Source organism: Variovorax ginsengisoli (genome assembly GCF_030811835.1).
GTDB lineage: Bacteria > Pseudomonadota > Gammaproteobacteria > Burkholderiales > Burkholderiaceae_C > Variovorax > Variovorax ginsengisoli_C.
This window is the reverse complement of record NZ_JAUSRO010000011.1, coordinates 165,143-218,857: the sequence shown is the minus strand read 5'-3', so window position 1 is coordinate 218,857 and position 53,715 is coordinate 165,143. Positions and strand designations below refer to the sequence as shown.

Annotated in this window: 57 protein-coding genes (1 of these 57 running past the window's edge); 38 read left to right on the top strand and 19 right to left on the bottom strand. The window is 66.9% G+C overall.

Translation table 11 applies throughout. The annotated features are described in order from the left end of the window. The 13 genes from J2W36_RS18025 to J2W36_RS17965 all read left to right on the top strand — a co-directional run. The coding region (locus J2W36_RS18025; protein WP_503169905.1) for an EF-Tu C-terminal domain-related protein at positions 1–97 on the top strand (97 nt) is incomplete at its 5' end. A gap of 25 nt (positions 98–122) precedes the next feature. Continuing rightward, on the top strand, positions 123–437 hold the full coding sequence (gene rpsJ / locus J2W36_RS18020; RefSeq protein WP_028250951.1) for a 30S ribosomal protein S10: 315 nt from the start codon (positions 123–125) through the stop codon (positions 435–437). A gap of 241 nt (positions 438–678) precedes the next feature. Continuing rightward, positions 679–1,359 carry a 50S ribosomal protein L3 gene (gene rplC, locus J2W36_RS18015; protein ID WP_307691136.1) on the top strand — a complete coding sequence of 227 codons (681 nt, stop codon included), beginning with the start codon at positions 679–681 and terminating at the stop codon, positions 1,357–1,359. Then, on the top strand, positions 1,359–1,979 hold the full coding sequence (gene rplD, locus J2W36_RS18010) for a 50S ribosomal protein L4 (RefSeq protein ID WP_307691115.1): 621 nt from the start codon (positions 1,359–1,361) through the stop codon (positions 1,977–1,979). Before rplC ends, rplD begins: the two co-directional genes overlap by 1 nt. 5 nt (positions 1,980–1,984) lie before the next feature. Next, the gene (gene rplW, locus J2W36_RS18005) at positions 1,985–2,311 is read left to right on the top strand and encodes a 50S ribosomal protein L23 (RefSeq protein WP_307691135.1); all 327 of its coding nucleotides are present in this window, start codon (positions 1,985–1,987) and stop codon (positions 2,309–2,311) included. A 2-nt stretch (positions 2,312–2,313) separates the two neighbouring features. Beyond that, entirely contained in the window at positions 2,314–3,138 is an 825-nt protein-coding gene (gene rplB, locus J2W36_RS18000) for a 50S ribosomal protein L2 (protein WP_213958425.1), read from the top strand. A gap of 11 nt (positions 3,139–3,149) precedes the next feature. Then, positions 3,150–3,428: a 30S ribosomal protein S19 gene (rpsS, locus tag J2W36_RS17995; RefSeq protein ID WP_007838132.1), complete on the top strand. Its 279-nt coding sequence runs from the start codon at positions 3,150–3,152 to the stop codon at positions 3,426–3,428. Between the two features lie 9 nt (positions 3,429–3,437). Next, positions 3,438–3,770 carry a 50S ribosomal protein L22 gene (rplV, locus tag J2W36_RS17990; RefSeq protein ID WP_007838134.1) on the top strand — a complete coding sequence of 111 codons (333 nt, stop codon included), beginning with the start codon at positions 3,438–3,440 and terminating at the stop codon, positions 3,768–3,770. Between the two features lie 14 nt (positions 3,771–3,784). After that, positions 3,785–4,702 carry a 30S ribosomal protein S3 gene (rpsC, locus tag J2W36_RS17985; RefSeq protein ID WP_307691114.1) on the top strand — a complete coding sequence of 306 codons (918 nt, stop codon included), beginning with the start codon at positions 3,785–3,787 and terminating at the stop codon, positions 4,700–4,702. 55 nt (positions 4,703–4,757) lie between these two features. Beyond that, on the top strand, positions 4,758–5,174 hold the full coding sequence (rplP, locus tag J2W36_RS17980) for a 50S ribosomal protein L16 (protein ID WP_307691113.1): 417 nt from the start codon (positions 4,758–4,760) through the stop codon (positions 5,172–5,174). Between the two features lie 59 nt (positions 5,175–5,233). Then, entirely contained in the window at positions 5,234–5,449 is a 216-nt protein-coding gene (gene rpmC / locus J2W36_RS17975) for a 50S ribosomal protein L29 (protein WP_307691134.1), read from the top strand. A 2-nt stretch (positions 5,450–5,451) separates the two neighbouring features. Then, the gene (gene rpsQ, locus J2W36_RS17970; RefSeq protein ID WP_140844734.1) at positions 5,452–5,721 is read left to right on the top strand and encodes a 30S ribosomal protein S17; all 270 of its coding nucleotides are present in this window, start codon (positions 5,452–5,454) and stop codon (positions 5,719–5,721) included. A 76-nt stretch (positions 5,722–5,797) separates the two neighbouring features. After that, the gene (locus J2W36_RS17965; RefSeq protein WP_307691112.1) at positions 5,798–6,304 is read left to right on the top strand and encodes a peroxiredoxin; all 507 of its coding nucleotides are present in this window, start codon (positions 5,798–5,800) and stop codon (positions 6,302–6,304) included. A 43-nt stretch (positions 6,305–6,347) separates the two neighbouring features. Here J2W36_RS17965 and J2W36_RS17960 read toward each other — a convergent pair whose 3' ends face one another. After that, complete coding sequence (locus J2W36_RS17960) at positions 6,348–6,893, bottom strand: GNAT family N-acetyltransferase (protein ID WP_442478269.1); 546 nt, start codon at positions 6,891–6,893, stop codon at positions 6,348–6,350. Positions 6,894–6,996: 103 nt separating this feature from the next. Continuing rightward, the gene (locus J2W36_RS17955) at positions 6,997–7,494 is read right to left on the bottom strand and encodes a TlpA disulfide reductase family protein (protein ID WP_307691111.1); all 498 of its coding nucleotides are present in this window, start codon (positions 7,492–7,494) and stop codon (positions 6,997–6,999) included. A gap of 14 nt (positions 7,495–7,508) precedes the next feature. On the opposite strand from J2W36_RS17955, the gene J2W36_RS17950 reads away from it, so the two are divergent. From J2W36_RS17950 to ptsP, 5 genes are all read left to right on the top strand, one after another. Next, positions 7,509–8,213: a DUF4197 domain-containing protein gene (locus J2W36_RS17950; RefSeq protein WP_307691110.1), complete on the top strand. Its 705-nt coding sequence runs from the start codon at positions 7,509–7,511 to the stop codon at positions 8,211–8,213. Positions 8,214–8,235: 22 nt separating this feature from the next. Beyond that, positions 8,236–8,835, top strand: a complete 600-nt coding sequence (locus J2W36_RS17945; RefSeq protein WP_307691109.1) for a hypothetical protein — start codon at positions 8,236–8,238, stop codon at positions 8,833–8,835. Positions 8,836–8,902: 67 nt separating this feature from the next. After that, positions 8,903–9,358 (top strand): PTS sugar transporter subunit IIA, encoded by a 456-nt coding sequence (locus J2W36_RS17940; protein WP_307691108.1) that lies wholly within the window; start codon positions 8,903–8,905, stop codon positions 9,356–9,358. Further along, positions 9,327–9,596, top strand: a complete 270-nt coding sequence (locus J2W36_RS17935; RefSeq protein ID WP_307691107.1) for an HPr family phosphocarrier protein — start codon at positions 9,327–9,329, stop codon at positions 9,594–9,596. Before J2W36_RS17940 ends, J2W36_RS17935 begins: the two co-directional genes overlap by 32 nt. A gap of 120 nt (positions 9,597–9,716) precedes the next feature. Beyond that, positions 9,717–11,525, top strand: a complete 1,809-nt coding sequence (gene ptsP, locus J2W36_RS17930) for a phosphoenolpyruvate--protein phosphotransferase (RefSeq protein WP_307691106.1) — start codon at positions 9,717–9,719, stop codon at positions 11,523–11,525. Here the strand turns inward: ptsP and J2W36_RS17925 are convergent. Both J2W36_RS17925 and J2W36_RS17920 read right to left on the bottom strand, forming a co-directional pair. Next, on the bottom strand, positions 11,509–13,140 hold the full coding sequence (locus J2W36_RS17925) for a SulP family inorganic anion transporter (protein ID WP_307691105.1): 1,632 nt from the start codon (positions 13,138–13,140) through the stop codon (positions 11,509–11,511). The genes ptsP and J2W36_RS17925 overlap by 17 nt on opposite strands. Then, positions 13,137–13,820, bottom strand: coding sequence for a ParB-like protein (locus J2W36_RS17920; RefSeq protein WP_307691104.1), 684 nt, complete (start codon positions 13,818–13,820; stop codon positions 13,137–13,139). The genes J2W36_RS17925 and J2W36_RS17920 overlap by 4 nt, the downstream gene beginning before the upstream one ends. Positions 13,821–13,987: 167 nt before the next feature. On the opposite strand from J2W36_RS17920, the gene J2W36_RS17915 reads away from it, so the two are divergent. Continuing rightward, a complete protein-coding gene (locus tag J2W36_RS17915; RefSeq protein ID WP_307691103.1) occupies positions 13,988–15,031 on the top strand; it encodes an NADP-dependent oxidoreductase in 1,044 nt (347 codons plus the stop codon). A gap of 54 nt (positions 15,032–15,085) precedes the next feature. Continuing rightward, positions 15,086–15,391 carry an NIPSNAP family protein gene (locus tag J2W36_RS17910; protein ID WP_307691102.1) on the top strand — a complete coding sequence of 102 codons (306 nt, stop codon included), beginning with the start codon at positions 15,086–15,088 and terminating at the stop codon, positions 15,389–15,391. Positions 15,392–15,415: 24 nt separating this feature from the next. Here J2W36_RS17910 and zwf read toward each other — a convergent pair whose 3' ends face one another. From zwf to J2W36_RS17850, 12 genes are all read right to left on the bottom strand, one after another. Then, positions 15,416–16,879 (bottom strand): glucose-6-phosphate dehydrogenase, encoded by a 1,464-nt coding sequence (gene zwf / locus J2W36_RS17905; RefSeq protein ID WP_307691101.1) that lies wholly within the window; start codon positions 16,877–16,879, stop codon positions 15,416–15,418. Between the two features lie 100 nt (positions 16,880–16,979). Beyond that, complete coding sequence (locus J2W36_RS17900) at positions 16,980–17,531, bottom strand: hypothetical protein (RefSeq protein WP_307691100.1); 552 nt, start codon at positions 17,529–17,531, stop codon at positions 16,980–16,982. Positions 17,532–17,543: 12 nt separating this feature from the next. Continuing rightward, positions 17,544–18,806, bottom strand: a complete 1,263-nt coding sequence (locus J2W36_RS17895; RefSeq protein WP_307691099.1) for an MFS transporter — start codon at positions 18,804–18,806, stop codon at positions 17,544–17,546. Between the two features lie 13 nt (positions 18,807–18,819). Further along, on the bottom strand, positions 18,820–19,674 hold the full coding sequence (locus J2W36_RS17890) for a hypothetical protein (protein WP_307691098.1): 855 nt from the start codon (positions 19,672–19,674) through the stop codon (positions 18,820–18,822). Between the two features lie 176 nt (positions 19,675–19,850). Beyond that, positions 19,851–21,209: a sigma-54-dependent transcriptional regulator gene (locus tag J2W36_RS17885; RefSeq protein WP_307691097.1), complete on the bottom strand. Its 1,359-nt coding sequence runs from the start codon at positions 21,207–21,209 to the stop codon at positions 19,851–19,853. After that, entirely contained in the window at positions 21,194–22,654 is a 1,461-nt protein-coding gene (locus J2W36_RS17880; protein WP_307691096.1) for a sensor histidine kinase, read from the bottom strand. Before J2W36_RS17880 ends, J2W36_RS17885 begins: the two co-directional genes overlap by 16 nt. A 22-nt stretch (positions 22,655–22,676) precedes the next feature. After that, entirely contained in the window at positions 22,677–24,221 is a 1,545-nt protein-coding gene (locus J2W36_RS17875; RefSeq protein ID WP_307691095.1) for a class I adenylate-forming enzyme family protein, read from the bottom strand. 276 nt (positions 24,222–24,497) lie between these two features. Further along, positions 24,498–25,832 carry a zinc-binding metallopeptidase family protein gene (locus J2W36_RS17870; protein ID WP_307691094.1) on the bottom strand — a complete coding sequence of 445 codons (1,335 nt, stop codon included), beginning with the start codon at positions 25,830–25,832 and terminating at the stop codon, positions 24,498–24,500. A gap of 147 nt (positions 25,833–25,979) precedes the next feature. Then, a complete protein-coding gene (locus tag J2W36_RS17865; RefSeq protein WP_307691093.1) occupies positions 25,980–28,406 on the bottom strand; it encodes an AI-2E family transporter in 2,427 nt (808 codons plus the stop codon). Positions 28,407–28,539: 133 nt separating this feature from the next. Beyond that, positions 28,540–29,538: a lipoyl synthase gene (lipA, locus tag J2W36_RS17860; RefSeq protein ID WP_307691092.1), complete on the bottom strand. Its 999-nt coding sequence runs from the start codon at positions 29,536–29,538 to the stop codon at positions 28,540–28,542. A gap of 7 nt (positions 29,539–29,545) precedes the next feature. After that, positions 29,546–30,211, bottom strand: a complete 666-nt coding sequence (gene lipB, locus J2W36_RS17855; protein WP_307691091.1) for a lipoyl(octanoyl) transferase LipB — start codon at positions 30,209–30,211, stop codon at positions 29,546–29,548. A 38-nt stretch (positions 30,212–30,249) separates the two neighbouring features. After that, a complete protein-coding gene (locus tag J2W36_RS17850) occupies positions 30,250–30,552 on the bottom strand; it encodes a YbeD family protein (RefSeq protein ID WP_307691090.1) in 303 nt (100 codons plus the stop codon). 127 nt (positions 30,553–30,679) lie between these two features. Here J2W36_RS17850 and J2W36_RS17845 point away from each other — a divergent pair, with 127 nt between their 5' ends. From J2W36_RS17845 to J2W36_RS17780, 14 genes are all read left to right on the top strand, one after another. Next, on the top strand, positions 30,680–31,153 hold the full coding sequence (locus J2W36_RS17845) for an ATP synthase subunit I (RefSeq protein ID WP_307691089.1): 474 nt from the start codon (positions 30,680–30,682) through the stop codon (positions 31,151–31,153). 21 nt (positions 31,154–31,174) lie between these two features. Beyond that, on the top strand, positions 31,175–32,053 hold the full coding sequence (gene atpB / locus J2W36_RS17840; protein ID WP_307691088.1) for a F0F1 ATP synthase subunit A: 879 nt from the start codon (positions 31,175–31,177) through the stop codon (positions 32,051–32,053). Positions 32,054–32,128: 75 nt separating this feature from the next. Further along, positions 32,129–32,398, top strand: a complete 270-nt coding sequence (atpE, locus tag J2W36_RS17835) for a F0F1 ATP synthase subunit C (RefSeq protein ID WP_013543869.1) — start codon at positions 32,129–32,131, stop codon at positions 32,396–32,398. Between the two features lie 33 nt (positions 32,399–32,431). Then, positions 32,432–32,902: a F0F1 ATP synthase subunit B gene (locus J2W36_RS17830; protein ID WP_307691087.1), complete on the top strand. Its 471-nt coding sequence runs from the start codon at positions 32,432–32,434 to the stop codon at positions 32,900–32,902. 7 nt (positions 32,903–32,909) lie between these two features. Continuing rightward, positions 32,910–33,440, top strand: coding sequence for a F0F1 ATP synthase subunit delta (locus tag J2W36_RS17825; RefSeq protein ID WP_307691086.1), 531 nt, complete (start codon positions 32,910–32,912; stop codon positions 33,438–33,440). 47 nt (positions 33,441–33,487) lie between these two features. After that, positions 33,488–35,041, top strand: a complete 1,554-nt coding sequence (gene atpA, locus J2W36_RS17820) for a F0F1 ATP synthase subunit alpha (protein ID WP_307691085.1) — start codon at positions 33,488–33,490, stop codon at positions 35,039–35,041. Between the two features lie 21 nt (positions 35,042–35,062). After that, a complete protein-coding gene (gene atpG / locus J2W36_RS17815) occupies positions 35,063–35,938 on the top strand; it encodes a F0F1 ATP synthase subunit gamma (RefSeq protein WP_307691084.1) in 876 nt (291 codons plus the stop codon). A gap of 45 nt (positions 35,939–35,983) precedes the next feature. Then, entirely contained in the window at positions 35,984–37,399 is a 1,416-nt protein-coding gene (atpD, locus tag J2W36_RS17810) for a F0F1 ATP synthase subunit beta (protein WP_307691083.1), read from the top strand. 18 nt (positions 37,400–37,417) lie between these two features. Then, positions 37,418–37,837: a F0F1 ATP synthase subunit epsilon gene (locus J2W36_RS17805; protein ID WP_307691082.1), complete on the top strand. Its 420-nt coding sequence runs from the start codon at positions 37,418–37,420 to the stop codon at positions 37,835–37,837. 257 nt (positions 37,838–38,094) lie between these two features. Then, positions 38,095–39,264: an ROK family protein gene (locus J2W36_RS17800; protein WP_307691132.1), complete on the top strand. Its 1,170-nt coding sequence runs from the start codon at positions 38,095–38,097 to the stop codon at positions 39,262–39,264. A gap of 41 nt (positions 39,265–39,305) precedes the next feature. Beyond that, positions 39,306–40,868 carry a sugar ABC transporter ATP-binding protein gene (locus J2W36_RS17795; protein ID WP_307691081.1) on the top strand — a complete coding sequence of 521 codons (1,563 nt, stop codon included), beginning with the start codon at positions 39,306–39,308 and terminating at the stop codon, positions 40,866–40,868. Further along, positions 40,855–41,853 carry an ABC transporter permease gene (locus J2W36_RS17790; RefSeq protein WP_307691080.1) on the top strand — a complete coding sequence of 333 codons (999 nt, stop codon included), beginning with the start codon at positions 40,855–40,857 and terminating at the stop codon, positions 41,851–41,853. Before J2W36_RS17795 ends, J2W36_RS17790 begins: the two co-directional genes overlap by 14 nt. Positions 41,854–42,008: 155 nt before the next feature. After that, entirely contained in the window at positions 42,009–42,971 is a 963-nt protein-coding gene (locus J2W36_RS17785) for a substrate-binding domain-containing protein (protein WP_307691079.1), read from the top strand. Between the two features lie 109 nt (positions 42,972–43,080). Further along, positions 43,081–44,244, top strand: a complete 1,164-nt coding sequence (locus tag J2W36_RS17780; protein ID WP_307691078.1) for a Gfo/Idh/MocA family protein — start codon at positions 43,081–43,083, stop codon at positions 44,242–44,244. Positions 44,245–44,272: 28 nt separating this feature from the next. Here J2W36_RS17780 and J2W36_RS17775 read toward each other — a convergent pair whose 3' ends face one another. Further along, the gene (locus tag J2W36_RS17775; protein WP_307691077.1) at positions 44,273–46,270 is read right to left on the bottom strand and encodes a sensor domain-containing diguanylate cyclase; all 1,998 of its coding nucleotides are present in this window, start codon (positions 46,268–46,270) and stop codon (positions 44,273–44,275) included. A 182-nt stretch (positions 46,271–46,452) separates the two neighbouring features. Here J2W36_RS17775 and J2W36_RS17770 point away from each other — a divergent pair, with 182 nt between their 5' ends. Genes J2W36_RS17770 through J2W36_RS17755 form a run of 4 tightly spaced genes read left to right on the top strand, consistent with a single transcriptional unit; the run spans position 46,453 to position 52,814 of the window. Next, complete coding sequence (locus J2W36_RS17770; RefSeq protein WP_307691076.1) at positions 46,453–47,565, top strand: ligase-associated DNA damage response exonuclease; 1,113 nt, start codon at positions 46,453–46,455, stop codon at positions 47,563–47,565. Next, positions 47,562–49,238 carry an ATP-dependent DNA ligase gene (locus J2W36_RS17765; protein ID WP_307691075.1) on the top strand — a complete coding sequence of 559 codons (1,677 nt, stop codon included), beginning with the start codon at positions 47,562–47,564 and terminating at the stop codon, positions 49,236–49,238. Before J2W36_RS17770 ends, J2W36_RS17765 begins: the two co-directional genes overlap by 4 nt. Further along, the gene (locus J2W36_RS17760; RefSeq protein WP_307691074.1) at positions 49,235–51,874 is read left to right on the top strand and encodes a ligase-associated DNA damage response DEXH box helicase; all 2,640 of its coding nucleotides are present in this window, start codon (positions 49,235–49,237) and stop codon (positions 51,872–51,874) included. Before J2W36_RS17765 ends, J2W36_RS17760 begins: the two co-directional genes overlap by 4 nt. A gap of 37 nt (positions 51,875–51,911) precedes the next feature. Beyond that, positions 51,912–52,814 (top strand): NAD(P)-dependent oxidoreductase, encoded by a 903-nt coding sequence (locus J2W36_RS17755; RefSeq protein WP_307691073.1) that lies wholly within the window; start codon positions 51,912–51,914, stop codon positions 52,812–52,814. A gap of 120 nt (positions 52,815–52,934) precedes the next feature. Here J2W36_RS17755 and J2W36_RS17750 read toward each other — a convergent pair whose 3' ends face one another. Both J2W36_RS17750 and J2W36_RS17745 read right to left on the bottom strand, forming a co-directional pair. Next, the gene (locus tag J2W36_RS17750; protein ID WP_307691131.1) at positions 52,935–53,684 is read right to left on the bottom strand and encodes a BON domain-containing protein; all 750 of its coding nucleotides are present in this window, start codon (positions 53,682–53,684) and stop codon (positions 52,935–52,937) included. Positions 53,685–53,689: 5 nt separating this feature from the next. Further along, positions 53,690–53,715, bottom strand: partial view of an SIS domain-containing protein gene (locus J2W36_RS17745; RefSeq protein ID WP_307691072.1) — the final stretch only. It continues 574 nt past the right edge of the window; the window shows 26 of its 600 coding nt (coding positions 575–600); the start codon falls outside the window, past its right edge; its stop codon occupies positions 53,690–53,692.

Genomic DNA, 53,715 nt, shown 5'->3' with positions numbered 1-53,715 from the left:
GATCAACCCGATCGCCATGGAAGAAGGCCTGCGCTTCGCCATCCGCGAAGGTGGCCGTACCGTGGGCTCGGGCGTGGTCGCCAAGGTTCTCGCCTGATTCGCGCGCACAAAGGAATCACGTCATGGCAACCAAGCAAAAGATCCGTATCCGCCTGAAGGCGTTCGACTACAAGCTGATCGACCAGTCGGCCGCTGAAATCGTGGACACCGCCAAGCGCACCGGCGCGATCGTCAAGGGCCCCGTGCCCCTGCCGACCCGCATGAAGCGTTTCGACATCCTGCGTTCGCCGCACGTCAACAAGACGTCGCGCGACCAGTTCGAAATCCGGACGCATCAGCGCCTGATGGACATCGTCGACCCGACCGACAAGACCGTGGACGCGCTGATGAAGCTCGACCTGCCGGCTGGCGTCGACGTCGAGATCAAGCTGCAGTAATCGCACTGCGCTTTGCCTCTTGAAGCCCGTCTGCTACGCAGGCGGGCTTTTCTTTCGGCGACGCGGCTTGCACCCTTTGCTGGATGCGGGCTATAATTGCCGGCTCTGCCCGTCTTGCACAACCGTGCCGGATGGGTTGGGTTTTATCAACCTTCTTTCGTGAGCCGGGCTGACTGGCTCAACACTGTCGCCAATTGAAGTGGCAGTGGCGAAAGAGGACTTCCATTTTTGGAGAAAACAAATGAGTCTGAGCAACTCCCTCGGGTTGCTGGGCCGCAAGGTGGGGATGATGCGTCTCTTCACCGATGACGGGGACGCAGTTCCTGTCACGGTGGTGGATGTGTCCAACAACCGCGTGACCCAGATCAAGTCGGAAGAAACCGACGGCTACGTTGCCCTTCAGGTGACGTTTGGCTCGCGTAAAGCATCGCGCGTGACCAAGCCTGAAGCCGGCCACCTTGCCAAGGCAGGTGTCCAAGCAGGTGAAATCATCCAGGAATTCCGCGTGACCGCCGAAACGGCTGGTCAGCACAAGGCAGGTGGCGTGATTGCTGCGGCCAGCGTGTTCGCGGTCGGCCAGAAGGTGGACGTGCAGGGCACTTCCATCGGTAAGGGCTTCGCTGGCACCATCAAGCGCCACAACATGCGCTCGCAGCGCGCGTCGCACGGTAACAGCCGTTCGCACAACGTGCCGGGCTCCATCGGTATGGCGCAGGATCCGGGCCGTGTGTTCCCGGGCAAGCGGATGACGGGCCACCTCGGCGACGTCACCGTGACCACGCAGAACCTCGACGTCTTCCGCATCGACGAAGCACGTCAACTGCTGTTGATCAAGGGCGCGATTCCGGGTTCGAAGGGTGGCTTCGTCACCGTGCGTCCCGCCATCAAGGCCAAGCCGCAAGCGGCTGAAGGAGCGAAGTAATGGAACTCGAACTCCTGAACGAACAAGGCCAGGCTGCGTCGAAATTCGACGTGCCGGAAACCGTGTTCGGCCGTGACTACAACGAAGACCTGGTCCACCAGATCGTTGTTGCATTCCAGGCCAACGCCCGCCAAGGCACGCGCGCCCAGAAGGACCGCGAACAGGTCCATCACTCGACCAAGAAGCCTTTCAAGCAAAAGGGAACGGGCCGTGCCCGCGCCGGTATGACGTCTTCGCCCCTGTGGCGTGGCGGCGGCCGCATTTTCCCGAACATGCCCGACGAAAACTTCACGCAGAAGATCAACAAGAAGATGTACCGCGCCGGTATGGCCGCCATCCTCTCGCAACTCGCTCGTGAAGGCCGTCTGGCCGTGGTCGATTCGATCAAGGTCGACTCGCCCAAGACCAAGCCGCTGGCTGACAAGTTCAAGGCGATGAACCTCGCGTCGGTCCTCGTGATCGCCGAAGAAGTCGACGAAAACCTGTACCTCGCCTCGCGCAACCTGGTGAACGTGCTCGTCGTCGAGCCGCGTTACGCCGATCCGGTGTCGCTGGTGCATTACAAGAAGGTGATCGTCACCAAGGGCGCCGTCGACAAGCTCAAGGAGATGTTCGCATGAGCCGCATGAATCCTACGCCTGCCGAACGCGAGTTCGAAGAAGGCCGTCTGATGGCCGTGCTGGTCGCACCGATCGTGTCCGAAAAGGCCACGATGGTCGGCGAGAAGTCGAATGCCGTCACTTTCAAGGTGCTGCAGGACGCCACCAAGCCCGAGATCAAGGCCGCTGTTGAACTGATGTTCAAGGTCGAAGTCCAGGGCGTGTCGGTTCTGAACACCAAGGGCAAGACCAAGCGTTTTGGCAAGTCCATCGGTCGCCGCGACAACGTTCGCAAGGCCTATGTCACGCTGAAGCCGGGTCAAGAGCTCAACCTCGTCGGGGAAGGTGCTTAATCATGGCCGTCATTAAGATGAAGCCGACTTCGCCGGGCCAACGTGGCGCGGTGAAGATCTCGCGGGACCACCTGTTCAAGGGTGCTCCTCACGCTGCGCTGCTGGAGCCTCAGTTCCAGAAGGCCGGCCGTAACAACAACGGTCACATCACGACCCGTCACAAGGGTGGCGGCCACAAGCACCACTACCGTGTGGTGGACTTCGTGCGCAACAAGGACGGCATTCCGGCCAAGGTCGAACGCATCGAGTACGACCCGAACCGCACCGCCCACATCGCTCTGGTGTGCTACGCCGACGGCGAGCGCCGCTACATCATCGCCCCGCGCGGTCTGGAAGCCGGTGCAACGCTGCTGAGTGGTTCGGAAGCCCCGATCCGCGCTGGCAACACGCTGCCGATCCGCAACATTCCCGTGGGTTCGACCATCCATTGCATCGAACTGCAACCCGGCAAGGGCGCGCAGATCGCTCGCTCGGCTGGCACCTCGGCCACGCTCCTGGCACGTGAAGGCGTCTACGCCCAAGTGCGCATGCGTTCGGGTGAAGTGCGTCGCGTGCACGTCGAGTGCCGCGCTACGATCGGCGAAGTCGCCAACGAAGAGCACAGCCTGCGCCGTCTGGGCAAGGCAGGTGTGAAGCGTCACATGGGTATCCGTCCGACCGTTCGCGGTGTGGTCATGAACCCGGTGGACCACCCGCACGGTGGTGGTGAAGGCAAGACCGGTGAAGGTCGCCATCCAGTCGACCCGTGGGGCAATCTCACCAAGGGCTATCGCACCCGTAACAACAAGCGCACGCAGGTCTTCATCGTGTCGCGTCGCAAGAAATAAGGGGATAGCAAATGACTCGCTCTCTCAAGAAAGGTCCTTTCGTCGACCACCATCTGGTGGCCAAGGCCGACAAGGCTGTGACGACCAAGGACAAGAAGCCGATCAAGACCTGGTCGCGTCGTTCGATGGTTCTGCCCGAGTTCATCGGTCTGACCATTGCCGTGCACAACGGCAAGCAACACGTGCCCGTGTACATCACCGACCAGATGGTCGGCCACAAGCTCGGCGAATTTGCGCTCACGCGCACGTTCAAGGGGCACCCCGCGGACAAAAAAGTCCAGAAGAAGTAAGGAACGACCATGTCTGAAACACGTGCAGTCCTCCGCGGTGTCCGCCTGTCGGTCGACAAGGGCCGTCTGGTCGCGGACCTCATCCGCGGCAAGAAGGTCGATCAAGCGCTGAACGTTCTGCAATTCACGCAGAAAAAAGCCGCTGTGATCATCAAGAAGGTGCTCGAGTCGGCGATTGCCAACGCCGAGCACAACGACGGTGCCGATATCGACGAGCTGAAGGTCAAGACCATCTACGTCGAACAAGGTGCCACGCTCAAGCGCTTCACCGCTCGCGCCAAGGGTCGCGGCAACCGCATCAGCAAGCCCACGTGCCATGTGTACGTGACGGTTGGCAACTAAGAGGCCGGAAGACTATGGGACAAAAAATCCACCCAACCGGCTTCCGCCTTGCGGTCAGCCGCAATTGGTCCAGCCGCTGGTACGCCAGCAACAAAGACTTCGCCGGCATGCTGGCCGAAGACATCAAGGTGCGCGAGTACCTGAAGAAGAAGCTCAAGAACGCATCCGTTTCGCGCGTGCTCATCGAGCGTCCCGCCAAGAATGCCCGCATCACGATCTACTCGGCACGTCCGGGCGTCGTGATCGGCAAGAAGGGCGAAGACATCGAGAACCTCAAGCGTGAACTCGGCAAGCAGCTGGGTGTGCCGGTCGCAGTGAACATCGAAGAAGTGCGCAAGCCCGAAATCGATGCCCAACTGATCGCCGACAGCATCACGCAGCAGCTCGAAAAGCGGATCATGTTCCGCCGCGCCATGAAGCGTGCGATGCAGAACGCCATGCGTCTGGGTGCACTGGGCATCAAGATCATGTCGTCGGGTCGTCTCAACGGTATCGAAATCGCTCGTTGCGAGTGGTACCGCGAAGGCCGCGTGCCGCTTCACACCCTGCGCGCCGACATCGACTACGGCACCTCGGAAGCCAAGACCACCTACGGCGTCATCGGCGTCAAGGTCTGGGTCTACAAGGGCGATACGCTGGGCCGCAACGATCTGCCGGCCGTCGAAACGCCGCGTCCTGACGACGAGCGCCGCCCCCGCGGTCCGCGTCGCGATGGCCGCCCGGGTGGCGACCGTCCGGGTTCGGACCGTCGTGGTCCGAGCTCCGGCCCGCGCGCCGGTGCCCGTGGCCCGATCGGTGGCAACACCGCGCCGGCCGATGGCAGCGACAAGCCCGCAGAAGCAACCGGCGGTGCCGGTGACTCGAAACCCGCCGTTAAGCGCGTCCGCAAAGCCGCGCCAGCTGCAGCAGCTGACGGTGCCAAGACCGAGTAATCGGTCTTTCCCGGGCGCGCAAGCGTCCGGGGCAGTCCTCACGGAGTAAACAAACATGCTGCAACCTGCACGCAGGAAGTTCCGCAAGGAACAAAAAGGCCGCAATACCGGCGTCGCCACCCGAGGCAACTCGGTGGCTTTCGGTGATTTCGGTCTCAAATGTACCGACCGCGGCCGCCTCACGGCGCGCCAGCTCGAAGCCGCACGTCGTGCGATTTCGCGTCACGTCAAGCGTGGCGGCCGGATCTGGATTCGTGTGTTCCCCGACAAGCCGATCTCCCACAAGCCCGCAGAAGTGCGGATGGGTAACGGTAAGGGCAACCCCGAGTACTACGTCGCGGAAATCCAACCCGGCAAGATCGTGTTCGAAATCGTCGGTGTGCCCGAAGAGCTCGCCCGCGAAGCGTTCCGCCTGGCCGCTGCCAAGCTTCCGCTGCGTACGACGTTCGTCGCTCGCCAGCTTGGCGCCTGACACGGAGAACACACATGGCAACACGTAAGAAGAAGGACGCAGCGGCTCAACCCGCAAAGGTGTCCAAGGCTGCAACCCTTCGCACGAAGGACATCGCAGGCCTGCAAACCGAGGTCAAGGATCTGCAGAAGGCCCATTTCGGCCTTCGCATGCAGAAAGCCACGCAACAGCTGTCGAACACCTCGACGCTTCGCGTGACGCGTCGCGACATCGCGCGCGCCAAGACCATCCTTGCTCAGAAGCAGCAAGAAACCCAAGCCGCCAGCAAGGAATGAACATGACGGAAGCTAAAAAATCCCTCAAGCGCACCTTGATCGGCAAGGTGGTCAGCGACAAGCGCGAGAAGACCGTGACGGTGCTCGTCGAGCGTCGTGTCAAGCACGAGCTCTACGGCAAGATCGTGGCCAAGACCAGCAAGTACCACGCCCATGACGAAAAGGGCGAGTACCACCTGGGCGACACCATCGAGATCACGGAAAGCCGTCCGATCTCCAAGACCAAGAACTGGGTTGTGACCCGTCTGGTCGAGAAGGCCGTCCTGGTCTGACCTGCGGCGCACAACGCCCATCGAAAACGGCCCACAATGTGGGCCGTTTTTCTTTTTTGTCTGGAGTATTCCCATCATGATCAAAGTCGGTGACACCCTTCCTTCGGCCACCCTGTACGAGTACTCTGAAGTCGAGGGCGAAGGCTGCAGCATTGGCCCGAATGCCGTCGACGTCAGCAAGGCTGCCGCTGGCAAGACCATCGCGCTGTTCGCGCTGCCAGGTGCCTTCACGCCCACCTGCTCGGCCAAGCATGTGCCTGGCTATGTCGAGCATTTCGACGACTTCAAGGCCGCCGGTGTCGATGAAATCTGGTGCCTGAGCGTCAACGACGCGTTCGTGATGGGCGCCTGGGCGCGCGATCAGAACAGCGGGACCAAAGTGCGTATGCTGGCCGATGGCAGCGCCGATTTCGCCAAGGCGACCGGCCTCACGCTCGATCTGACCTCGCGTGGCATGGGCGTGCGCAGCAATCGCTACTCGATGCTGGTCAAGGACGGCAAGGTCGCCACGCTGAATGTCGAAGGCCCGGGCAAGTTCGAAGTGAGTGACGCCGCCACCCTGCTGACGCAGGCACGCGGCTGAGGGCCGAGCTGAAGGACGCAGCGATCGATGGCCGCAGTGGTGGCTACAGCGCGACCTTCAGGTAGTGAGACCCCGCGATGGGGTTGTGGTAGTAGGGCGGCACCTCGACGAAGCCCAGGTCTTCGTACAGTGCCCGCGCCGATTCCATGTCGCTGAGCGTGTCGAGCAGCACGCAGCCATAGCCGGACGTGCGCGCAGCGTCCAGGATGGCCTCCGCCAGTTGACGGCCGAGCCCGAGGCCACGAAACACCGGGCGCACGTACAGGCGTTTCATTTCCGCTGCGTTGGGGTAGTCGGCCGCGTCGAGCGGCCGCAGCGCGCAGCAACCTGCCACCTCGGCCCAGACACCCGGTTGCGTTTCCAACTGCAGCCGGCGTGGCGCTGCATCTGCGGCGGCGGGCGAAGGCGCATCATCCACGTCGACCAATGCGAGCAGCACCGTGCCGCGCGGCGGTGCGTAATCACCGGGCAGGCTTGCGAGTTCGGCGTCGAAGTTCTGGAAGCTCAGGTCGACGCCCAGCGCGTCGGCATAGTCGCGAAAGATGGTGCGGGCGAGATCGAGGTGTTCGGGCGTTTGCGCCTCGACCATGCGGACGACCGGCATGATTGGCAGCGGATGGGGGCGAGAAGCAGGAGCGCTCATGCCGACAGATTAGCAAATCTGGCGATGCACGCCCGCGCGAGAAAAACGCTCAGGCCTCGGCGAGCAGCTTTTCGATCAGGCGATGCAACTCGGCGAAGTCGGGCTCGCCCACGTAGCGCTTGACGATCTCGCCGCGCTTGTTGACGACGTAGGTGGTGGGCGTGAGCGCCACGTCACCCCAGGCTTTGGCGACGGCGCCTGTGTTGTCGATCGCCACCTTGAACGGCAGCTTGCGCGTTTGCGCGAAATTCACCACGTAACTGGGCGGGTCGTAGCTCATGGCGATGGCCAGCGTGTCATAGCCTTGCGCCTGGTACTTGTCGTAGGTGGCGATCACCTTCGGCATTTCGGCCACGCAGGTCACGCAACTGGTCGCCCAGAAGTTCACCAACGTCACCTTGCCCTTGAGATCCTCCGTGCTCTTCTTGCTGCCGTCGAGCAGGACGAAGGTGGATGCCGGCGCGGCGGATACGCCGGTTTGCAGGTAAACGCTCACGCCGATGGCCAGTGCGATGGCGGTTGCGGCAACATAGAGCAGTTTTTTCATGGGAGGATCGTTCAATGGAACGTCGCAATTTTACTTCCGCCTGCCTTGCCGTGCCGGCTTCGATGGTGTTGCTCGCCACCCGGCAGGCGTACGCGCTGTCGCTGGGTGACCTGAGCGCGGGCGATGCCGCCAGCGGCGTGCGCGCTGCGCTGGAGCAGGGCGCGAGCGTGGCCGTGTCGCTGCTGGGACGGCCCGATGGCTTCCTGGGCAATCCGAAGGTGCGCATCCCGTTGCCAGGCTATCTCGAGAATGGCGCCAAGATGCTGCGCATGGTGGGGCAGGGCGGCCGCATCGACGAACTCGTCACGGCCATGAACCGGGCGGCCGAGCAGGCGGTGCCGGCCTCCAGGGAACTGCTGGTGAGCGCCGTGCGCAGCATGAGTGTGGCTGATGCCAAGGGCATCCTGACCGGTGGCGAAACGTCGGTCACGCAGTTCTTCGTGGGCAAGACGCGCGCGCCGCTCACCGAGCGCTTTTTGCCGTTGGTCACGGCCGCGACCGTGAAGGTCCAACTGGCTGACAAGTACAACCGGCTGGCCGGCAAGGCGGCCGACTATGGTCTGGTGAAGCAGGAGGACGCCAACATCCAGCGCTACGTGACCGGCAAATCGCTCGATGGCCTGTACCTGGTCATCGGTGAGGAGGAACGCAAGATTCGCCAGGACCCGGTGGGCAGTGGCAGCGCCATCCTGCGCAAGGTGTTTGGCGCACTGCGATGAGCGACGGCAGGCGATGACCACGATGCCCGTCACCCCGCGCCGACTGGCGCAGCGTCTTTGCAGATGCCGCGCCGGCGCCTCGCAGGGGGCCCTGGTCATCCTGTTCGCGTCTTTCGCACTGCTCGCCTGCAGTCCAACCTTCAACTGGCGCGAAACGCCCCTGGGCGCCGATGGGCTGGTGGCGCTGCTGCCCTGCAAGCCCGACCGGGCGACACGCGAACTGCCCATGGGAGCGGACCCGGTGCGGGTCGAGATGGTCGGCTGCGAGGCTGGTGGCGCCACATTTGCCGTTGCACATGCGCAAGCCGCCGATGCGGCCCAGGCCGAGGCATGGCTGCGCGCCTGGCGGGCAGCGTGGCGTGCGCAGCTCGACGGTGCCGTCATCGTTGGCGAATCGGCCGCGCATGTGCCGCGCGCGGCGCTGTCGCCGTCGGCGGTGCGCCTCGATGCACCGCCACCCGGCACCGCAGGTGGGCGTGTGGATGCCGGTACAGGCGCCCACGTCCTGTGGTTTGCCCAGGCGCGCGGTGGCAAGATGGCGCTCTATCAGGCCACGGTGATCGGCGAACCTTCGGCCTCCGATGCGCTGGCGACGTTCTTCGACGGCCTGCGCCTGCCATGATGCGTGCCTGCACGGGTCGTCTTCGGCCCGCCTCCACGCATAATCCATCGCCCGCACCCTTTACCGCATGAACAGCATTTTCATCATCGCCCACGCGCCGCTTGCACAGGCGCTGCGGCAGTGCGCGCTGCATGTGTTTCCCGACAGCGAAGCCCACATCCGGGCGCTCGACGTGCTGCCCAACGTGTCGCCCGAGGAAACGCTTGCAGCGGCGCGCATCACGCTCGAACAGATGCAGCGCTTGCCACGCTCGCAGGTGCTCGTGCTGGCCGACGTCTTCGGCGCCACGCCGTGCAACGTTGCGCAGAAGCTCGTCGACGGCGCGCGCTCTCGGCTCGTCGCCGGCGTGAACCTGCCGATGTTGCTGCGCGCGGTGAGCTATCGCAACGAACCGCTCGAGGCGCTGGTGCAGCGCGCGGTCGCCGGCGGTACCGCGGGCGTCATGCAGGTCGCCGTGGCGGCTCCCCAGAACCAGGCAAGAAGAAAGCACAGTGATCAAGACATCCGTGACCATCAGCAATAAGCTGGGCCTGCACGCGCGCGCGTCGGCCAAGCTCACCAAGCTCGCCGGCAGCTTTCCGTGCGAAATCTGGCTCACGCGCGGCGAACGCCGTGTGAATGCCAAGAGCATCATGGGCGTCATGATGCTGGCCGCCGGCCTGGGAACGACCGTGGTGCTCGAGACCGACGGCGATCAGGAGCAGCAGGCGAACGACGCGATCGTGGCGCTCATGAACGACAAGTTCGGCGAGGGCGAGTGATTTGGCTCACCCCCAGGCTTTCTCGCTGCGCGTAGACGCCTTCCCCCTGCAAGGGGGCGATGCGGGTCGCCCGGCAGAGCCGGTTCGACGGCATCTCACGCGCAAAGAGGGGACTCGACCATGACCTTTGCCGTTCATGGGTTGCCGGTCGCGCGGGGCATTGCCATCGGCCGCGCGGTGCTGGTGGTGTCCAGCCGCATCGACGTGGCGCATTACTTCATCAAGCCCGAGGAAGTCGCCAGCGAAATCGACCGGGTGCGCACGGCTCGCAACGCGGTGGCCGACGAGCTGACCAAGCTGCAGGCCAACGTGGCGCTGATGGGGCCGAGCGAGGCGCCGCACGAACTGGCCGCGCTGCTCGAAGTGCATCAGATGCTGCTGCAGGACGACGCGCTGTCTGGGGGCGTCAAGCACTGGATCACCGACCGCCTCTACAACGCCGAATGGGCCCTGACCACGCAGCTGGAGGTCATCGCGCGCCAGTTCGACGAGATGGAGGACGAGTACCTGCGTGAGCGCAAGGCCGACCTCGAACAGGTGGTCGAGCGCATGCTGCACCGCATGAAGGGCACCGCCGCCGTGCTGGCGCCGTCGCCGCCGCGCCGCAAGCGCGCCGCCACGAACCATGACGACGACGACCCGCACGACCCGACGGCTGGTGACGGCGTCGACGTGCCGCTGGTGCTGATCGCGCACGACCTGTCGCCTGCGGACATGCTGCAGTTCAAGAAGAGCGTGTTCGCCGGCTTCGTGACCGACGTCGGCGGGCGCACCTCGCACACCGCCATCGTGGCGCGCAGCATGGACATTCCGGCGGTGGTCGGCGCGCGCACCGCCAGCCAGCTGGTGCGCCAGGACGACTGGGTCATCATCGACGGCGACGCGGGCGTGGTGATCGTCGACCCGTCGCCGATCATCCTGGCCGAATACGGCTTCAAGCAGCGCCAGGGCGACCTCGAACGTGGCCGGCTCGCGCGCCTGCGCCACAAGCCGGCCATCACGCTCGACGGCGAGCGCGTCGACCTGCTGGCCAACATCGAGATGCCCGAGGACACCGTGGGTGCGCTCAAGGCCGGTGCCGTGGGCGTGGGCCTGTTTCGCAGCGAATTCCTCTTCATGGGCCGCGAGGCGCAGCAGCTCGCGCGCCTGCCCGACGAAGAAGAGCAGTACCAGGCCTACCGCCGTGCGGTGGAAGGCATGCAGGGCATGCCGGTGACCATCCGCACCATCGACGTCGGCGCCGACAAACCGCTCGATGGCAAGTCCGCTCGCCAGGAGCACCTGAACCCCGCGCTCGGGCTGCGCGCTATCCGCTGGAGCCTGGCCGACCCGGCCATGTTCCTCACGCAGCTGCGCGCCATCCTGCGCGCGGCGGCGCACGGCGAAATCCACCTGCTGATTCCGATGCTGGCGCACGCCACCGAAATCCGCCAGACGATGGCCCTCATCGACACCGCCAAGGCCGAGCTCGACGCGCGGAGTGCGGTGTATGGCCAGTGCAAGCTCGGCGCGATGATCGAGATTCCGGCCGCCGCACTCACGTTGCGGCTGTTCCTGCAGCACTTCGACTTTCTGTCGATCGGCACCAACGACCTGATCCAGTACACGCTGGCGATCGACCGTGCGGACGAGGCGGTGGCGCACCTCTACGATCCGGCACATCCGGCTGTGCTGCGGCTGGTGGCCGACACCATCGCAGAATGCCGCCGACAGGGCAAGGGCGTGAGCGTGTGCGGCGAGATGGCCGGCGACATCACCTTCACCCGTCTGTTGCTCGGGCTCGGCCTGCGAAGCTTTTCGATGCACCCCTCGCAGATCCTGGCCGTCAAGCAGGAAGTGCTGCGCGCCGACACGAGCAAGCTCGCTGCCTGGGCGCAAGGCGTGCTGGAGGCCGACGACCCTGCCTTTGCGCTCACGCTGCCGGTATAGGCCGCACGGCGTCGTCCACGCTCCAGGCCGCATACGCGCCTGCGGGCAAGTCCGCCGAGCTCACCTGCGCGAGCAGGTCGCGTACCGTGTCCTTCACGCGCGCGAGCACGAGTTGGGCGCCACGCGCGTGCGTCCACTGCGCGAAGTCGCACAGCGCCTCGACGCTGGTCGCATCGAGGTCGGGCGACTCTTCCAGGCTGAGTACGACGCGCTGCAGCGCCGGCGTGGCTTCGATGCGTTCGCGGATGGAGGCGAAGACACCGTCGGCATTGCCGAAGAACAGTGGCACGTCGGGCCGCGCGATCAACACGCCGGGCGGCACCGCGGCTTCCGGATGCCGCGCGGTGTCGACGTAGTCGTGGCTGTCGCCGAGCCGGCCGAGCCAGCTCACGCCGGTGCGCGACAAGCCCCGCAGCAGCAGCAGGCTGAGACCGATGGCCGCGAGCAGACCGTCGAGCACGCCCAGCAGCAGCACGGCGGCCACGGCCACCAGGGCAATCAGCCGGTCGCGCCGCCAGCGGAACAGCGGTCGCAACGCGGCGGGGTTGAGCGAGTGGCTCACCGCGTTGATGACAATGGCCGCCAGGAGGGGCTCGGGCGTGTGGGCGATCCACGGCAGCAGCGTGAGCACCGCAACCAGCACCACCGCGCCTGCAAACAGCCCTGCGGCCCGGCTCTTCGCGCCGGCCGATTCGTTGGCCGACGTCGCCGAGTAGCCCGCGCCCACCGGCATGCCATGAAACAGCGCCGACGCGATGTTGGCTGCGCCCAGTGCGAGCAGGTCGCGATTGGCCGAGACGCTGTCGCCATGGCGCAGCGCGAATGTGCGGATCGAACCATACGACTCGGCGTACAGGATCAGCGCCATCGCGAAGGCCAGCTCGCCCAGCCGCAGCCAGTCGGTGCGCGCCAGCGCCGGGAGCGCGGGACTCGAGAAGTCCAGCGCGATCGGACCCACCGCAGCCACCCCCCACACCTTGCAGTAGCCCGCGGCGTCGAGCCCGATGCCGATCGCGATCACCAGCAGGGCGGCCGGCACTGCGCGCCAACGTCCCAGCCCGCGCAGCAAGGCGAGCGCGATCAGCGCCATGGCGCCGCCGGCAAGATTCCAGTGGGGCCAGCTCGTCACCAGCTCCTGGACAAAGCGCGGAAAGTCGCTGTGCGCCGGATGCACGTCCAGCACCTGCGGCATCTGCTTGACCACGATGGTGATGGCCAGCCCCAGGGCAAAGCCGCGCAGCACCGGTTTGGCGATCAGGCTCGACACCGCGCCCAGCCGCGCCAGCCCTGCGATGACGAAAAACACGCCTGTCAGCAGCACCACACCGGCGCCGAACGCCATGCGCAGCACCGTGTCGGTGCCGGCCAACGGCGCGACCGCGGCCAGCAGCACCGCGGCCGAGGACGAGGTCGCCGAGACGATGGCAAAACGGCTGTTGCCCATCAGCCCGTACACCAGCAGACCTGCGAACAGCGCCAGCACGCCGCTTTGCGGCGGCAGGCCGGCAATGCTCGCATAGGCGACCGCCTCGGGCAGCAGGAGTCCGGCGATCGACAGGCCGGCCACCAGATCGGCGATGGACGGTCGGCCCCGACTCGTGGTGTCGGTGCTCACTTGGCCGGCGGCGCGACCGGCGCGCCCAGCCCGCTGTTGACGGCCGCCAGGCTCGGGCTCACGCCGGTCCAGCCGGGCAGGTAACGCGCCGTCGGTCCCCGCGCGAGCGCGACCGCCTGCTGCAGCGCGTCGATCGGCAGGGCCTGTGAGCCCGACATCTCGAGCTTCCTGCGCGCAATCAGCGGCCGAAAGAAATCGGCCCAGAGGAATTCGGCAAAAGGCGCCGCGTCCTTGGCATAGCCACCGGCTTCGCGCACAAAGCCCGCAAGGCTGCGGTACGGGTCGTCGCGCAGCTCGGATACCTGCGAGGGAATCGCGTCGTAGTCCTGGCGCCGGCCCTTTTCGTCGTAGGGATGCGCCCAGCGATGGAACTCCATCACGCGCCAGAAGGCCTCGCCGTGAATCGCTGAGAGGTCGTCCAGCAGCGTGACCCACACCGTACCGACATCTTCTTCACGGAGGGCCATGCCCAGATGATGGTGGTCGACGATGAAGTAGCGCCCGCCTGGCCCCTTGACCGCCGGAAAGCAGTGCGCGGCCAGGGTGTGCTCGCGCGCCTTGCGCCTGAGGCCTGCCCACTGCGCGCGCTTGACGGCCACTTCGGCCGCTCCCACGGTGATCTGGGTGGGGTGCAGGTCGGAGAGCGCGACGGCGATGAGATGGGGACGGTGCGTTGACATGGTGGCGCGATGGTGCCGCACCTTCCTGAGCAGCGGCTGAGACCGTCGCCGGAATCGAAAGAAACAACACGCCGAGATCGTCAGGTGCTGTCGCGCGCGCTACGTCGCATGCCGCGCGTCGGGGCTAGCATCCGCCTCCACCCCAGACCCCCACAAGGAGACCCGCCATGACCGCCACGCTCACCAACCACCAGGTCCGCCTGGCCAAGCGCCCCGACAGCCTCGCCACCCGCGAGCACTGGCGCTTCACCACCGAGCCGGTGGCCGAGCCGGCCGAAGGCGGCGTACTGGTCAAGACCTTGTCGCTTTCGCTCGACCCGGCGATGCGCGGATGGCTCAACGACGCACGCAGCTACATTCCGCCGGTGGCCATCGACGAAGTGATGCGCGCCGGCGGCGTGGGTCGCGTCGTGGCATCGAAGAACCCGGCCTTCGCGGTCGGCGACGCGGTGTACGGCACGCTCGGCGTGCAGGAATACATCGTGATCGCGCAGGATGACCTCAAGCGCAACGGCCTGGTGAAGATCGACCTGAAGGCCGGCAGCATCGGCCAATGGCTCAACGTGCTGGGCATGCCAGGCATGACCGGCTACTTCGGGCTGATGGACGTGGGCCAACCCAAGCCCGGCGAGACGGTCGTGGTGTCCGGCGCGGCCGGCGCCGTGGGGCAGACCGTAGGCCAGCTGGCGAAAATCAAGGGCTGCCGCGTGGTCGGCATCGCAGGCGGCGCGGCCAAGTGCGACTGGGTGGTGAAGGAACTGGGCTTCGACGCCTGCATCGACTACAAGGCCGGCGAGGGTGCCGTGCGCGCGGGCCTGAAGGAACATTGCCCGAAGGGCGTCGACATCTACTTCGACAACGTCGGCGGTGAGATCCTCGACCAGGTGCTCGCCAGGATCGCGCGCAAGGCCCGCATCATCATCTGCGGCGCCATCAGCCAGTACAACAACGCCAACAGCATGCCGGCGGCAGGCCCTCGCAACTACCTGAGCCTGCTGGTGAACCGCGCGCGCATGGAGGGCATCGTGGTATTCGACTACGCCGACCGCTATCCCGTGGCCGTCGCCGAGCTGGCGGGCTACCTGAAGGACGGACGCATGAAGAGCAAGGAGGACGTGGTGCAGGGGCTCGATACCTTCCCCGAAACGCTCAACAGGCTGTTCAAGGGCGAGAACTTCGGCAAGCTGGTGTTGCAGGTGGCGCAGGATTGAGCCTCAGAATACCGACCAATCCGCTGCAAACTTGCAAGACCCGGGCCTCGCTTCATGATCACCTGTCACCTTCGCTACGTCATCGACCCCCGCAAGCTCAAGGAATTCGAGCATTACGGCAAGGTCTGGATCGGGCTCGTCAACCGGCTCGGCGGCACGCACCACGGCTATCTGCTTCCGTCGGAAGGTGCGAACAACATCGCGCTCGCGTCCTTTTCCTTTCCCTCCCTGGCGGCCTACGAGGCCTATCGGACGAAGTCCTTCGACGATGCGCAGTGCCAGGCCGCGTTCAGGTATGCGGAGGAGACAGGGTGCATCGTCAGCTACGAGCGCAGCTTCTTCCGGCCCGTGTTCGAGTAAGGCCACCTGGCGGCCTCCTCGCCTTCAACTCCCCGCCTGGTTCGGATCCCGCCACGCCCGCTCGAACGGCAGCCGCCATGCATGCGGCGCAATCAGCTGGTGCACCGCTTTCGGTCCCCAGGAGCCGGCTTCGTAGAGGCGCACCGGTGGCGGCGATTCGAGCAGCGGGGTCGAAACTTCCCACAGCCGCTCGATGCCCTCGGCCGTGGTGAACAGCGTGCGGTCGCCGCGCATCGCATCGAGGATCAGGCGCTCGTAGGCTTCGAGTACCTCGCCGGCCATGCCGGTGTCGCGCATCGCGAACTGCAGGCTGAGCTTGTCCAGCCGCATGCCCGGACCGGGGCGCTTGCCGTAGAACGAGAGCGACATCTTCGACGCGTCCGCCAGGTCGAAGGTCAGGTGGTCGGGGCCTTGCGCGCCGACGCCGGAGCCGGGCGGGAACATGCTCTTGGGCGGCTCGCGAAAGGCGATGGAGATGATGCGCTGGCCTTCGGCCAGGCGTTTGCCGGTGCGCAGGTAGAAGGGCACGCCAGCCCAGCGCCAGTTGTCGATGTGGCACTTGAGCGCGATGAAGGTTTCGGTGTCCGAATCCGGATCGACACCTTCCTCGCCGCGATAGCCGCTGTACTGCCCACGCACCACGTCGGCCGGGCGGATCGGCTCCATGCTGCGGAACACCTTGTTCTTCTCCTCGCTGATCGGCGCGGGTTCGAGCGCGGTGGGCGGCTCCATCGCCATGAACGCCAGGATCTGGAACAGGTGCGTGACCACCATGTCGCGGTAGGCGCCGGTCTGCTCGTAGAAGCCGGCACGCTTGCCCAGGCCCAGCGTCTCGGGCACGTCGATCTGCACGTGGTCGATGAAGTTGCGGTTCCAGATCGGCTCGAACAGCCCGTTGGCGAAACGGAAGGCCAGGATGTTCTGCGCGGGCTCCTTGCCCAGGAAGTGGTCGATGCGGAAGATCTGCGCCTCCTGGAACACCTCGTGCAACTTGCCGTTGAGCGCGACGGCGCTGGCCAGATCGGTGCCGAAGGGCTTTTCCATGACGATGCGCGAGCGTTCGACCAGCCCGGCCTCGCCGAGCGTGCGCACGACGGTCAGCGCCGCGTTGGGCGGCACGCTCAGGTAGTGCAGGCGCCGGCATTCCCTGCCCAACGCCGCTTCGGCGCGCTCGACGGCCGCCCGCAGCGCCGAGGCGCCTGCCGACAGCGGCACGTAGTCGAGGGCTGCCGCAAAGGCGTCCCAGGCGTCGGGGGTGGTCTTGCGGCTGCCGAACTCGTCGAGCGACGCGCGGGCGATCGCGCGGAAGCCCTCGACGTCGATCTCGTCGAGCGAGACACCGACGATCCGGCATCCTGGAATGAAGCCGGCAGTGCACAGATGGAACAGCCCCGGCAACAGCTTGCGCCGGGCCAGATCGCCGGTGGCGCCGACCAGCACCACCACCTGCGGAAAGCCGGGACCGACGCCGGGCGGGATCTTTGCCATCTGGGTCACCTTGGAGTGGTTGTGGTGCCACCCTCGCAAGCGAATTCGGTGCCAGCCTTCGCAAGAAGCGGCCGGCTGCGGTCACGCGGCCGGCGCTCGCTCAATCCGCCGCAGGCGCCTTCACCGGCTTGCCGTTGACCTGGGTGGCTTCCACCACGCGGCCACCGCCCGTCGACAGCGGCTGGGTGCGGCCTTCGGCCTTCACCTTGTCGCCGACCTTCAGGCCGAGGCGCGCCAGGCCGTCGGGCTTGGTGTGGACGAAGTCGCCGGTGTCGAGCACAACGCCGTTGGGCTCGCCGTGGCGCGCATAGTTCAGGCGCGCGACCGTGCCTTCGATGGCGCCACTGACCTGCGCAGGCCATGGCGGATGCCCGTCGACCGAGACCAGGCGCTGCAGGTCGTACACCGTGTGAGCGGGCTCACCCTTAGGGGAAGGCCCTTGCTCGCTGCCTTCGATGACCAGGGCCTGTCCGGCGCGCAGGCCGCTGAAGGCCGCCACGGCCGCGTCATCGTGCGGCGCGAAAACGAACTGGGTCGGCACGCCGTCGGTGTCGATCAGCACGCCTTCCACGCTGCCCTTGGGGCTGTAGATGAGATGCTCGAATTGGCCTTCGACGGCCCAGACGTCGATGGTGTCGTGGGATGGAGACATGAGATACCTCTTTCAGAGTGGGGATGAAAAAACAGGAAGGAGCCCGGTGCGGGCGGGTGCGTGGCGCGTCTCCGGCATGCCCAGGGCAAACAGCGCCAGCGCCAGCGCAGCCACGCCCGAGAGCATGAGAAACGCCGTGTCGTAGCCCGATGACTGGGCGACCGTGCCGGCCACCAGATTGCTCAGAGCGCCACCGAGTCCGACGCAGGCCGCGCCGATGCCCAGTGCAAAGTTGAAATGGCCGCTGCCGCGCGTGAGGTCGCTCAGCATCAGCGTGAGCATCACGCCGAAGACACCTGCGCCAATGCCGTCGAGCACCTGCAGCGCGAGCAGCGACGCCGGGCTGTCGGCCAGAAGATAGAGCAGGCCCCGCACCGGCAGCACGGCGAAGCCGACGAGAAAGATCGGCTTGCGTGGCAGCTTGGGCGCCCAGCGTCCGACGGCCAGCCCGATCGGAATCGTCACCAGCTGCGTCACGATCACGCCGCCCGACAGCCAGAGCGCCGCCGACGTCCCGGCGCGCGTGCCGACCTTCTGTGCCACCAGCGTGAGCATGGCGGCGTTGGCCAGGTGGAACAGGAAGGCGCAGCCCAGCAGGATGAACAGGCGATGGTCGTACCAGCGCGGGGCGCGTGCGCCGGTTGCGCCGGCCACGGGTGCGGCATCTGCGTCGGAGTCGGCACCGCGCGCCAGCCGCAGGTCGATGTCCCGGTCGCGGATCAGCAGCGCTGCGGCGATGGTTGGCACCGCCATCACGACGGCATAGAAGAACATCGCAGGCGAACCGAAGACGTGGCCGACCCAGCCGGTGCCCAGCGCCCAGACCACCGTTCCGCCCGCGGTGATCGCCGCGTTGCGGCCAATGCGCGCGTCCAGGCCGGTACGCCCGACCATGCCCAGGCTCGTCGCGGCGATGGCGGGCGCCACCAGCGTGCCGGCCGCGCCGATGAGCGACTGGCCACCGAGGATCACCGCATAGCTCGGCCAGTTGGCCATGACCACCAGGCTGATGGCGATCAAGGTGATCGCGCCGGCGATCCAGCGCGGCTTGGAACGTACCGTGTCGATCAGCGCGCCGGCCGGCGCCTGCACCGCCAGTCCGACCAGCGCCGAGATGAACATGACGGTGCCGATGCGCTGCGGGTCCCAGGCCAGCGTGCCGGCCATGAACACGATCAGGAACGGACCCACGCCACCCTGGATGTCGGGTGCGAGGAAAGCCAGCGCGTCAAGCGCCCGCATGCTGCGCCGCGAGGGGGTGGCGGGGGCATTCATGGCCGTGCGCGGCTCAGGAGGCCGACGGGACGACGGGCGCTGCCGGCGACACGGCCGGTGCCGTGGGCGGGGTCGGCCGTGCGGTGCGCGGGCCGTGGCCCTTCAGGCGCGTCGGCGGCACGGGCTGGGCGCCTGGCACACCCGTTGCGCCGACCGCACCGGGGGGGGCGAACACGTCGTTCGCGGCGCTGGCGCTCTGACCCAGGCTGGTGGCCTCCAGGGCCGTGCCCAGGGCATTGCGGGTGCCCCAGCCGCGAGCAAACAGCGGCGCACCCGGCTGCAGCAGGGCTGCGTACTGCGCGCCGATGTGCGGCGGGAAGCGCACGATGGCGCCATTGTCGAGCACGGCACCGTGGACGTCGCCGCGGTCGTTGTACAGCAGGCGGGCGATGCGGCCGTCCGCCACCAGTGCAGTCAGGGCGCCCGGTGTGGGCGGTGCAGGCGGTGCTTCGCCCAGCGCCGGTGGCGTGTCGGTCACGCTCTGCCCGTTCGCCGTGATCGTCATGGCGCGCAGGACTGGCGCATTGGGTGCGCGCCAGCCGCTGACCTGCACCGTGTCGCCTGGCTTGACGGTGGTCGACAGGCGGGCCGAGAGATGGGGCGGAAATGCGACCTGGGTGCCATCGGCCAGCAGCAGGCCGTCCGCGTCGCCGTTGGGGTTGAGCAGCCACCGCTGCACCTGGCCGTTGACGACCGTCCCGGCCTGCGGGACTGCGAGCGGCGCAGCGCCCGGACCATTGGCCAACGGGGCGCCGGGCACCGGTCCAGCGGGCGGAGGCGGTGGCATTTGCGCGAAGGCGGCGCCGGCGACCAGCAGGCTGGCGGCGGTCAGTGCGGTGCGGGTGAACGAGGTGAAACGCGAGGTCATGGGCAACTCCTTGGGTTGGTTGAGTGCCTGAGATGTCTCACGGAACGTGCCAGCGAATAAATCCTTTAAAATCAAATACTTACGAAAGTAGCGTGCACGCGTTGTGCATGGCTGCGGGACACCTGTTGTCCGCTTTCCGGACGCTGCGGCTGTCCCAGGACGCGTGCGGCGGTGACTCAGGCGATGCCGTACTGCGCCAGCTTGCGGTACAGCAACTGGCGGTGGATGCCCAGCCGCCTGGCCGCCTCGGCGCGGTTGCCTTGCGTTTGCGCCAGCGCGTGGCCGATCAGCAGGCGCTCGAGCCGCTCGGTTGCGGCGGGCAGATCGCTGTCGAGCCAGTCGAGCGGCAGGCCGGTGGCGGCGCCGCCCGCCGATGCATCGCCCTGCGTGCCCTCGGCCACATCGGCGGCGCCGATCACCCGGTGGCGCACCAGCGCCTGGCAACGCGCCATCAGGTTGCGCAGCTCGCGCACGTTACCTGGCCAGGCATGGCGCAGCAGCTGCTGTGCAGCCGCGGCGGACAGGCCCTTGGGGGGTTCGCCCGGTGGCGCGGCGAGGCGCAGGAAGTGCTCGGCCAGCGGAATGATGTCGGCCAGCCGGTCGCGCAGCGGCGGCACCTGGATCGACAGCACGTTCAGGCGGTAGTAAAGGTCCTCGCGAAAGGCGCCGTCGCGCACGGCGGCGGCCAGGTCGCGATGGGTCGCCGCCACCACGCGCACGTCGACCTTCACCGTCTTGTGGCTGCCCAGCGGCGTGACTTCGCCCTCTTGCAGCGCCCGCAGGATCTTGGCCTGCACGCCCAGCGCCATGTCGCCGATCTCGTCGAGCAGCAGCACCCCGCCGTCGGCGGCGCGAAAGCAGCCCGGACGGTCGCCGGATGCGCCGGTGAACGCGCCCCGCACGTGGCCGAAGAGTTCGCTTTCGAGCAGCTCCTTTGGAATGGCCGCGCAGTTGATCGCCACGAAGGGCCGCTCGGCCCGTGCCGAGTGGCGATGCAGGGCGCGCGCGACCATCTCCTTGCCGGTGCCGGTCTCGCCGACCACCAGCACGGGTTGTGTGCTGGCCGCGGCCATGCCGATGCGCTTGTGGACCTCGCGCATCGCGCTGCTCGGGCCAATGAGTTCGAGCGCGTCCTCGTCGTCCGGGCGCGGTGCCGATGCGACGGCCGGTGCCTCCTGCTGCAGTGCCCTTGCCAGCACCTCGCGCACGTCCTCGCGCCGCACCGGCTTGGTCAGGTGGTCGAAGGCGCCCAGGCGCATCGCCTCGATCGTGTTGCCGCCGCTTGCAAAGGCCGTCAGCACGATCACAGGCGGCAGCCGTGCGACGGTCGCGCGCATGGCGGCGAGCGTCTGCAGGCCGTCCATGCCGGGCATGCGGTGGTCCAGGAACACAGCATCGAAGCGCGCGTGGCCGAGCTCGGCGAGCCCGCGGTTGCCGTCCGGCGCCTCGGTCACGTCGTGGCCCAGGCTCTGCAGCGTTTCGGCCAGGGTCTCGCGAAAGGCGTTGTCGTCGTCGACGATCAGGAGCCGTGCCATGGCAGTTCCAGTTCGAAGCGGGTGCCGGGCGCCAGCGCGATGTGCCGCAGGTCGCCGCCATGGGCCAGCGCGACCTCGCGCGCCAGCGCCAGCCCCAGGCCGGTGCCGTCGGCACGGCCGGTGGAAAAAGGCTCGAAGAGCCGCGCCTGCAGCGCGTCGTCGATGCCGCTGCCATCGTCGTCGACCCGCAGCACGACGTGCGACGCATCCGGCTGCAGCGCGGTCAGGCCGACGTGGCCGCCGTGGGGCGCGTGGCGCACCGCGTTGTCGAGCAGGTTGTCGACGGCGCGGGCCAGGTGCACCGGGTCGAAGGTTGCGTGCGCAGGCGTGCCCGCGGCGATGTCGACGCTCAGCTGTACGTCCCGCGCGGCGGCCTGGGTGACCACCGTGGCGGCGCGTTCGTCGAGCCATGCGCGCAGGTCGACGCGGCAGGTCGCCAGCGTGAGTGGCTGCACCAGTGCCAGCAGGCTCTGCACCAGCCCGTCGAGCCGGTCGATCTGCCCGACGATCGCGCGCAGCGCATCGGGCTGTCGCTCGGGGGCGGCGGCCAGCGCGTTCTCGGCCTTCAGACGCATGGCGGCGATCGGATTGCGGATCTCGTGTGCGATGCCGCCGGTCATGCGGCCGAGCGCAGCCAGGCGTTGGTCGCGGCTGCGCACCTGTGCGGCCTCGCGCAGGTGGACCCGTGCCTCCTCGAAGCGCAGCCGGTAGCGGTTGAAGCTGTCGACGATGCGGTCAAGCTCGCGCACGCCAGTGCGTGGCAGTTCGGGCACGGCCTCGCCGCTGGCCTCGGCGAGCCGGGTTTCGATGCGCTGCACATGGCGCAGGCCGCGCAGCAGGATGAAGCCCAGCCAGAGGCCGGAGGCCAGCACGGCGGCCATCAGCACACCCAGCCCGGTGCGCAGGCTGCCCTGCGCAGCAAGCGCGCCGGCGTGGGTGCGCGTCATCGTCCAGGCCGCCAGGTCGGTGCCCGACGCCGCCAGCGGGCAGGCCGCAACGACCAGCGCTTCGCGGCTGCCCCGCACCACTTCCACCTGCGCCTGCCGGGACCGCGCGGCGCGCTCGGCCAGCTCGAGGATCAGCGGCTGCTCGGTCACCGGCACGTCGCGCTTGACGCCGCTGCCTTCGTATGTGGGATAGGCATAGGCGATCAGGCCGCCCGACTGCTGCCACACGCCGCCCTCGACATGCGGCGTTTCGATGAGCACCAGTTGCAGCAGCACCTGCAGCAGGTCGAGCCGGGGTTGCGCCGGAGGCGGCTGCGCCACCGACTGCGCATAGCGCGATGCAACGGCGCTGCAGGCGCGGTCGGTGGTCGTCCGGGCGGCGGCAACCTGTGCGCCGGCGCTGCTGCTGTAGAGCGTGATCATGACGACGGCCAGCGCCACGAATACCGCGAAAAGCAGCATCCAGAAGAAGAGCAACTGGCCGCGCAGGGATCTCATGGGTGCAGGCGTGCGTGGCGGTTCAGGAGGGGTTCAGTTCGCGCAGTTCGCGCTTGAGGACCTTGCCGATGGCGCTGCGCGGCAACTCATCGATGAAATGCAGGCGGGCCAGGCGCTGTGTCTTGCCCAGCTGGGCGTTGGCCCACGCCAGCAGCTCGGCTGCATCGACGGCGTGGCCGTCGCGACGCACCACATAGCCCTCGGGCGTCTCACCCCACTGCACGGAGGGTGCGCCGACCACCGCCACATCGGCCACGCCCGGGTGGGCGCGCAGCACGGTTTCCAGGTCGCTCGGGTAGATGTTGAAGCCGCCGCTGATGATCATGTCCTTCTTGCGGTCGAACAACGTGAGGAAGCCCTCGTCGTCGAAGCGGCCGATGTCGCCCGTGCGGATGAAACGCTTGCCGTCGGGCGCGAACCATTCTGCCTCGCGCGTCTTGGCCGGCTGGCGGTGGTAGCCGGTCATCATGCCGCTCGAATGGCCCACCACCTCGCCGGCCTCGCCGGGGGGCACCTCGCGGCCCTCCTCGTCGATCAGGCGGATGTCGCTGCCTGGGGCGGGTTGGCCCACGGTGTGCAGTTTCGTCGGGTGCAGATGGGCTTCGAGGATGACGGTGCCGCCGCCTTCGGTCATGCCGTAGAACTCGATCAGGCCGCCCGGCCAGCGCTGGAGCACGTCGGCCTTGAGCGCGGCGTTGAACGGCGCGCTGGTGCTGAACTTGTATTGGAAGCGCGACAGGTCGTGGGCGTCGAAGGCCGGGTGTGCCATCAGCCGCTGGTACTGCACGGGCACCAGCATGGTGTGGGTGACACCGCGTGCCTGCGCGATCTGCAGGTAGCCGGCCGCATCGAACTTGGGCATGAGCACCACGCAGCCGCCAAAGGCCAGCGTCGGGAAGAAAACGACCAGGGTGGTGTTGGAATACAGGGGCGTCGACAGCAGCGTGACCGTGTCAGGCCCGTAGCCGTAGCGCGCGCCGCGCTGCACATGCGCCCATCGCATGCCATGGCCCTGCACGATGCCTTTGGGCTCGCCGGTGGTGCCCGACGAATAGATGATGTTGAAGGCCGAGGCCGGTTGCACATCGACCGGGAAAGGCCGGGTGCCCGGCGGGGGCAGCCAGTCGGCGAGGGCCTGTCCGGCGGCGCTGGCATCGAGGGCAATGCGGGTGATCGCGTCTTCGCCCGGTGCACCGATCACTTCGGCGGCGGCCGCGTCGGTGAACAGCAGCCGCGCGTCGGCGTCGCGCATCATGCGCGCCAGGCTCGCAGGCGTGGAGCCGGGCGCCAGGGGCGCCACCGCCACCCCGGCGCGCAGGGCGCCGAGAAACACGGCGGCATAGGCAACCGACGACGCGGCGCAGATCGCGATGGCGTCGCCATGAACCACGCCGTCGCGTTGCAGGCCCGCGGCAACGCGGTCCATGAGGGCATCGAGCGCGGCATAGCCGATGGAATCTTGCGCGTCGGCCAGCGCGAGGCGGTCTGGCGATTGGCGGGCGTTAAGGGCGATCAGGTCGGCGATGCGGCCGAAGGGGGCGTCGACGTCGGTGCGGATGGGGTCCATGTCTCTGGTTCTCAGTTTGCCGGGAATGAGTCGCCAGTTTGGCAGCAGTTTTGTTTACAAAGCTGACACTTTCAGGTCAACCGCACGCACGCCGGAGACGTTTTTGTAGGACACGGCCTGCGTCAGGTCGTGGTCATGCATTCAGGAGACGAAAAATGACCTTGTCCGGAACGACCGTTCGGACCCGTGCCGACGACAAGCGCTCGGGCCCGCCGACCCGCCGCCCGACCCGCACGCCGTCGGACCACTAGCCCGCACGCGCCACTGCATGCCTTGTCAGGTCGTCACGGCTGGCAAGGGAGCAGGTGCGGCGGCCGGCGCCGATGCATCGGGAGCGTCCGGCAACGGCGGCACATCGGACGCCGGAGATTGCGGCAGCGGCTCGCCATCGACCGTTGCTGGCGACATGTCGGTCACCGTGTCCGGCGACGTCGTCGTGGCCGGGTCCGCATGCATCGCCTGCGGCTCACTGGCCGAGCGCACCACTTCGTGGATGAACTGCAGCTTGGCGATCGCCTCGCGCGGGAGCACGAACGGGTAGTAGTCATGCTGACCCATGCTGCGCGTGAGTTCATTGAGTACCTGCGTGAGCAGCACCCATGAATTCATGAAAGCCAGGAAGGGCTCGGCGTTGGGATGGTCTGGCGCCCAGAGGTCGTCCAGAGTGAAGGGGTCACTCTCGATTTCCACCGAATTGGCGTCGATCCCGAAACTCACCGCCGTGTCGACCGTGTCGGCCATGTGCAGGTAGTGCGCCCAGGTTTCGGCCCAGTCTTCCCAGGGGTGGGTGGTGGCATAGCTGGTGACGTAGTGCAGCGGCCAGTCGGTGGGAGGGCCGTTTTCGTAGTGGCGCTTGAGCGACTCGCCATAGTCCACCGATTCGTCGCCGAACAGCTCCCGATAGGGCGCGTGCCAGGCGGTGTCCTTGACCAGCCGGTCCCAGTAGTAGTGACCGATTTCGTGGCGGAAGTGGCCCAGCAGCGTTCGGTACGATTCGTGCATTTCAGCGCGAATCTTCTCGCGCTGTGCGTCGTCGGCCTCGGCGATGTTGAGCGTGATCAAGCCCTCGTCATGGCCCGTCAGCACCTGGGGGCCGCCGGGCAGGCTCTCGAGCATGTCGAAGGCGATGCCGTTGGGGCGTTCGCGCCGTGTCTCCACGGGCAGCGCGAGCGCCAGCAGTTGCGACACCAGGCGGCGCTTGGCGATTTCGAGGCGGCGGAAAAGCTCCTGGTTCACCGGGTTCGACAGGTCGGGTACCGTGCGCGTCAGCGAACAGGACAGGCACAAGCCCGGCGCCAGGTTCTCGGCCACGTGGCGGTGCTGCAGGGACCCGCCCGGAATCAGCCAGTTGCACGCCGATGGGGTCGTGAGGTTGGCGCAACGGTGGACGATGGCATCGTCCGTCACGCCGACGACCTTCCAGTCGCCGTCCTGCGCGCCTTCCTCGGTGGCAGGTTCGATGGCCACCATGGTGCGCATCACGGGGTCGTAGCCGAGAGACCGGTTGCAGTTGAGACACCGGCTGTTGCGCAAGGAAATCGGCTTGCCGCAGACGCAGCGGTAGGCGCGGCTGGTGGTCGGGCCGAGCGCGGTGGTCAGAGCTTGGTTCATGAGGTCTGTGGCAGAAAAGGAAAGCGGGAATCAAAAAAGAGGGGCGTGCCGGGGGCAACACCGGAACGCGAAGATTCTGCGGCTGCGGCGCAGGCAGGCTCGTCAGCGGCGAACAACGCCGCGCGTAGTCTGGAAGGACGCCTGGTGTCAGGCGGCAGACGGCACCATCTGGCCGACGGTGGCGGAGGCTGGCGCCTCCGAGCGCGCCGCCACTGGCGTGCCGTCGCTCCACTGCACCACGGCCGCGCGCAGTGTTTCCATGAGATCGTGGGCCATGGCCTCCAGCAGGCGCACTTCGCGCTGGCTGAGCGTGCGTGGCTGCGCGTCCAGGATGCACAAGGTGCCGAGCACGTGGCCGGCGCTGTCGCGCAACGGGGCGCCTGCATAGAAGCGCAGCCCCTTGTCGCGCAGCATGGGATTACCGGCAAAGCGCATGTCGCGCGCAATGTCGGGCACCACCAGTGTCTGGCCGTTGGCGACCACGTGGCCGCACATCGACAGCTCGCGCGGCAGGTTCAGGGCGTCACCGCGCAATGGCGTTGAACGCGCGTCGTCGATCTCGCCATGGGTTCCACGCACGGTCTGCACGGCTTCGTCGATGAGCGTCACCATCGCCAGCGGCATGTCGAAGATGTCGGCCGCGCGCTTGGATGCGGCATCGAAGAGCGGTTGGGCACGTGCTTCCAGTACGCCGCTGGCACGCAATGCGGCCAGCCGTTCGGCATCGGCCTCGGGAATGGGCGCGGGCAGGAAGCCCTCCTTCATCTCGATGCCCGTCAGGTGCGACACACGCATCACCGCTTCGCTGATCGAGGTCACCACCGCATCGGCGCCGAGGGCCTTGCACGCCGCCTCGTCGAGCAGCTCGGCCGGGGCATTCCACAGGGCCAGGACGATCTTCAGGTCAGGCCAGCGTCGCCGCAGGCGCCGGCAGAAATGGCGTGCCTGCACCTGGGGATCGGGGCTGAAGTACGAAATGCACACGGTCTGCGCGCCGCGCAGGTCGAGCCGCGCGATGTAGTCGGCACCAACGTTGACCGCAGGCCGGATCTCCGCATGCTGGCCCTGCGCGCCCAGCGCATGCGCAAGCATCTTGGCGGCCAGTGTGTCGACCTCCCATTTGCCGCCGATGCAGATGGCGTGCGGCAGGGGCACACTGGCGCTGGCGGGCTCGGGAAACTGGTCGACCAGATCGTCGATGAGTGCGTCCATGCCGATGACGACCCGGTGCCGGTGTTCGGCCGAGGCGACGCTCGCATGGTCGCTGGTGGCCATGCGCAGCACCGGCAGGCCGGTCTCGTTGTAGAACGCGGCCACGCTCGCATGATCGCTGGTCTGGTCGTGGGCCAGTTCGATGGCCTCTTCCACGTCGCCCGCCAGCAGCCGTTGGTAGACCCGCGTGGGCGTGTCGAGCGCGGGCTGGCTGCCCAGCAGCACGTCGAGGAAGGCGAGCCGGGGCAGATGCCGGCCGATGACCAGCAGGCACACCGTCAGCGGCGTCGACATGATGAGGCCGATGGGCCCCCACAGTGCAGTCCAGAAGGTCGCCGATACCATCAGCGACATGGCTGACAGGCCGGTGCTGGCGCCATAGAGCCAGGGCTCGACCACGTTGTTGCTGAGCATCTCCAGCGCGGCGATGAGCGCCAGCGTCCACAGCACCATGCTCCAGCCCGGGTCGACGGCAAAGGCCAGCGCCAGGGGGAAGACGGCCGAGATCATCGGCCCGAGGTAGGGCACGAAGCGCATCACGGCGGCCAGTGCGCCCCAGAGGATCGAGCCGGGTACGCCAATGAACCACAGGCCGGCGGCCATCGGCACCCCGTAGCTCAGGTTCACCACGAATTGCATCGTCAGGTATTTGCTGATGCGTGCGCCGGCCTCGTCCATGGCGTCGGTCGAGCGGTGCAGATTGCCGCCCCATAGCCGCAACAGCCTGTCGCGCAGGTCGAGCCGGTCCAACAGCACCAGCACAACGAACACCAGCACGATGCCCGCCGTAGCCAGCGGCCCGGCGCCTGCCTGCAACCAGGCGGCCGCCTGCTGGAAGGCGCTGGGGCCGCGTTCGGTGATTTCGACCTTCTGCACCGGCGCCGGTGCGTCGTTCCTTCGCCCCGTGCCATGCCCGATCGGCACGGTCGAACGGTCGACCTCGTTCTTCACGGCATCGAAGGTCTTCACCACACCATCGAACATGCCGGGCTTGTCCGCGCTTTCGCGCAGGTTTCGCAGCTTGGCCTTGATGTTGCTCTGGTAGGTGGGCAGTTGGGCGCTGAGCGCACTGACTTGCGTGCCCAGGAACACGCCGGCCAGACCGAGCGTGCCGAGCGCCAGCGCGACCACCACGATCACGGCCGAGGCGCGTGGCAGGCCCCAGCGCTTGAGCCGCGTGACCAGCGGGTCGAGCACGAAGCCCAGCAGGAGGGCGAGCGCGAGCGGCATCAGGATGTCGCGGCCGAAATACAGGGCGGCGACGATCACCGCGGCCGTGACCGCGCCCGCCATGATCTTGAGTTCAGGCACCAGCGCCGACAGGGCGGGCACGGTGGGGGATGCGGGTTCTGGGGGCAGCACGGCGGAAGTCCTGTCGGTGATGAGCAACGAAGCGGTGCACGCAACACGGTGCGAACCGCGACAGGCTACGCAGGCCCCATGCCCGCCTGTGTAGGTGGAGCACACCAGACCCGCCGGTGTGCCGCCGACATGATCAGACGCCCGCCGCGTGGGCCTGTTCGTCCGCGTGGTAGCTCGACCGCACCATGGCGCCGACGGCCGCGTGCGTGAAACCCATCTTGTAGGCTTCTTCCTCGAACATCTTGAACGTGTCCGGGTGCACGTAGCGCTTGACCGGCAGGTGCGAATTCGACGGCGACAGGTACTGGCCGATGGTCAGCATGTCGATGTCGTGCGCGCGCATGTCGCGCATGATCTGCAGAATTTCTTCGTCGGTTTCGCCCAGGCCCACCATGATGCCGCTCTTGGTCGGCACCGTCGGGTGCAGCGCCTTGAACTTCTTGAGCAGGTTCAGGCTGAACTGGTAATCGCTGCCCGGGCGTGCTTCCTTGTAGAGACGCGGCGCGGTTTCCAGGTTGTGATTCATCACGTCGGGCGGTGCGGCCTTGAGGATTTCCAGCGCGCGGTCGTCGCGGCCGCGGAAGTCGGGCACCAGGATCTCGATCTGCGTCGTCGGAGACAGTTCGCGGATGTTGCGGATGCACTCGACGAAGTGACCGCTGCCGCCGTCGCGCAGGTCGTCGCGGTCGACGCTGGTGATCACCACGTACTTCAGGCGCAGCTTGGCGATGGTACGCGCCAGGTTCAGCGGCTCGTCCTTGTCGAGCGGGTCGGGCCGGCCGTGGCCGACGTCGCAGAACGGGCAGCGGCGGGTGCACTTGTCGCCCATGATCATGAACGTGGCCGTGCCCTTGCCGAAGCACTCGCCGATGTTCGGGCAGGAGGCTTCCTCGCACACCGTGTGCAGGTTGTTCTCGCGCAGGATCTGCTTGATCTCGTAGAAGCGCGTGGTCGGCGAGCCGGCCTTCACGCGGATCCAGTCGGGCTTCTTGAGTGTTTCGCCCTGTACCACCTTGACCGGAATGCGCGAGAGCTTCGCCCCCGCCTTCTGTTTGGCAAGAGGGTTGTAGTCTGCGGCGCTTTGCGCCTCTCGCACGACAACGGGGGAGGGGACGGCTTCGGTGGTGCTCATAGGGGCTCTAAGGTGCCAGGTAGGTGCCGAGCTTGCGCCCCAGCACGTGGGCGGCTTCTTCCCAGGTGGTTTGGACCCCGATTGTAGAAAGGTCGACGGTTTGCAGTCCGGCGTAGCCGCAAGGGTTGATTCGGCAGAAGGGTTCCAGGTCCATCGCGACGTTGAGCGACACGCCGTGGTACGTGCAGTGGCGGCTCACCTTGATGCCCAGCGCGGCGATCTTTCCCAGACCCCGGAACGGATCGGCCAGCGGCGCGGGGCCGGTCAGCGCCGCATGTGAAAACGGATCGTCCAGCCGCACATAGATGCCCGGCGCACTCGCCACGCGGTGACCGGTCACGCCGAAGTGCGCGAGCGTGGCGATCACTGCGCTCTCGATGCGAAAGACGTATTCCTTGACGTAGTAGCCGGCGCGACGCAGGTCGATCAGCGGATAGGCGACCACCTGGCCCGGACCATGGAAGGTCACCTGTCCGCCGCGGTCGGTCTGGACCACGGGAATCGGGTCCGGGGCGAGCAGGTGCTCGGTCTTGCCTGCCAGGCCCTGCGTGAAGACGGGCGGGTGTTCGCACAGCCACAGGGCGTCGGGCGTGTCCGGGCCGCGCGCCGCGGTGTACTTCTGCATGGCCTCGTAAGTGGGCACATACGCGACGCGGCCGCGCACCTCGGCCACCCACTGTGGCGCGGATGCATCAGTCTGGTGCGCGAGCTTCAGAGCACCACCTTCACCATCGGGTGCGAGGACAGGGTGCGATACAGTTCATCGAGTTGCTCGCGGCTGGTGGCTGTGACGGTGATCGTGACACCCAGGTAATTGCCCGCCTTGCTGTTGCGCAGTTCAATGGTGCTGGCATCGAAGGCCGGGTCGAAGCGCTCTGCAATCTGCGTGATGGCGTGCACGAACCCGTCGGCCTTTGCGCCCATGACCTTGATCGGGAACTGTGAGGGATACTCGATCAGAGACTCCTTGCGGGCATCGATCGGTGGTGTGGGAATATCGGGTGGTGTAGTCATCGTTGGCGATTGTGTCAAACCTCCGAAGTTCCCTTTGGGCCCGGTTGGTCATGGCGAATGAGGAGTGTTTCTACCTATAATCAATGGCTTAGTAAAATTTCGGCAGACGCTTCGGTGCCAGACTCCAATGACAACGAAAGCTTCTGAACCAGAGATTGATGCCGAAGACTCCGATTTCAAGCCGCTGACGGCCGAACAGGCCCGGCAGCTGCGCGAAGCAAACCCCGAACCGTCGCCCTGGTGGGTGATTGCGGCCCAAGTGGTCGTCGGTTTGCTCGTGGCAGGAATCGCTTGGATGTGGACAGGCCGGCTGGGTGCCGGGGTGTCTGCGCTGTACGGAGCAATGGCGGTGGCGATTCCGGCGGCGTTGTTCGTGCGGGGCGCAATGAGGGGCTCGCAGGCTGGCAATCAGTCGGCCGCGATGCTGAGGTTTTTTGTCTGGGAACTGATCAAGCTCGGGTTGACCGTGGCCTTTCTGGCCGCGGCTCCGTGGGTGGTCGGAAGCCTGAGCTGGCTGGCTTTGCTGGCCGGTGTCGTGGCAGCGATAAAGATGTACTGGGTGGCACTCGTGGTGCGGCCCAGGTTGTTGAACCGGATTTGATTCTTAAAGAGACGCTGAAAGATGGCCGCTGAAGGACACGCACCGACCGCGAGTGAATACATCGTTCACCATTTGCAGCATTGGCAGGTGAACTGGGGCCTCGAGCCGGTCACTCAGAAGTCCATTGTTGACTTCAACGTCATCAACCTCGACTCCGTGCTGTATGCACTGGTTATCGGCATCATCGGATGCTTCGTCCTGTGGCTTGCTGCGCGCAAGGCGACCTCCGGCGTTCCCGGGCGCTTCCAGGCGGCTGTCGAAATGCTGGTCGAAATGGTCGATAACCAGGCCAAGTCGAACATCCACAATGCCACCAGCCGCAAATTCATTGCGCCGCTGGCGCTCACCGTGTTTGTGTGGATCTTCCTGCTCAACGCCATGGACATGCTGCCGGTCGACCTGCTGCCCGCCATCTGGGCCAAGTTGTTCGAAGCCGGTGGCCACGATCCGGCGCACGCTTACATGCGCGTCGTGCCGACGGCCGATCTCTCGACCACCCTGGGTCTGTCGACTTCCGTGCTGCTGCTGTGCCTGTTCTATGGCATCAAGGTCAAGGGTCTGGGCGGCTGGAGCCATGAGCTGATCACGGCGCCGTTCGGCTCGCACCCCGTGCTGTGGCCGATCAATCTGCTGATGCAGATCATCGAATACATCGCCAAGACCGTTTCGCACGGCATGCGGCTGTTCGGCAACATGTATGCCGGCGAACTCGTTTTCATGCTGATCGCGCTCATGGGCGGTGCGATGGCGGCCTCGTTCTCGGGGGTGATGTTGCCGATCGGTCACATCATTGCCGGTACCGTCTGGGCGATCTTCCATATTCTGGTGATCACGCTCCAGGCATTCATTTTCATGATGTTGACGCTCATTTATTTGGGCCAGGCTCATGAAGGCCACTAGGCCTGGTTCTTTGTGCTTCCCCGTTGGTTTTTGCTTTTTTCTTTTCGCTTTCAATCTGTAATCTAAGGAGTCATCATGGAAAACATTCTCGGTCTCGTCGCTCTGGCTTGTGGTTTGATCGTTGGTCTCGGCGCGATCGGTGCTTCCATCGGTATCGCGTTGATGGGCGGCAAGTTCCTCGAATCGTCGGCACGCCAGCCTGAACTCATGAACGACCTGCAAACCAAGATGTTCATCTTGGCCGGTCTGATCGACGCTGCGTTCCTGATCGGTGTGGCCATCGCCCTGCTGTTCGCATTCGCCAACCCGTTCGCAGCGACCTTCCTGGCCAACCTGCCTAAGTAAATTCGTTCAACGCCACTCTAGAAAGGTGTTGCCGTGAGTATCAACGCGACCCTGTTCGTTCAGGCCATCGTCTTCCTGCTGCTGGTGCTGTTCACGATGAAATTCGTGTGGCCCCCCATCGCGAAGGCTCTGGATGAACGCGCACAAAAGATCGCCGCGGGCCTGGCGGCCGCCGAGAAGGCCAAGGCGGAACTCGCTTCGGCCAACCAGCGCGTCGAGCAGGAACTGGTGCAGTCCCGCAATCAGACGACCAATCTGCTGGCCGACGCCGAGCGCCGCGCCCAGCAGATCGTCGAAGAGGCCAAGGGCCGTGCAACGCAAGAGGCCGACAAGATCGTTGCCGCAGCGCACGCCGAGGCCGAGCAGCAGTCCATGCGTGCCCGTGAAGTCCTGCGCGAGCAAGTCGCCGCGCTGGCCGTCAAGGGTGCCGAGCAGATTCTCCGCAAGGAAGTCAATGCCGGCGTCCACGCCGACCTGCTCGACCGCCTGAAGACCGAGCTCTGAGGACGCCATGGCCGAACTTGCCACCATTGCCCGTCCGTATGCCGATGCGCTGTTCAAGGCTTCCTCGGGTGATATCGAGGGCACGGCCGGCTGGATCGACCAGCTGGCTGACCTTGCCGCCACCCCGTTGCTCCAGCAGTTCGCTGCCGATCCCAAGGTGTCTGCCGACCAGGTCTTCGACCTGATCGCAGGCCTCCTGCCGCAGAGCCTGCCGGACCACGGCAAGAACTTCCTGCGCACCGTGATCGACAATGGCCGGCTTGCCGCGCTGCCCGAGGTCGCGGTCCAGTACCGTGCGCTGAAGAATGTGCGCAACGGTGCCTCCGACGCAGTGATCTACAGCGCCTTCCCGATCGATGAGGCGAGCCTCAACGACGTCGGCGTTGCGCTGCAACGTCGCTTTGGACGCCAGCTCAACCTGCGGGTCGAGTCCGATCCCTCGCTGATCGGCGGAATTCGCGTCGTGGTGGGTGACGAAGTCCTCGACACCTCCGTGAAGGCTCGTCTCGAGCAAATGAAAGCAGCGCTCACCGCTTGATGCGGCGAGTGGCGGTTGGCCCCATTTATTGAAAGAAGGAAAGAGTCATGCAACTCAATCCCGCAGAAATTTCCGAACTGATCAAGAGCCGCATCGAAGGTCTTGGCGTCAGTGCAGACATTCGCAACCAGGGCACCGTGGTGTCGGTGACCGACGGCATCGTGCGCGTGCACGGCCTGTCGGACGCGATGCAGGGCGAAATGCTCGAGTTCACGCCCACCGCAGACGGTACGCCGACCTTCGGCCTGGCACTGAACCTCGAGCGTGACTCGGTCGGCGCCGTGATCCTGGGCGAGTACGAACACATCTCCGAAGGCGACACCGTCAAGTGCACGGGCCGCATCCTGGAAGTGCCGGTGGGCCCCGAGCTCATCGGTCGCGTGGTGAACGCGCTGGGCCAGCCGATCGACGGCAAGGGCCCGATCAACGCCAAGATGACCGACGTGATCGAAAAGGTCGCTCCGGGCGTGATCGCACGGAAGTCCGTCGACCAGCCACTGCAGACCGGCCTGAAGTCGATCGACTCCATGGTGCCGATCGGCCGCGGCCAGCGCGAGCTGATCATCGGCGACCGCCAGACCGGCAAGACGGCCGTGGCGATCGACGCGATCATCAACCAGAAGGGTCAGGGCGTGACCTGCGTCTACGTCGCGATCGGCCAGAAGGCATCGTCGATCAAGAACGTGGTGCGCGCACTGGAACAAGCCGGTGCCATGGACTACACGATCGTGGTCGCTGCTTCCGCATCGGAATCGGCTGCGATGCAGTACGTGTCGGCCTACTCGGGCTGCACGATGGGCGAGTACTTCCGCGACCGCGGCGAAGACGCCCTGATCGTGTACGACGACCTGTCCAAGCAGGCTGTGGCCTACCGTCAGGTGTCGCTGCTGCTGCGCCGCCCACCAGGCCGTGAAGCCTATCCCGGCGACGTGTTCTATCTCCACAGCCGCCTGCTCGAACGCGCAGCCCGCGTGAATGCCGACTACGTCGAAGCCTTCACCAAGGGTGAAGTCAAGGGCAAGACCGGTTCGCTGACGGCGCTGCCGATCATCGAAACGCAAGCCGGTGACGTGTCCGCGTTCGTGCCGACCAACGTGATCTCGATCACCGACGGCCAGATCTTCCTGGAAACCTCGCTGTTCAACGCCGGCATCCGTCCCGCCATCAACGCCGGCATCTCGGTGTCGCGCGTGGGTTCGGCTGCCCAGACGAAGATCATCAAGGGCCTGTCGGGCGGTATCCGTACCGACTTGGCCCAGTACCGTGAACTGGCTGCGTTCGCGCAGTTCGCTTCCGACCTGGACGAAGCCACCCGTAAGCAGCTCGACCGCGGTGCCCGCGTGACCGAACTGCTCAAGCAGGCGCAATACAGCCCGCTGCCCATCTCGCTGATGGGTGCCACGCTGTTCGCGGTGAACAAGGGCTTCATGGACGATCTGGACGTCAAGAAGGTGCTCGCCTTCGAACACGGCCTGCATCAATTCCTCAAGACCAGTCACGTGGCGCTGCTCGACAAGATCGAGAAGGCCAAGGCGCTGGACAAGGAAGCCGAAGCTGAACTGACCGCCGCAATCACGACGTTCAAGAAGTCGTTCGCCTGATCGGCAACGCAAGGAGTCCCAATGGCAGCTGGCAAGGAAATCCGCGGCAAGATCAAATCGGTGGAGAACACCAAGAAGATCACCAAGGCCATGGAAATGGTGGCCGCATCGAAGATGCGCAAGGCGCAGGAGCGCATGCGTGCCGCACGCCCCTACAGCGAGAAGATCCGCACCGTCGCGGCCAATCTCGGCCAGGCGAACCCGGAGTACACGCACGCGTTCATGAAGAACAACGACGCCAAGGCGTCGGGCTTCATCCTCGTGACGACCGACAAGGGTCTGTGCGGCGGCATGAACACCAACGTGCTGCGCGCGTTGACGGCCAAGCTGCGTGAGCAGCAGGCCGCAGGCGTGGCGGTTGAGGCGGTGGCCATCGGCAACAAGGGCCTCGGCTTCCTGAACCGCGTCGGTGCACGCGTGGTATCGCATGTCACCCAGATGGGCGACACGCCACACCTCGACAAGCTGATCGGCCCGGTCAAGGTTCTGCTCGACGCTTACGCCGAAGGCAAGCTGGACGCCGTGTACATCTGCTACACGAAGTTCATCAACACGATGCGCCAGGAATCGGTGATCGAGCAGCTTCTGCCGCTCGCCCCCGAAACGTTGAAGGCCGAAAAGGGTCAGCACGCCTGGGACTACATCTACGAGCCCGATGCGCCGACCGTGATCGACGAGCTGCTGGTGCGTTACGTGGAGTCGCTGGTGTACCAGGCCGTGGCCGAGAACATGGCGTCGGAACAGTCGGCCCGCATGGTGGCCATGAAGGCTGCCACCGACAACGCAGGCAACGTGATTGGCGAACTCAAGCTGATCTACAACAAGACCCGTCAGGCCGGCATCACGAAAGAGCTGTCGGAAATCGTGTCGGGCGCTGCTGCGGCCGCCGGCGTCTAAGCGTCTTTCGACGTCAACAGATTCAAATTTTTATCGGAGCAGATGATGGCTCAAGCAAATGCAGTGCAAGGCAAGATCGTTCAATGTATCGGTGCCGTGGTCGACGTGGAATTCCCGCGCAGCCAGATGCCCAAGATCTATGACGCCTTGAAGTTGGAAGGCAGCACCCTCACGCTCGAAGTGCAACAGCAACTCGGCGACGGCGTGGTGCGTACCATTGCGCTCGGTTCGTCGGACGGCCTGCGCCGCGGCCTGATGGTCACCAACACCCACGCGCCGATCACCGTGCCCGTGGGCAAGGCCACGCTCGGCCGCATCATGGACGTGCTGGGCTCGCCCATCGACGAACGCGGCCCGGTCAGCCAGGAACTGACGGCCTCGATCCACCGCAAGGCCCCCGCGTACGACGACCTCTCGCCGTCGCAGGAGCTGCTGGAAACCGGCATCAAGGTGATCGACCTGGTGTGCCCGTTCGCCAAGGGCGGCAAGGTGGGCCTGTTCGGCGGTGCCGGCGTGGGCAAGACCGTGAACATGATGGAACTCATCAACAACATCGCCAAGGCTCACTCGGGCGTGTCGGTGTTCGCTGGTGTGGGTGAACGTACCCGCGAAGGCAACGACTTCTATCACGAGATGGCCGACTCCGGCGTGGTGAACCTCGAGAACCTCGAGGACTCGAAAGTGGCCATGGTCTACGGCCAGATGAACGAGCCCCCGGGCAACCGTCTGCGCGTCGCGCTGACCGGCCTGACCATCGCCGAGTCGTTCCGCGACGAAGGCAAGGACGTGCTGTTCTTCGTGGACAACATCTACCGCTACACGCTGGCCGGTACCGAAGTGTCGGCACTGCTGGGCCGCATGCCTTCCGCCGTGGGCTACCAACCGACGTTGGCCGAGGAAATGGGTCGCCTGCAAGAGCGGATCACGTCGACCAAGGTCGGTTCCATCACCTCGATCCAGGCCGTCTACGTGCCTGCCGACGATTACACCGATCCGTCGCCTGCCACCACCTTCGCCCACCTGGACTCGACCGTTGCGCTGTCGCGTGAAATCGCGTCCCTGGGCATCTACCCGGCCGTGGACCCGCTGGACTCGACCTCGCGCCAGCTGTCGCCGGCCGTGGTGGGTGAAGAGCACTACAACGTGGCTCGCGCCGTGCAAGGCACGCTGCAGCGCTACAAGGAACTGCGCGACATCATCGCCATTCTGGGCATGGACGAACTGGCTCCCGACGACAAGCTGGCCGTGGCCCGCGCGCGCAAGATCCAGCGTTTCCTGTCGCAGCCGTTCCACGTGGCCGAAGTGTTCACGGGTTCGCCGGGCAAGTACGTGCCGCTGACCGAAACCATCCGTGGTTTCAAGATGATCGTGAACGGCGAGTGCGATCACCTGCCGGAACAGTCGTTCTACATGGTCGGCACCATCGACGAGGCCTTTGAAAAGGCGAAGAAGGTCGCCTGAGGCGGCTGAGGAACGCACATGGCAAACACCATTCACGTCGACGTCGTCAGCGCGGAAGAGTCGATCTTCTCGGGCGAAGCACGCTTCGTCGCGCTGCCCGGTGAAGCCGGCGAGCTCGGCATCTATCCGCGCCACACACCGCTGATCACGCGCATTCGTCCCGGTGCCGTGCGCATCGAGATGGCCGATGGCGGCGAGGAGTTCGTCTTCGTGGCCGGTGGCATCCTCGAAGTGCAGCCGAACACCGTCACCGTGCTGTCCGACACCGCGATCCGCGGCAAGGACCTCGATGACGAAAAGGCAAACCAGGCCAAGGCCGCTGCCGAAGAAGCGTTGAAGAACGCGAAGAGCGACATCGACATCGCCATGGCGCAGTCGGAGCTGGCCGTGATGGCTGCGCAGATCGCCGCGCTGCGCAAATACCGCCAGAAGAAGTAAGCAGCGCTTCGCAACGCCTTGCGGAATGCACGTCGTTGTGCGTTCTGCCTCCACAAAGCCGCCCTCGGGCGGCTTTGTCGCTTTGGAAAGCATCACACATACATTCGATCGACTTCGGTATTAATTTGGCCGAAGTTAAGCCTTGTCCGGCAGAAGATGCCCCACTAGTATTCGGCAGCTTCCACGCAAGAGGGGAGCGCAACACAAGAATGCTGGAGACGAGCTTGCAACGCTGGAGTGGCCTCACTGCCGATGAGATGCGCCTGCTGGAGACGACGTTCTGGTCGGCCGGCGGTTCGCGTCATGGCATGGCCGAACAGCTGGGCTACTCGCGCAGCAAGGCCAACGCGATGATCGCCGGCCTGCTTGACCAGGGCCTGTTGGCAGAGGCTGGCCTGCAGGCTTCATCGGGGGGGCGCCGCGCCGAGAATCTGCAGATCAACGGCACCCTTGGCGTGCTCGTGGGCGTCGACATCGGCGCGACCAGCCTGGACCTGGCGTTGTTGCGGCCGGACCTCACCCCCCTCGTTCAGCACGCCGAACCAGCCGACGTCCGTCAGGGGCCCGGCGTGGTGCTGGCGCGGGTGCGCTGCCTGCTGCGTGAACTGCTGGGCCGCCAGGGCCTTGGGGCCGACCAGGTAATGGGCATCGGCATCGGCGTACCTGGGCCCGTCAACTTCGGCATCGGTCAACTGGTCAATCCGCCGCTCATGCCGGCCTGGGACGGTTTTTCAATCCGCGACTGCCTGCGCGAGGACTACGCAGCGCCCGTCTTCGTCGACAACGACGTCAACCTCATGGCGCTCGGCGAGCTTTGGCGCCTGAAGCGTTCGCTCTCCAACTTCCTGGTCATCAAGGTCGGTACGGGCATCGGCTGCGGCATCGTCTGCCACGGCGAGGTGTACCGCGGCGCGGCAGGTTCGGCCGGCGACGTGGGCCACATCTGCGTCGACCAGGAAGGCCCACGCTGCCATTGCGGCAACCTGGGCTGTGTCGAGGTCATGGCCGCCGGCCCGGCGATCACGCGCATGGCGGTGCAGGCTGTGGAAGCCGGTGAAAGCGCGATGCTGGCCGAGTGCCTGCGCGACAAGGGCCGCATCGACGCGATTGATGTGGGCCATGCCGGCCGCGCGGGCGACGCCGCGGCCAATGCCATCATCCAGCGCGCTGGCAGTCTGCTCGGGCAGATGCTGGCGTCGGTGGTGAACTTCTTCAATCCGTCGCACGTCTTCATCGGCGGCGGCGTCACGCACATTGGGCCGCTGTTCCTTGCGGCGGTGCGCCAGAGCGTCTATCAGCGCTCGCTGGCCCTGTCGACGCGCCACCTGGAGATCCAGTACACGCCGCTCGGTGCGCAGGCTGGCCTGATCGGCGCAGGCGTGCTGGCGATGCAGGAAACGCTCAAGGTGCGCGGGGTGGCGCCATGAGCCCGACGCAACAAGGCCGGCCCATGCGCCAGGAGTCCCCCATGGAAACGGAAGCGTTGCTCGCCCGCGGTGCGGGCGTGGCGGTCGAGTTCGACGGCATCGTGAAGGCCTTCGGTTCGGTGCAGGTGCTGCACGACGTGAGCTTCTCGCTGGCGCCCGGCCGGGTCTACGGCCTGCTGGGGGAGAACGGCGCCGGCAAGTCCACGTTGATGAAGATCCTTGCGGGCTACGAGCAACCCACGGCGGGTGGCTTGCGCATCAACGGCGTGGCGCAACAGTTTGCGAATTCGCGCGACGCGCAAGCGCATGGCATCGTGCTGATCCACCAGGAATTCAATCTCGCCGAAGACCTGAGCGTGGCGCAGAACATCTTCCTCGGCCACGAGAAGAAAAAGGGTTGGCTTCTCGATGATGCCACCATGGAACGCGACGCCGCCGCGGCGCTGGCGCAGGTCGGCTTGCAGATCGATCCGCGCACCAAGGTGCGCCGGCTCATCGTGGCCGAGAAGCAGCTGGTGGAAATCGCCAAGGCGGTTGCACGCCGGGCCCGGCTGCTGATCATGGACGAACCGACGGCCACGCTCACGCCGGGCGAGACCGAGCGCCTTTTCAGGCTGATCGCGCAGCTGCGCTCGGAGGGCGTGACCGTCGTCTACATCTCGCACAAGCTCGACGAGGTTGAGCGCGTGACCGACGACGTGATCGTGATGCGCGACGGCCGCTTCGTGACGCGCGCGCTCACCGCCGACGTGACGCGCCAGCAGATGGCCAACCTGATGGTCGGCCGCGAACTGGCCGACCTGTACCCCGTGCGCGACGACGTGGCCGCAGGCGGGGCGCCCGCGATGCAGGTGCGCCGCTTCACCGTGCCCGGCTGGGCGCAGGAGGCAAGCTTCGAGGTGCGTCCGGGCGAGATTTTGGGCTTTGCCGGTCTGGTCGGTGCGGGCCGCACGGAACTCTTCGAAGGCCTGATGGGCCTGCGGCCGGGCAGTGGCGAGGTCGAGATGCTCGGCCAGCCGGTGCAGTTGCGTCATCCACGCGATGCGGCCCGGCATGGCCTGACCTACCTGAGCGAAGACCGCAAGGGCAAGGGCCTGCACGTGGACTTCGGCCTGCGCCAGAACCTCACGCTGATGGCGCTCGAGCGCTATGCCAAGCCCTGGCTCCAACCGGCAGCCGAGCGTGCGGCACTGGCAGAAGCGGTCAAGGACTACGGCATTCGCACCGGCTCGCTCGACGTCAGGGCCTCGTCGTTGTCGGGCGGCAACCAGCAGAAGCTGGCGCTGGCCAAGGTGCTGCAGCCGCGGCCCAAGGTGGTCGTGCTCGACGAACCCACGCGCGGCGTCGACGTCGGCGCCAAGCGCGACATCTATTTCCTGATCCAGCGACTGGCCCGCGACGGGCTGGCCGTGATCGTCGTCTCGTCCGAGCTCATGGAACTCATCGGCCTGTGCCACCGCGTCGCGGTGATGCGCGCGGGCCGGCTGGTGGCCACGCTGGACGCCCGCCACCTGAGCGAGGAAGCGCTGATCGCCCATGCCACCGGCACGGCCGGCGCCCCTTCCACTGCACCCGAGACCGGAGACCCGCATGTCCACGCCTGAAGCCACCCACCGCGGCGAAGCCCAGCCCCGCTGGACCGAACGCCTGCGCGGCATCGGCCCCGTCCTCGGCCTGGTGCTGCTGTGCATCGCCGGCACCGCACTCAACAGCGATTTCGCCACCGTCGACAACGCGATGAACGTGCTCACCCGCACCGCCTTCATCGGCATCATCGCGGTGGGCATGTGCTTCGTGATCATCTCGGGCGGCATCGACCTGTCGGTGGGCTCGATGGCCGCCCTCATCGCCGGCAGCGTGATCATGTTCATCAACTGGGCCGGGCCTGCGCTTGGCTCGCCGCTGTTGGCCGTGATGGCCGGCGCGGCGCTCGCCGTGGTGCTCGGCGCGATGTTCGGGTTGGCGCATGGGTTGCTCATCACCAAGGGCCGCATCGAGCCGTTCATCGTGACGCTGGGTACGCTGGGGATCTTCCGCGCGTACCTCACGTACTTCGCCGACGGCGGCGCGCTCACGCTCGACAACGACCTGTCGGACCTGTATGCGCCGGTGTACTACGCGAGCCTCTTGGGCATCCCGGTACCGGTGTGGGTGTTCTTCATCGTCGCGGTAGTCGGTGGCGTGATCCTCAACCGCACCGCCTACGGGCGCTACGTTCAGGCCATCGGCTCGAATGAACAGGTGGCACGCTACGCGGCCGTCGACGTCGATCGCGTGAAGATCCTCACCTACGTGCTGCTGGGGGTGTGCGTCGGCATCGCGACGCTGCTCTACGTGCCGCGCCTCGGCTCGGCATCGCCGACCACCGGGCTGCTCTGGGAGCTGGAGGCCATCGCGGCGGTGATCGTCGGCGGCACCGCGCTCAAGGGCGGTGCGGGCAGCATCACCGGCACGGTGATCGGCGCGATCCTGCTGTCGGTCATCAGCAACATCCTGAACCTCACCAGCATCATCAGCGTGTACCTGAATGCGGCGGTACAGGGCTTCGTCATCATCATCGTCGCGTTCCTGCAGCGCGGCCGCAGGTGATGGCTCGCCCCCAGTCTTCGCGCACTTCGTGTCGCTGCGCCAACCCCCTACCGGGGGCAACACCGGCGGCCCGGCAAAGCAGGTTCCGCGGTGTTCCGCGAACAGACCGTCCAGTTTTCCGTTCCCGTTCCATTCATCACAAGGAGACATCTCTCATGACACGCTTCACCCGTCGCATCGCGCTCACGGCCATCGCAGCCGCTTCCCTCGCCAGCCTGCCCGCACTCGCCGCCGAGAAGGTCAACCTCGGCGTGTCGATCCCGGCCGCCACGCACAGCTTCATGGGCGGCATCAACTACTGGGCCAACCAGGCGAAGAAGGACCTCGAGAAAGAACACAAGGACCTGAAGATCACGATCAAGACCGCCAGCGGCGCGCCCGAGCAGGCCAACCAGCTGCAGGACTTCACGACCGTCACCAAGATCAATGCGCTGGTGATCTTCCCCTTCGAATCGGCCGCGCTGACCAAGCCGGTGGCACAGGTCAAGGCCAAGGGCGCCTACGTCACCGTGGTCGACCGCGGCCTGACCGACACCAGCGCGCAGGATGCCTACGTCGCGGGCGACAACACCGCCTTCGGCCGCATCCCGGCCGAATACATCGTCAAGACGCTGGGCGGCAAGGGCAACGTGGTCGCGCTGCGCGGCATTGCCACCACGCTGGACAACGAGCGCATGGACGCGTTCAACGCGGTGCTCAAGGCCAACCCCGACGTGAAGCTGCTCGATGCCAAGTACGCCAACTGGAACCGCGACGATGCCTTCAAGGTGACGCAGGATTACCTCACGCGCTTCAAGCAGATCGATGCCATCTGGGCCGCCGACGACGACATGGCCGTGGGCGTGCTCAAGGCCATCGAGCAAGCCAAGCGCGATGACATCAAGATCGTGTTCGGCGGCGCTGGCGCCAAGGGCATGGTCAAGACCATCATGGACGGCAAGGACAAGCGCATCGGCGCCGACGTGAGCTATTCGCCCAAGTTCATCTACGACGCGATCAAGCTCACCGCCGAAGCGCGCCTGAAGGGCGAGAAGCTGCCGGCTACGACGATCATCCCGTCGGTGCTGATCACCAAGGACAACGCCAAGGACTTCTACTTCCCCAACTCGCCTTTCTAGGCCCACCCCCAGTCTTCGCGCACTTCGTGTCGCTTCGCCAACCCCCTTGCAGGGGGCAACACCCGCGGCCCGGCAAAGCCGGTTCCGCGGTGTTCCCCGGAAGACCCACATGAACGCAACGCCCCCGCGCAAGCTGCGCTACGCCATGGTCGGTGGCGGCCGCGACGCCTTCATTGGCGCCGTGCACCGCCACGCCATCGCGCTCGACGGCCAGTGCGAGCTGGTGGCCGGCGCGCTGTCGTCGAGCGCGCAGAAGGCGCGCGCCTCGGGGCGCGACCTGTTCCTGGCCGACGACCGCAACCATGGCGACTGGCAGGCGCTGCTGGCCGACGAGATCAAGCGCCCGGCGCACGAACGCATCGATTTCGTCTCCATCGTCACGCCCAACCACGTGCACTTTCCGGTGGCGCAGGCCTTTGTCGACGCCGGCTTTCATGTGGTGTGCGACAAGCCACTGGTGCACACATGCGCACAGGCCGACGCGCTGGTGGCGGCCGTGGCGCGCCAGGGCACGGTGTTCGGCGTGACCTACAACTACACCGGTTACCCGATGGTCCGCCAGGCACGCGCGATGGTGCGTGCGGGCGAGCTGGGCGAGATCCGCAAGGTGGTCGTCGAATACAACCAGGGTTGGCTCGCGACGGCGCTCGAGGGCGGCGGCAACAAGCAGGCTGGCTGGCGCACCGACCCCGCCAGGAGCGGTGCGGCCGGCGCCATCGGCGACATCGGCTCGCATGCCGAGAATCTGCTGGCAACCGTCACGGGCCTGCAGGTCGAACACCTGTGCGCCGATCTGGGCGCGCTGGTGCCCGGACGTGCGCTCGACGACGACGGCAGCCTGCTGCTGCGCCTGAGCCACGGCGCGCGCGGCGTGCTGGTGGCCTCGCAGATCAACACCGGTGTCGAGAACGACCTGCGCCTGCGCGTGTCGGGCACGCTCGGCAGCATCGAATGGCGGCAGGAGCAGCCCAGCCGCCTCAAGCATTGGCCTGCCGATGGGCCCCAGCGCGTCCTGACGCGCGGCTCGCCCTGGCTGCATCCGGCGGCGCAGCGTGCGAGCCGCTTGCCCGCCGGCCATCCCGAGGGCTTCATCGAAGCCTTCGCCAACGTCTATGCCGGTGTGGTGGCGGACATCCGTGCACATGCACAGGGCATTCCTGCCGATCCCTGCCAGGCAGACTATCCCCGCGTCGAGGACGGCGCGCGCGGCGTTCGCTTCATCGCGCGCACGGTCGCATCGGCCGCCAGCGGCGACAAGTGGACGGCCTGGTAATCCGGACGCCGGCTCTGGGGCGCACGCCTCAGCCCTGCGGGGCCAACCGCACCGTTCCTCGGCCCGCGGCCTTGGCGGCATAGCAAGCGGCGTCGGCGGCCCGGGTCCAGGCTTCCACAGACGGCGTGTCGGACCGCAACGGGGCCACGCCGACGCTCGCGCCCACGCCCAATACGCCGCCTTCCCATGGCAGCGCGATGGCCTGCACGGCCCGGCAGACATCCTGCGCAATGCGCTCGGCCGCATCCTGCTGGCAGCGTCGCAGCAGCAGCGCGAACTCGTCGCCACCCAGACGTGCGACGTGGTCGTCGGCGCGCACCTGCGCTGCAATCGCTTCGGCCACCACGCGCAGCATCCGGTCGCCCATGGCATGGCCTGCGGTGTCGTTGACCGGCTTGAAGCGGTCGAGGTCGATGAACACCATCGCAGCGGGCAACGAGTGGGGCAGCGTGTCGACCAGCGCGCGCGCATGCTGTTCAAAGGCCGCGCGGTTCTCCAGGCCCGTCAGCAGGTCGTGCATGGCCGACCATTCGAGCTGCGTGCGCGCCTGGCGCTGGTTGTCGATGTCACTGAGCGTCCAGATCTCGCCCTGCGTGACGTCGTCGCTGTCCACCAGCCTGCTGCGGACATCGGCCCAGAACGTCGTCCCGTCCCGCCGACGCATGCGCCATTCGGCGGCGAAGGGAAGGTGCGCATGACCGGCTTCCCAGGGCCGGGTCACCTGCGCTGCGTCCTCGGGCGGGTCGGCCAGCACCGATTCGACGGGCGCGCCGATCAGCTCGGCCTCTGGATGCCCCAGCAAGCGGCAAAATTCCGGGCTGACCGTCTCGAAGCAGCCATCGCGCAGCACGGCGATGCCCACGGGTGCGGCGCTCATCACCGAATTGAGGCGCCGCAGCGCCGCATTGTTGGCGCGCTCGAGCTGCGTGCGCTCCACGCTCACCGTGCGCAGCACGTCGCTCAAGCTGCCGATCTCACCGCCGGCCACGGGCCAGCCGTCCTGTGGTGCGAGGGTGCCATCGAACATGTGCCTTGCGCGCCTGGCCAACTGCGTCAGGGGCCGCAGCAACCGCCACAGCACCAGCAGCATGACGCCGGAGAGCACGACGATCAGCCCTGCCGTCACGGTCAGCGCTTCGCGCCGCGCCTGGCGCAAGGGCGCCAGCAGCTCGGCCTCGGGCCGCGCACGCCACACCACCCAGTCGGGGCCTGCCACGCCGGCGGCCGACACCAGCTGCCCGCGCTGTTCGAGGCCTACGCCCATGGGTTCGATCGGGCTGCCGCTGGCCTGCCATGCGGAAAAGGCCTGGCTCAGCCGTGCGTCGTCGGCGATCGAATGGGTCAGCAGTTTGGCGTCGGGATGCGCCAGCAGCCGTCCGGTGGGGTCGGTCACGGCCACCAGCGACCTGCTTTCCTCTTCCTGGTTGTCGACCAGGCCTTCGAGCACATCGCGGCTGTTCAGGCGCAGCGTGCCGCCGAGCACGGCAATCACGCCGTGCGGCCCACGCACCGGATGCGTGAAGGCCAGCACCGGTTCGCCCGAGAAGCGGCTGGGCAGCGGCGGCGACACGAGGGGGCGCGACTCGGCCACCGTCCGTTGGAAGTACGCGCGGTCGCCCACGTTCACATCGGGACGAATCAGGCCGCGTTCGGTGGCTGCCAGTTTGAGCTGGCCGTCCAGCTCGAGCACGAAGATGTTGTCGAACATGTTGAGCAACACCGACTTGGTGACCAGGAAGCGGCCCAGCGTCTTTTCGTCGATCAGTGTGTCGGGCGTCATCTCCAGCGCCGTCACCTGCAATGCACGCTGCAGGGCCACCACGCGGCGCGACACCAGTGCAGCGGTGCGCACCGACGCCGTGAGTTCGCGCAGGCGTTCGGCGCGCAAGGTGTCGGTTTCCGCGCGGCGCACGGTCAGCGCCGACACCAGGCTGATGCCGAGCACGAGCGCAGCGATGCCGCCCAGGGTGATCTGCAGCTTCAGCGTATTGAACGGTTGCGACCAGCGAGGTCGTACAGGGCTCATCGTGTGTCGAGGGGAGGCAGCCGGACGGCACGCTCGATTGTCGGGGTGATTCGGTCGGGCGAATCGGTCGATCAACACGGCGACTGAGTGGCATATCGGCCCCTGCGTAGGCTGCTGCCCACAGGCGATTGCGCCGCCGGGTTCCGCGCTGCGGTACGCTGCGGCCCTACGATCGATCGGCCATGGATGTTTCTTCGTCGCCCCTGCCCGTGTCTTCCGCCGTGCCCTCGTCGCGCCCCGACGATCTGGTCATCGCGCGGCCGGAGGGGCTGTACTGCCCGCCCGGGGACTTCTACATCGACCCGTGGCGACCGGTCGAGCGTGCCGTCATCACGCACGCGCATTCCGACCATGCACGTATCGGGCACGCACACTACCTGGCGCAGACCGACAGCGAAGGCACGCTGCGCACCCGGCTCGGTGCGGGCATCCACCTGCAGACGCTGCCCTATGGCGAATCGATTGTCCACCACGGTGTGCGCGTGTCGCTGCATCCGGCCGGCCACGTGCTGGGGTCAGCGCAGGTGCGGCTCGAACACGGCGGGCGAGTGTGGGTCGCCTCGGGCGACTACAAGACCGAGCCCGATGGCACCTGCCCGCCCTTCGAGCCGGTGCCCTGCGACACCTTCATCACCGAATCGACCTTCGGCCTGCCCATCTACCGCTGGCCGACGCAGGCGGTGCTGTTTGCCGACATCAACGACTGGTGGCGCCGCAATGCGGACGAAGGGCGCGCGTCGGTGTTGTTCTGCTACGCCTTCGGCAAGGCGCAGCGCATCCTCCACGGCGTCGACCCGAGCATCGGGCCGATCGTGGTGCACGGCGCGGTCGAGCCGCTGAACGCGGTGTACCGCGCCGCGGGTGTGGCGCTGCCGCCGACCTTGCGCGTGAGCGATCCGGAAGTAAATCCGCAAATGCTCAAGCGCGCACTGGTGCTGGCCCCGCCCTCGGCGCAGGGCACGCCGTGGATGCGACGCTTCGGCCAATACGTCGACGCCTTCGCGAGCGGCTGGATGCAGTTGCGCGGCACGCGTCGCCGGCGCGGCGTCGACCGTGGCTTCGTCATGAGCGACCACGCCGACTGGCCCGGTCTGCAGAAGGCCATCGCCGGCACCGGTGCCGAGCGCGTGTTCGTCACGCACGGCAGCGTCGCGGTGCTGGTGCGCTGGCTCACCGAGAACGGGCTGGAGGCGCAGGGTTTCAAGACCGAGTACGGCGACGAAGACGTGGCGGACCAGGGCGACGCCAAGCCTGCGCCGGCCGATGCGAAAGCGGCTCCCGACGCCGCGCCATGAAAGCTTTCGCTGCCCTCTACCGCGAACTCGATGCCACCACATCGAGCCTTGCCAAGCAGGCGGCGCTGCAGCGCTACCTGCAGGCCGCCGCCCACGAGGACGCCGCTTGGGCCGTCTACTTCCTCGCCGGTGGCAAGCCGCGCCAACTGGTGCCCACCAAGCTGCTGCGCCTGCTCGCGCAGGAGGCGGCCGGCCTGCCCGAGTGGCTGTTCGACGAGAGCTACGAAGCCGTCGGCGACCTCGCCGAAACGATCTCCCTGTTGTTGCCGCCCCCGACCGAGGCGCACGACCTGGGTCTGGCCGTGTGGATCGAGCGGCATCTGTTGCCGTTGCGCAAGACACCACCCGAAGCGCTCGCCGACACGCTGCGTTCGCAGTGGCGCCAGCTCGCGGCCGACGAGCGATTGGTCTACTTCAAGCTCATGACCGGCAGCTTCCGCGTCGGCGTGTCGCGGCTGCAGGTGACGCAGGCGCTCGCGGCGGTCGGCGGGCTCGACCCGAAGCGCGTGGCGCAGCGGTTGATGGGCTACACGCACATCAGTGGGCAGCCCGGCGCGGCCGACTACGCCCTGCTCATCGGCGCGGAGAACGACAGCGAGCTCAACCAGAAGACCAGCGGCCAGCCGTACCCGTTCTTCCTCGCGCATCCGTTCAATCAGCCGGTCGAGCAGTTCGACGCCTTGCTCGGCCCGCCCGCCAACTGGATCGTCGAGTGGAAGTGGGACGGCATCCGCGCACAGCTCGTCAAGCGCGGCGGCGCGGTGTCGCTGTGGTCGCGCGGCGAGGAACTGGTCACCGACCGCTTCCCGGAACTCGCGACCATGGGCGAGGCGTTGCCCGACGGCACGGTGCTCGATGGCGAGATCGTCGTGTGGCGAAAGGATGAGACTTCACCTGAAGGTGAAGGCCGCGTGCAGCCCTTCGCCGAACTGCAGCGCCGTATCGGCCGCAAGACGCTCGGCCCCAAGCTGCTGCGCGAGATCCCGGTGGTGCTGCTCGGCTACGACCTCCTCGAATGGCAGGGCCGCGACCTGCGCGCCGTGCCGCAACAGGAACGCCGCGCGCTGATGGACGACCTCGTCACCCAGGTGCAGCACCCGCAACTCATCGCCAGCCCGATGCTCACCGGCGAGAGCTGGGCCGACCTGTCACGCCAGCGCGAGGCGGCGCGCGCGATGGGCGTCGAAGGGATGATGCTCAAGCAACGCCACGCACACTACGGCGTCGGCCGCACCAAGGACGTCGGCACCTGGTGGAAGTGGAAGATCGACCCGCTCAGCATCGACGCCGTGCTCATCTATGCGCAACGCGGCCACGGCCGCCGCGCCAGCCTGTACAGCGACTACACCTTCGCCGTGTGGGACGGCCCACCGGAGCGGGCAGACCGCAAGCTCGTGCCCTTCGCCAAGGCCTACTCGGGCCTCACCGACGCCGAAATGGGCCGCGTCGACGCCGTCATCCGCAAGACCACCATCGAGAGCTTCGGCCCCGTGCGCAGCGTGAAGCCGACACTGGTGTTCGAACTCGGCTTCGAAGGCATCGCGAAGAGCTCACGTCACAAGAGCGGCATCGCGGTGCGGTTCCCGCGGATGTTGCGGTGGCGGGAGGACAAGACGGTGCAGGAGGCGGATACGCTCGAGACGTTGGCCGCCTTGCTGCCGGCGGTGGCATGAAACACGCGGACCTCGTTGCATGGTTCGCGGGCCGCAGCTGGAAGCCCTTCGCTTTCCAGCGCGAGGTGTGGAAGGCCATCGGTGATGGACGCTCAGGCATGCTGCATGCGACCACCGGTGCAGGCAAGACCTACGCGGTGTGGCTCGGCGCGCTCAAGGCCTTTGCGACCGCACCGAAGCCGGCTGCACGGGCCACGGCGAAGAAGCTCGCACCGCCGCTCACCGTCCTCTGGATCACCCCCATGCGGGCGCTCGCGTCCGACACGCTGCGCGCGCTTCAGCAGCCGCTCGAAGCGCTCGCCCCCGACTGGTCCGCCGGCGCGCGCAGTGGCGACACCGCCTCGGCCGAGCGCAGCGCGCAGAACGCGCGGCTGCCCACTGTGCTCGTCACCACCCCCGAGAGCCTCTCGGTGCTGCTCTCGCGGGCCGACGCGGCCGACGTGCTCGGCACGGTCAAGATGGTCGTGGTCGACGAGTGGCACGAGCTGCTCGGTAACAAGCGCGGCGTGCAGGTGCAGCTGGCCCTGGCGCGACTGAAGCGCTGGAACCCGGCGCTGTGCGTGTGGGGCATGTCAGCCACGTTGGGCAACCTCGACGAGGCGATGCGTGCGCTGCTCGGCCGTGACGACGGCACCTTGGTGCAAGGCCAGGTGCCTAAACAACTCGTCATCGACTCGCTGCTGCCCGGCCGGGCCGAGCGCTTTCCGTGGGGCGGTCATCTCGGGCTCACGATGCTGCCGCAGGTGGTCGAGGAGATCGCGTCGAGCAGCACCACGCTGGTCTTCACCAACACGCGCTCGCAGTCGGAGATCTGGTACCAGGCGATCCTCGAAGCGAAGCCGGCGTGGGCCGGGCTGATCGCGCTGCACCACGGCTCGCTCGACCGCGCGGTGCGCGAATGGGTCGAGGCGGGGCTCAAGAGCGGCGAGTTGCGCGCCGTGGTGTGCACGTCGAGCCTCGATCTCGGCGTCGACTTCCTGCCGGTCGAGCGTGTGCTGCAGATCGGCTCGCCCAAGGGCGTGGCGCGGCTGCTGCAGCGCGCGGGGCGCTCGGGCCATGCGCCGGGGCGGCCGTCGCGCATCACGCTGGTGCCGACGCACAGCATCGAGATGGTGGAGGGCGCCGCGGCGCGCGACGCCATTGCGGCCGGCCACATCGAGGCGCGCAGCACGCCGGAGCAGCCGCTCGACGTGCTGGTGCAGCATCTGGTGACGGTGGCGCTGGGTGGCGGCTTCGTGCCGGACGATCTGTACGACGAAGTGCGCGGCACGGCGGCGTACGCGAAGCTTTCGCGTGACAGCTGGGACTGGTGCCTGGCGTTCGTGCGGCAGGGCGGTCCGTCGCTCGCGGCCTACCCCGACTACCAGCGCGCCGTGCCCGATGCAGACGGCGTCTGGCGCGTGCCCGATGCGCGGCTGGCGCGCCGGCACCGCATGAACATCGGCACCATCGTGAGCGACGCGAGCATGGCGGTGCAATACGTCGGCGGCGCCAAGATCGGCAGCGTCGAGGAGAGCTTCGCCGCGCGCATGAAGCCGGGCGACTGCTTCCTCTTCGGCGGCCGCATGCTCGAGCTGGTGCGCATCCGCGAGATGACGGCGTGGGTGCGGCGCGCCAGCGGCAAGCGGCCGGCGGTGCCGCGCTGGAACGGCGGGCGCATGCCGTTGTCGACCACACTCGCCGATGCGGTCGTGCAGCAGCTCGCGCTCGCGAGCCAGGGAACGTACGACACGCCCGAGCTGCAGTGCGTGCGTCCGCTGCTCGAGATCCAGCAGCAGTGGTCTGCACTGCCCACGCCGCAGACGCTGCTGGCCGAGGTGCTGAAGACACGCGAGGGCTGGCACCTGTTCCTGTACCCCTTCGCTGGCCGGCACGTGCACCTGGGCTTGGCCAACCTGATCGCCTGGCGCGTGGCGCAGCACGCGCCGCGCACCTTCTCGATCGCCGTCAACGACTACGGCTTCGAGCTGCTCTGCGCCACCGAGGTCGACTGGCCCGTGCTGCTGCCGCAGGTGCTGCGCGCCGGGCATGACGCGCAGGCGCAGGACGCCATCGCGCACCACGACGCCGACGCGGCGCTGCTGCACGAGGTGCTCGAAAGCCTCAACGCCAGCGAACTGGCGCAGCGGCGCTTCCGCGAGATCGCGCGCGTGTCGGGGTTGATCTTCCAGGGCTACCCCGGCGAGAAGCGCAGCAACAAGCAGCTGCAGGCCTCGTCGTCGCTGTTCTGGGAGGTCTTTCGCAAGTACGACCCGGCCAACCGGCTGCTGCTGCAGGCCGAGCAGGAGCTGCTCGCGCAGGAGCTGGAGATCGGCCGGCTGCGTGCGAGCCTCGCGCGCATCGCCACGCAGGACCTGGTGGTGCAGGCGCTCGCCCGCCCGACGCCCTTCGCCTTTCCGCTGATGGTCGAGCGCTTTCGCGAGCAACTGAGCAACGAGAGCGTGGCCGACCGCATCGCCCGCATGGTTGCGCAGCTGGAGAACGCCGCGGGCGGCGCGCCGCCAGTGGGCGACACCGATGGCGTCAAGGCCACGCTCGCCTTCGGGCAGGAACGCGGCGTGGGTGGCGGTGGCAGCGGTGCCGGCAAGCCGCGTCGGCGTGAGCGCAAGCCGTCCCGCCCCTTGCCACCGCTTTGAAGGAACGCGCGGGCGATTGGCCTTAAGCTGTCGCCCCATGAGCAGCCTCAACCCCAAAACCTACGACTCCGTCCCCCCGCGCAAGCTGGCCTTCCTCGGCCTGGGCGTGATGGGTTTCCCCATGGCCGGCCACCTCGCCAAGGCGGGCCACAGCGTGACGGTCTACAACCGCACGGCCGCCAAGTCCGCCGCCTGGGCCGCCGAGTTCGGTGGCCACAGCGCCGCCACGCCGCGCGAAGCGGCGGCGGGTGCCGACATGGTGTTCTGCTGCGTGGGCAACGACGACGACCTGCGCTCGGTCGTGCTGGGCGACGACGGCGCGTTGGCCGGCATGGCGCCGGGCGCGGTCTTCGTTGACCATACGACCGCCTCGGCCGACGTGGCGCGCGAGCTGTCGAAGGCCGCGCAGGCGCTCGGCCTGCAGTTCATCGACGCGCCGGTTTCCGGCGGCCAGGCGGGTGCACAGAACGGTGCCTTGACGGTCATGTGCGGCGGCGACCCGGCCACGTTCGAGGCGGTCAAGCCGGTGGCCATGGCCTTCTCGCGCGCAGTCACCCTGCTGGGCGAGAGCGGCGCGGGCCAGCTCGCGAAGATGGTCAACCAGATCTGCATCGCCGGCCTGGTGCAGGGCCTGAGCGAGGCGATTGCCTTCGGCCAGCGCGCCGGCCTCGACATGGAGGCGGTGCTGGGCGTGATCAGCAAGGGGGCCGCGCAGAGCTGGCAGATGGAGAACCGCGGCAAGACCATGATTGGCGGCAAGTTCGACTACGGCTTTGCCGTCGACTGGATGCGCAAGGACCTGGGCCTGGTGCTCGACGAGGCCAAGCGCAACGGTGCCCGCCTGCCGGTGACCGCGCTGGTCGACCAGTTCTATGCCGACGTGCAGCAGGCCGGCGGCGCCCGGTGGGACACCTCCAGCCTCATCACGCGACTCAAATAGGAATACCCCCGAAGCGCCTGCGGCGCATCCCCCTCGACGGGGCGACACCGGCGGCCCGTCGAAGCCGGTTCCGCGGTGTCCCTAAAAGAGCGGGTGCCGGAGAGCGCGTGGACGCGTCCGTCAACGAACCGGCGTGGCCGTCGCGCCGCTGGCGGGCAGCGGTTCCATCGGCGGCAGCGGCACGTTCGAGCTCGACTTGGGCGCCGGCGCGGCCGATGCGGGTGGCTGGCTGCCAGCGGTGGCGTCGGCGCCGCCGCGCAACTGGCCGGCCAGGGCTTCTTCGCTCACCACATCGACCACACGCACCACCTTCTCCACACCGGCGACGCCACGCGTGATGTCGGTGGCGCGATCGAGTTCGCGGCGCGTGGCAATGCCCATCAGGTAGACCACGCCGCGCTCGGTCACGACCTTGAAGGAATTCGCGAAGATGTCCTTCGCGTCGAGCAGCGAGGCCTTGACCTTGCCGGTGATGAAGGTGTCGTTCGAGCGTTGCTGGAACGAACTCGACTCGCCGACCGCCAGCTCGTTGACTACGTTGCGCACGTTGTCGATGCGCGCCACCGTGTCTTCCACGCGGCGGCGGTCGGCCTCGCTGCCCACCGTGCCGGTCAGCAGCACCTGGCGGTTGAAGCTGGTGATGCTCACGTACATCTGGTCGTTGCTGATCTCGCGCACGCGGGCGCCACCACGCAACTCGATGGCCTGGTCGTCGAGCTGCGCGCCCGACGTGCGCCGGTCGGTGGCCACCAGGCCGGCGCCCGCAGCGGCGCCGCCCACCACCAGCGGCACACAGGCCGTGAGGCCCGCCACCAGGACGGTGCCGGCGGTGAACGCCAGCGCCAGGCGTTGAATCGATTGCTTCGTCATCTTTTTCATAGGGAACCTTCCTGATCACCAA

Coding starts and splice junctions, on each gene's coding strand:
- atpE (WP_013543869.1), top strand. CDS start 32,129: ATGGAAAACATTCTCGGTCTCGTCGCTCTGGCTTGTGGTTTGATCGTT.
- rpsJ (WP_028250951.1), top strand. CDS start 123: ATGGCAACCAAGCAAAAGATCCGTATCCGCCTGAAGGCGTTCGACTAC.
- J2W36_RS17890 (WP_307691098.1), bottom strand. CDS start 19,674: ATGACCTCGCGTTTCACCTCGTTCACCCGCACCGCACTGACCGCCGCC.
- J2W36_RS17920 (WP_307691104.1), bottom strand. CDS start 13,820: ATGTCAACGCACCGTCCCCATCTCATCGCCGTCGCGCTCTCCGACCTG.
- J2W36_RS17940 (WP_307691108.1), top strand. CDS start 8,903: ATGAACAGCATTTTCATCATCGCCCACGCGCCGCTTGCACAGGCGCTG.
- J2W36_RS17750 (WP_307691131.1), bottom strand. CDS start 53,684: ATGACGAAGCAATCGATTCAACGCCTGGCGCTGGCGTTCACCGCCGGC.
- J2W36_RS17780 (WP_307691078.1), top strand. CDS start 43,081: ATGAACGCAACGCCCCCGCGCAAGCTGCGCTACGCCATGGTCGGTGGC.
- atpD (WP_307691083.1), top strand. CDS start 35,984: ATGGCTCAAGCAAATGCAGTGCAAGGCAAGATCGTTCAATGTATCGGT.
- J2W36_RS17775 (WP_307691077.1), bottom strand. CDS start 46,270: ATGAGCCCTGTACGACCTCGCTGGTCGCAACCGTTCAATACGCTGAAG.
- J2W36_RS17790 (WP_307691080.1), top strand. CDS start 40,855: ATGTCCACGCCTGAAGCCACCCACCGCGGCGAAGCCCAGCCCCGCTGG.
- rplV (WP_007838134.1), top strand. CDS start 3,438: ATGTCTGAAACACGTGCAGTCCTCCGCGGTGTCCGCCTGTCGGTCGAC.
- J2W36_RS17960 (WP_442478269.1), bottom strand. CDS start 6,893: ATGGTCGAGGCGCAAACGCCCGAACACCTCGATCTCGCCCGCACCATC.
- J2W36_RS17795 (WP_307691081.1), top strand. CDS start 39,306: ATGGAAACGGAAGCGTTGCTCGCCCGCGGTGCGGGCGTGGCGGTCGAG.
- J2W36_RS17870 (WP_307691094.1), bottom strand. CDS start 25,832: ATGAACCAAGCTCTGACCACCGCGCTCGGCCCGACCACCAGCCGCGCC.
- rplW (WP_307691135.1), top strand. CDS start 1,985: ATGAATCCTACGCCTGCCGAACGCGAGTTCGAAGAAGGCCGTCTGATG.
- J2W36_RS17770 (WP_307691076.1), top strand. CDS start 46,453: ATGGATGTTTCTTCGTCGCCCCTGCCCGTGTCTTCCGCCGTGCCCTCG.
- rplC (WP_307691136.1), top strand. CDS start 679: ATGAGTCTGAGCAACTCCCTCGGGTTGCTGGGCCGCAAGGTGGGGATG.
- atpG (WP_307691084.1), top strand. CDS start 35,063: ATGGCAGCTGGCAAGGAAATCCGCGGCAAGATCAAATCGGTGGAGAAC.
- J2W36_RS17760 (WP_307691074.1), top strand. CDS start 49,235: ATGAAACACGCGGACCTCGTTGCATGGTTCGCGGGCCGCAGCTGGAAG.
- J2W36_RS17875 (WP_307691095.1), bottom strand. CDS start 24,221: ATGGACCCCATCCGCACCGACGTCGACGCCCCCTTCGGCCGCATCGCC.
- zwf (WP_307691101.1), bottom strand. CDS start 16,879: ATGGCAAAGATCCCGCCCGGCGTCGGTCCCGGCTTTCCGCAGGTGGTG.
- atpB (WP_307691088.1), top strand. CDS start 31,175: ATGGCCGCTGAAGGACACGCACCGACCGCGAGTGAATACATCGTTCAC.
- rpsQ (WP_140844734.1), top strand. CDS start 5,452: ATGACGGAAGCTAAAAAATCCCTCAAGCGCACCTTGATCGGCAAGGTG.
- J2W36_RS17755 (WP_307691073.1), top strand. CDS start 51,912: ATGAGCAGCCTCAACCCCAAAACCTACGACTCCGTCCCCCCGCGCAAG.
- J2W36_RS17885 (WP_307691097.1), bottom strand. CDS start 21,209: ATGGCACGGCTCCTGATCGTCGACGACGACAACGCCTTTCGCGAGACC.
- J2W36_RS17915 (WP_307691103.1), top strand. CDS start 13,988: ATGACCGCCACGCTCACCAACCACCAGGTCCGCCTGGCCAAGCGCCCC.
- J2W36_RS17880 (WP_307691096.1), bottom strand. CDS start 22,654: ATGAGATCCCTGCGCGGCCAGTTGCTCTTCTTCTGGATGCTGCTTTTC.
- J2W36_RS17800 (WP_307691132.1), top strand. CDS start 38,095: ATGCGCCTGCTGGAGACGACGTTCTGGTCGGCCGGCGGTTCGCGTCAT.
- rpsS (WP_007838132.1), top strand. CDS start 3,150: ATGACTCGCTCTCTCAAGAAAGGTCCTTTCGTCGACCACCATCTGGTG.
- lipA (WP_307691092.1), bottom strand. CDS start 29,538: ATGAGCACCACCGAAGCCGTCCCCTCCCCCGTTGTCGTGCGAGAGGCG.
- J2W36_RS17955 (WP_307691111.1), bottom strand. CDS start 7,494: ATGAAAAAACTGCTCTATGTTGCCGCAACCGCCATCGCACTGGCCATC.
- J2W36_RS17900 (WP_307691100.1), bottom strand. CDS start 17,531: ATGTCTCCATCCCACGACACCATCGACGTCTGGGCCGTCGAAGGCCAA.
- rpsC (WP_307691114.1), top strand. CDS start 3,785: ATGGGACAAAAAATCCACCCAACCGGCTTCCGCCTTGCGGTCAGCCGC.
- atpA (WP_307691085.1), top strand. CDS start 33,488: ATGCAACTCAATCCCGCAGAAATTTCCGAACTGATCAAGAGCCGCATC.
- J2W36_RS17845 (WP_307691089.1), top strand. CDS start 30,680: ATGACAACGAAAGCTTCTGAACCAGAGATTGATGCCGAAGACTCCGAT.
- rplP (WP_307691113.1), top strand. CDS start 4,758: ATGCTGCAACCTGCACGCAGGAAGTTCCGCAAGGAACAAAAAGGCCGC.
- J2W36_RS17825 (WP_307691086.1), top strand. CDS start 32,910: ATGGCCGAACTTGCCACCATTGCCCGTCCGTATGCCGATGCGCTGTTC.
- J2W36_RS17850 (WP_307691090.1), bottom strand. CDS start 30,552: ATGACTACACCACCCGATATTCCCACACCACCGATCGATGCCCGCAAG.
- J2W36_RS17965 (WP_307691112.1), top strand. CDS start 5,798: ATGATCAAAGTCGGTGACACCCTTCCTTCGGCCACCCTGTACGAGTAC.
- ptsP (WP_307691106.1), top strand. CDS start 9,717: ATGACCTTTGCCGTTCATGGGTTGCCGGTCGCGCGGGGCATTGCCATC.
- J2W36_RS17945 (WP_307691109.1), top strand. CDS start 8,236: ATGCCCGTCACCCCGCGCCGACTGGCGCAGCGTCTTTGCAGATGCCGC.
- rplD (WP_307691115.1), top strand. CDS start 1,359: ATGGAACTCGAACTCCTGAACGAACAAGGCCAGGCTGCGTCGAAATTC.
- J2W36_RS17895 (WP_307691099.1), bottom strand. CDS start 18,806: ATGAATGCCCCCGCCACCCCCTCGCGGCGCAGCATGCGGGCGCTTGAC.
- J2W36_RS17785 (WP_307691079.1), top strand. CDS start 42,009: ATGACACGCTTCACCCGTCGCATCGCGCTCACGGCCATCGCAGCCGCT.
- J2W36_RS17910 (WP_307691102.1), top strand. CDS start 15,086: ATGATCACCTGTCACCTTCGCTACGTCATCGACCCCCGCAAGCTCAAG.
- rplB (WP_213958425.1), top strand. CDS start 2,314: ATGGCCGTCATTAAGATGAAGCCGACTTCGCCGGGCCAACGTGGCGCG.
- J2W36_RS17950 (WP_307691110.1), top strand. CDS start 7,509: ATGGAACGTCGCAATTTTACTTCCGCCTGCCTTGCCGTGCCGGCTTCG.
- J2W36_RS17805 (WP_307691082.1), top strand. CDS start 37,418: ATGGCAAACACCATTCACGTCGACGTCGTCAGCGCGGAAGAGTCGATC.
- J2W36_RS17765 (WP_307691075.1), top strand. CDS start 47,562: ATGAAAGCTTTCGCTGCCCTCTACCGCGAACTCGATGCCACCACATCG.